The organism is Limnobacter sp. (assembly GCF_036405155.1).
GTDB lineage: Bacteria > Pseudomonadota > Gammaproteobacteria > Burkholderiales > Burkholderiaceae_B > Limnobacter.
The window spans coordinates 54,938-111,866 of record NZ_DASWYD010000007.1; the positions used below are offsets into that span (position 1 = coordinate 54,938).

A 56,929-nucleotide genomic window follows, 5' to 3' on the forward strand; every position below is an offset into this window, starting at 1 on the left:
AGCGTGGATGAACAACGTGGGCGCCTTCACCGCGTGGAGTGTTCGCCACGCCGAGCGAATCAATTCAAAGCCATTCAAAATCAGGCGAAACTCCAACGCCTCCACACCCGACTCCGACACATGGTGGGATTGCATGGACTTTTTGATCATGGCTCGCAAGTCGGTGTTTTTCACGCCATAAGGCTCCTTTTCCAGCAGTTTGAACCGCCGTGCAAATGGGATGTAACGCGCCCAACGCATCAGGCCGCTGTACCAAGGCATGCTCCAGCCGTCGTAGGCCAGGCAGATCGACAACAGCACCAAGGCATCCACGTCCACTTGGGAAGCCACTTGCAGACACAATGTGGCGCCCATGGACAAGCCCACCAGCGAGACGCTCTCAAACCGGGTTTTCAACTGCCGCACGCGTTGTTCCAGCGCATTTCCCCAAGCTGTGTGGTCCGCCTCACCGCTGTCCATGGTGTAGCCGGGTATTCGGGGCACCACCACCGAAAACCCTTCCCGGTGCAAGGCTTGGGCCAGTTTGCCCAATTCAAGCTGATTGGCCCCCAGGCCGTGCACCAGTACGGCACAGTGCGGTCCAGCGGGCAGATTCAAGCAATCACTCATGGGATGTGTTTGGGTTGGTCAACAACACGGGCCACAGTAAGCCTGAAAAATTAAGTCGATCTTTATTCCTGATACCATAGGGGTTCCCGGCCCGTGCCGTTTGCAACAGCTTGCCGGGGGCAGTCCATCCATCGACCCACTGTGTTTCCATGAGCCGCAGCACCACCCCCGACGTTTTCAAGATGTTGCCCACCGAGCGCAAAGCCGCCGTGTGGTTGTCCAGCATCTACGCCTTGCGCATGTTTGGCATGTTCATGATCCTCCCGGTGTTTGCCCTGCACGCCAAAGGCTTGCCCGGCGGCGACAACACCAGCCTGGTGGGTTTGGCCATGGGCATTTATGGCTTGGCACAGGCCTGCATGCAAATCCCGCTGGGTTGGGCGTCTGACCGTGTGGGGCGCCGGCCCGTCATTATTGCGGGCTTGCTGGTGTTTGCGGCGGGCTGTTTTTTGGGTTTTAAAGCCCACACGGTCGAGCAGTTGGTGTGGGCCCGGGCTTTGCAGGGTGCTGGCGCCATTTCGGCAGCATTGTCAGCCTTGTTGGCCGATGTAACCCGCGATGAAGTCCGCTCCAAGGGCATGGCCATGATTGGCGCGTCCATTGGGGTTACCTTTGCCTTGTCGCTGGTGCTGTCACCCGTGTTGTACAAGTTTTTCGGTCTGGATGGCTTGTTTGGCCTCACCGGTGTGCTCAGCCTGCTGGCCATCGCCGTGGTTGTGTGGCAATTGCCCCATGTCACGCTGGAAGAACAAACCCGCAAGCTGGCGGGCAGTTGGGGCGAGTCGTTCCGCGTACTCACCCAACCCGACCTGCTGCGCTTAAATCTCGGCATTTTCATGCTGCACCTCACGCAAATGGCCATGTTCGTGGTGGTGCCCGGTTTGCTGGTGAGTGGCCTTGACCTTCCCTTGGCCCAGCATTGGAAGGTGTACCTGCCCGTGGTGGTGGGCTCGTTTGTGTTGATGGTGCCGCTCATGGTGTGGTCTGAAAAAAAGGCCAAAAACAAGGTGGTGAAACTGGGCGCGATTGGCCTGATGGCCTTGGTGCAGTTGGGTTTTGTGGTGCTGGCCGAGCACGGCTGGGTGCTGGTGGCGCTGTTGTTGGCCTACTTCATCAGCTTCAATTTGCTGGAGGCCACGCTACCCTCTTGGGTGTCACGGGTGGCACCACTCAGCCACAGGGGTTTGGCCCTGGGTGTATATAATACGTCTCAGGCCTTGGGCTTGTTTGCCGGCGGCGCGCTGGGTGGTCTGGCCTACAGGCATGTGGGTGCCCATGGCGTGTTTGAAGGCATCCTTGCGTGTGTGCTGGTGTGGCTGTTGCTGGCCGCTGGCATCCGCGCGTTGCCTGCCCGTTCTGCACCGCAGGCCGCCGCCGCATAGCTGTTTCTGTCGCACCCGTTTTCCCGCATTTGAACACAACAATTCTTGGAGCAATTCACACATGGCCTCAGTCAACAAAGTCATTCTGGTCGGCAACCTCGGCAAAGACCCGGATGTGCGCTACCTGCCCGACGGCGGTGCCGTGGTCAACATGTCGCTGGCCACCACCTCCAGCTGGAAAGACAAAAACTCGGGTGAGAAGAAAGAAGAAACCGAATGGCACCGGGTGGTGATTTATGGCCGTTTGGCTGAAATTGCTGGTGAATACTGCAAAAAAGGCCGTTCGGTGTACATCGAAGGCCGTTTGAAAACCCGCAAGTGGCAAGACCAGTCGGGTCAGGACAAATACACCACGGAAATTGTGGCTGACCAGATGCAACTGCTGGGTGGTCGTGACGGCGGCGGTGGCGGTTCATCCATGGGTGGCGGTGGCGATTTTGATTCAGCCCCTGCACCCAGCCGTTCCAGTGGTGGTGGCATGCGGTCTGCGCCGCAGCGCAGTGCGCCTCAAAGCGTGGCTGATCTGGACGACGACATTCCGTTCTGAGCTTGCTTGGGTGTGGTGAAAAAGCCGGTGTTGGTGAAGACCAATGCCGGTTTTTTTATGCCCTCCGGCAACACCGGTAACCCGGTCGTTTTTACAGCCCTCAGCAGCACCGGTGGCCCGTGCCGAACGCCCCCCGAAGGTAAAGGTTGCCCCGCGCCTTCGAACCGGACCGAGAACTCGCCACTGCGTGGCTCAGACAACTCGGTCCGTGTGTTCGAATGCTGTGCGGGTCAAACCGATCGGGTGGCTGACTGTTCGGCACCGGGCACACCGGTGTTGCTGGGGGCAAAAAGACTCGGTGCATTTGGTGGTGCCGGCTCAGCGGCCTGCGCGGCTCACCTCCCCTGCAGCGACAGTCAGGGCCATTGGCCCGAGCGTGACAAGCAGGCGCGGTGGGCTCAGCCTTCTGGCTGACCCAGAGGCCGATCCCGACTCGCTGTTTGGAGGGGCGGACTCAGCGATCGTGAGGCTCAGCGAGGGAAATACCAATGGACCGTCGCAAAGGGGAGTGAATGCGCTGGACGCTTTTCTAGGCTGGGTGCATTGGCGCGACGCTTCACGCCACCACCGCACTCCGAACCCGCGCCTCCCGAATCGGCAAATTCGCCACCGCAGCCATCGCAGCCAAGGCAATGTCCGCCATCCACATCCATTGGTAATTGCCAAATTCCACCATGGCCAGGCCGCCCAGCCAGGCGCCCAAAAAGCCGCCAATTTGGTGCGACAGCAAGGTCAGCCCAAACAGTGTGCCCAGGTAGCGTGTGCCAAACAGTTTGCCCACGAGCGACGCTGTGGGGGGCACCGTGGCCAGCCAGGTAAACCCAAGCCCTGCGGCAAAGGCGTAAAAGGTCCAGTCGGTTTTGGGCAGCAGCAGGTAAGCCACAATCAGCAGGCTGCGTGAGCCGTACATCACGGCCAGCACCATTTTGCTGCGGTGTTTGGATATGAGTTGCCCGACCAACAAGCTGCCCGCAATATTGGCCAACCCGATGATGGCCAGCGACCAACTGGCCACGTTGGCCGGCAGGCCGCACAAGGCCACTTCGCCCGGCAGGTGGGTGACCAAAAATGCAATGTGAAATCCGCAGGTAAAAAAGCCGGCATGCAACAGCAGGTAGCTGGGGTCTTTCAGGCTTTGCGCCACGGCCTGTTTCAGTCCGCCATCGCCGGGTTTGCCTTGGGTATCGGCAATCACGCCTTGCCCGGTGACCTTGTTCACCAAGGGCAGGGTGGCCAGTGCCACCAGCAGCATCGATCCTATCGCGCCCGCCCAACCCAGCCACTGAATCAACTTTTGCAGCAGTGGAGCAAACACAAATTGCCCCAGCGACCCCCCGGCATTGATGATGCCCGAGGCCGTGCCGCGCGCATCGGCCGGCAAGCGCTGGGCTGCAGCACCAATCAAGACCGAAAAACTGCCTGCACCCGAGCCGATGGCCGCCAGCAAACCAGCCGACAGCACCAGCATCCAGGCGCTGTCTACAAACGCGGTGAGCAAACAACCCAGCCCCAGCACCACCAAGCCACCCTGCAACACGGGCTTGGGCCCATAGCGGTCGGCCACAGCACCCGCAATGGGCTGGATGGCACCCCATGCAAATTGGCCAATCGCCAATGCAAAACTGATGGTGGCAATGCCCAAGCCCGTGCTGTTGTTGATGGGGCCAATAAACAGGCCCATGGACTGGCGTATGCCCATGGTGACCATGAGAATGCCGGCAGCAGCCAGCACGATGGGCAGCACTTCAGGGCGACGGACGTTTGCAAACATGATCAATCTCCGGGGGAGATTGGATTCTCGCGTTCAGCCTCCGAGATTGCAAACGCTTTTGTGGCGTTTGCAGTCTCAGGGTTTTCGAGTGTTCAGCGTGCGCTGGTCTTGAAGAACGACATCACCTCAGCCAGTTGGCTGGCCTGGGCCGACATCTGTTCGGCCGTGGCCGCCAATTCTTCGGAGGCCGATGCATTCTGTTGGGTGATCTGGCTCATCTGCTGCATGGCGCTGTTGATCTGCTCCACACCCACGGTTTGTTCCTGCGAGGCGCAGGTGATTTCCTGCACCAGGTCTGATGTGCGTGTAATCGCCGGCACCATCTGCCCCAGTAGCTGACCAGCCCGTTCAGACAGCTCAACGCTGCCTGCGGCCACCTGGCCAATTTCTGCAGCCGCCACCTGGCTGCGCTCGGCCAGTTTGCGCACCTCGGTGGCCACCACCGCAAAGCCTTTGCCATGTTCACCAGCGCGCGCCGCTTCAATGGCCGCATTCAGTGCCAGCATGTTGGTTTGGTAGGCAATGTCGTCGATGATGCTGATTTTCTCGGCGATGTCGCGCATGGCCGCCACGGTGGATGCCACCGCTTCACCCCCTTCGCGGGCCTGTTGGGCTGCCGTGGACGCCATGCCTTCCGTCACTTTGGCGTTGTCGGTGTTTTGGGCCACCGAGGTGGACATTTCTTCCATGGCGGCGCTGGTTTCTTCCACTGAGGCTGCTTGCTCACTGGTGGCGTGGCTCAGGTTTTGTGCGGTGGACGACACTTGCACCGATGCGCTGGAAATGTTGTCTGTGGCGCTGCGCACCTCTGTAATGATGCCCGACAGTTTGTCCACCATGGCTTTGATCGATGCCAACATGCTGGTGTTGTCGCCTGCTTGCAGGGGGATGCTCACCGACAGGTCGCCATTGGCCACCCGGCCTACAATGTTGTTGACCAAATTCGGCTCGCCACCCAATTGTTTCAGGGTGCTGCGCACAATCAGGATACCCACGGCCAGCAGGCCGCCCAGGGCAATCAGGGCCACCGTCAGCATGACCCCGTTGGCTTTCTCAGCGGCAGCGGCGCCTTCCACCACAGAGGCGTTGCCAATATTCACGTTCAGGTCGACGATCTGTTTGAGCAAATCTTCCGAGGCGTTGTACACCGGCAGCAAATCTTTCATTTGCTGGTAGTACCGCACAAACAATTGCTGTTGTTCCACTTCAGACCGTGTGCGGCTTAGCGCCTCAATGGTTTGCCGAATCTGGTCAGCACCCGCCTTCCATTCGCTTTGCTTGGCTTCAAACTGCTTCCACAACGCTGCTTCCTCGGCGGTTTGGGGCAGGGGTTCATACAGCTTCCAGCCTTCCTGCAGGCGTGCCCAACGCTTGTCCAGCGATTTCAAAATATTGTCGAACTCGGCCTGGGCTTGGCGGTCGTTTTCGTAAAACGCGACACGTCGGTTGGTCGCTTGGATGGCGGTGCGCGCATTCATCACGATTTCAAGGCCCAAAACCGAGGGCAGCCGAACCTGGCCGATTTCGTTCATGGAGCTGGTCACGGCGCGAATGCCCAAAAACCCGGTCAGGCTGCTGGCCAGCAGGGCGGCAATGGCGATACCCATCATCAGGGTGAGTTTGGTGCGAATGGTGAGGTTGGCAAAAGTGTTCACGGATTGTCCAGTTGCAGTGGGATGGAATGAGTGCCTGCGTTGAACAACCCGCAGCCGAAAGTGCCTTAGACCGCGAGGCGACGATGAACAGTACGGCTTTTGAACAGGGTGTAACCATACCCAATTCGTGCACCCCCCTGATCCGGCAGAACTCGGCCTAGGGGGTCAGGCGGGTTTGTCTTGCAACAGGTGGCTCAGCGCTGCACGCAGCTTGGCCGCACTCAGGGGCTTGTGCAGCAGGGGCAGTCCGGATGCCCTCGCTTCCCGTATGCGGTCAGGATCGGTGTCACCCGTCAAAATGGCCGCTGGTATGGGACCCCAGCGCGCACGAATGTCGGCAATCGCCTGGGTGCCTGTGGCGTCCAGGCGAAGTCGGTAATCCGCCAAAATGGCGTCCGGCATGAAGCCGCTGATCTGGATCAACTCCAGGGCTTCTTCAGCAGACTCGGCCGTGGTGGTGGCGCACTCCCAGCGCTCCAGCATTTCTGCCAAACCAGTCCGAATATCCGGGTCGTCATCGATGATCAGAATGGCTTTGCCTTGCAGTGCCAAACCATGGTCAGCCAATGCAGATTCATTGGCCCGCAGGTCGGCCAGTCGTCCCTGTTCCACGTGAATGGAAAACCGTGCGCCGTGGCCCACCCTGGAATCAATCGCAATGCGATGGCCCAGCAGGTCGGCCAGCCCATTGGCAATGAACAGCCCCAGGCCAAGCCCCTTCTCGCGGTCCCGTTCCGGGTTGTCGAGCTGAAAAAATTCATTGAACACTTGCTGGTGGGCCGATTCCGGAATGCCGATGCCGGTGTCAATCACATCAATGCGCAATTCAGAACCGCGCCGGCGGCAGCCCACCACCACGCGGCCAGCCGGTGTGTATTTCAGGGCATTGGCCACAAAATTTCGCAGAATGCGTTCCAGCAGATTGGGGTCGCTGCGCACCAGCAACCGGGTTGGTTGGATGTGCAGTTCAAGGCCTTTCACCTCGGCCTGGGCGGCAAACGTGTTTTTCAGACTGTCCAGCAAGGGCTGCAGCGGGAAACTGTGAACGTCGGGCGTGATGCTGGCGGCATCAATCCTTGAAAAATCCAGCAATGCGTTCAGCAGGCTTTCCAGCCCCCGGCCAGCGGCGCGTATGCGGCCCAGCATGCTGGCTTGTGGCCGGTTTTGAAGTTCCTGGCTTAGCACATCCACAAACAATTCAATGGCTTGAACCGGTTGGCGCAAATCATGGCTGGCGGCCGCCAAAAAACGTGTTTTGGCCAGGCTGGCGCGCTCGGCCACGTCTTTCTGGTGGCGCAGCGCCTTCACCAAATCGGCATTGCGAAAGCGCAGCTCCAGGGTTTCCAGCAACATGCGTTGCAGGTTTTTACCATAGTTGATGTTCACCAGCAGGAAGGTGAGCGACAACGTGGCCACCACGGCATGAAATTGCGAGCCCTCCACCAAGCAGCGCAGGGCAAAAGGGACCACGGTCGGTATGGCATACGCAGCATAGGCGGGCACATGGCAGCTGTGGGAAGACACGGCCCCGGCTGTCATGCCACCGAGCACAATCACCAGGGTCATCATGGCAATGGGCTCGTTTCCAAAAAACAGAATACCCATCGAACCCCACAAGCAGCCCGCAGTGAAGGTTTGTACAGTGGCGATCCGAATCCACCGGTCGGGCTCAAACGTTGAGCCTATTGAACGAAACCGACGCCTTATCCACCAACGAATGCCGCACAACAGGTAAATGGCGGCCACCCAGCCAAGCACCATGCCGTGCGGGCGCAGGTTCCAGAAAATTGCCCCCACCCCCGTGGCCGAGACGAGACTGCCAATCAGCACAAAGGGCAGGTGGTCAAACAGCAGTCGGCATTGTTCGCGGCGAATGTCGGCGGCGTAAGCTGTGTCGTCCGACGGCACTGTGTTCACACAAACCCCCGGCGCCTGGCCAGCACCACGGCCTCGGTGCGTGACTTGGCACCCAAGGCCCGGAACACACTGGCCACATGGCAGCGCACGGTGTTCTCGCTCATGTTGAGCGTTCGCCCAATTTCCTTGTTGGAGTGGCCTTCACACAGTTGTGACAACACCTCAACTTGACGGGGGGTGAGGTGAAAGGCGCTGCGGCTGGGCAGCGTGTTCACGGTGATGGGCATCTGCGATGACGGCGACTCCACGTGGCCGGCCAAAATGCGTTCAATCGCATTCAGAAGGTCATCTGCACTGCCCGATTTGGAAATGAAACCTTGCGCACCCTGGCGCAAGCCCAGTTGAATTTGGGCTGGGTCTGCCACACCTGAAATCAGGGCGATCGGGCTTCCGGGGAATGTGCGCCGAAGTGCCTGCAAACCTTCCAGCCCGGCAGCGTCGGGCAATTGCATGTCCATCAGGATGAGGTCGAAGTCAGACATCTCGTCGGCAAACCGCAGGGCTGGTTGCATGGCACCAAATTCATGAATGGTGACGGTGTCGTCCAGCCGCTGCAAAATATGCCGCAGGCCTTCCCTGAACAACAAATGGTCATCAATCACCAGCAAATTCATTGCATTCTCGCCCCTTTGGTTTTGCATCATGTCAAAACCCTGCGGGCGTGGCAATACAACAGGGCTCGTCTATTTGGATGAGGTCAGTTTGCGGCGCCACAGCCACAAGCCCAGCAAGCTGGCCGCCAATACACCCACCAAGGGCCAGCGCAGGCGCTCGCGCGCCCGTGCGCGGGTCTCCTTCATCACAAACTGCTCACCCTTGATCATTTCGTTGTAGGACTGCTGGAAGGAAGCAATCCGCCGCACGGTGTCGTCATCGTCCGTTCCCATCCAGCGGCTGGTCTGCTCCCGCTCGGTGAGTTGGTCCAGCGCTTTGGCATAACGGTTGACATACGCTTGCGACTCATCCAGGGCCTGCCGTTCAACCGGCCGCATGTAGAGTGCTTGCAGGCTGGGCAGGGCTTTTTCTGCGGCATCCAGCAGAGGTTGGTCGGCACGCGGTTGCACAGTCAACCACACCAAACTCACCACCACGGCCGCGCTCAAGGTGCGTCTGCCCAGTGTGGCGGCGTGGTGGCGCGTTGTGGTGGACATCACCAGCCGTGGCAGCACCATCACCAGCAGCAACACCACCGCAAACACGGTGACCAGCGTTGCACCGGGCGAGGTGTCGGCCCACAGCGACAGCAGCAAACCACCGAGTGATGCGGTGCCACCCAAGCCAATGCCCCAGGCCCATTGCCCGCCGTGGTGCCTGGACAGCAGCGTGCCGCACAGCGCCGGAATGATGAGAAATGAAAACACCAGCAACACCCCGGCCATGGCCACCGAGGACGTGACCACCACACCGAAGGCCGCGTAAAACAACAGGTCAGCCAGCCAGGCCCGCCCACCGTGGCCGTGCATCCAGCCCCGGCGTGTGGCCAGGTGCAGCAGGCCAATGATGGGGGTGTAAATCAGCGCGGCCTTCAACACCTCGTCGGGGGTTACCGTCAAAATGCTGCCAGTCAGCATTTGCTTTAAATGCTCTGCCCCTTGCGGTGCCGAATCAATCAACAGCACACCACCGGCGGAGCTCGCCACATACATCACACCCACCAATGCCTCATGTGGAATGGTCTTGGGTGCAAAACGAATCAGTGACAAAGCCAAGGCACCCGCCCAAGCCAAACCCAGCGACCATGCATAGGCACCCAGCGTGCCTGGCATGTGCCCTTGCATGAATGCGACCGTGGCCCCCAAAGCAGCGCACTGTGCCAAGGCAAGGTCGACAAAGATCACATTGCGGGCAATCACATGCAAACCAAACTGGCAATGCACCACAATCAGCAGCAGGCAGGCCAGCAGTGGCAGGGTCAGGAAGTCCAGTGTGTTCATGGTTGGGCTCCGGGGGTATTGTACAAAGCCTTTTGCAGCGCTTGCACATTGAAATCAAACAAATCGATGTAGCTGTTGATGCCCGGCGCATCACCCACAGAAGCAGCCAGGCTCACGATGTGAGCCCCGGTTTTTCGGGCAATGAATTCCAGGTCCCGGGTGGGTTCAGACGGATGACGGATGAGCCAACGAATGTTCTGGCGCTGCACGGTTTGAACCAGTGTGGCCAGCGCACCGGGGCTGGGTGCAACGCCAGGGCGGGTTTCCACGGTGGCGGCCATGTTGAGCTTGAAACGCCGGGCCAGGTAGGGCCAGTTGTTGTGGTACACCAGCAGGGGCACACCAGCCCACGGTTTAAGCTGGTTTTGCCATTCCACGGTTTTTTGTTTCAGCAGCGCCAAAAAGGCATTGCGCTGTTGCTCGTATTGCTTGGCATGTGCAGGGTCCAGTCGGGCCAGCGCTTCCGCAATGTTGCCGGTGATGACTGCGGCGTTGTCCGGGTCCAGCCAGTAGTGCGGGTTGCCAGCGCCATGGGCATGGCCGTCCGACTGAAACCCGCCCTGTTTCACTTCCAGCAGCAACACGTTGCGTGAGGCATCCACCACCGCATCGCCACCCCGGGCAAGGTCAGCCCTGCCACTTTGCTGAATCAAGGGGTTCAACCACAGGTCGTAGTCCAGGCCGACCCGCACCAGCAGGCGCGTGTTTTTCACGCGGCTCAGGTCTTGCGGTTTCGGGGTGTATTCCTCGGCATCACGTCCAGCGGGCACTAGGCTGCTGACATTCACCAGTGGGCCCCCCACAGCCTGCACCAGGCTGCGGAGGTCTTCGGTGCTGGTCAGCACCGGCAAGGCGGCCTGACCCAGGCTGGGCAGGAGCAGCCCCAGCAAAGCACCCATCAGGTAACACCTTGCGCGGTTCATTGCCGTTACGCCTTTTTATTCACCCACAGGCTTTTGGGCACCACACAGTGAATGGACTTTTTCGCGTCGGTCATCTCGCCCACGCGGCAGTCCATGCCCACCGACACCAAGCCATAGGCATCCAGGCGGCTCAGCCCTTTTTTGGCCTGCAACTGTTCAATCATGCCCATGGACGCCATGTCCATCGCCTTGTTGGCATCAGCATCGGTGCCCACCGACACAAACAGGTCTTTGGTTTCTGTCATGGGGCGCGGCTCGATGCCTTTGGCTTTCAGGTTTTTCGGGTTGGTGCAGTGAATGCCTTTCTTGATGTTCACCACTTGCGACACCCGGCAGTCCGACACGGTGGGCATCAGTTTGGCGGCGGCGTCGGGCGTGATTTTGCGCTGCTCGGCCAGGTATTTCACGGTTTGTGCTTTGGCGTTGTCCCAGGCCAGGTTCAGGTCTTTGTCAAAGCCCATGGTCACCCAGTGGGTGGGGGTTTCAATGCGGGGCATGTCCAGCTTCATGGTTTTCACCACTTCCACCGTCACATTCAATTCCTTGTAAGCGGTTTCAATCGCCGTCAGGTTGACTTCACCGTTGCCTTGCGCAGCGTGCGAGTCGCCCGACCACAGCAAGCCACCCTTCACCCACACGGGCACATACAGGGTTGCACCGGCCTGCAGTTCACGAATGTCCATATTGCCGCCGTATTCGCCGGGGGGCACGCTGGAATAGCGACCGGGTTCAGCACGGGCTACACCAATGGTGCCCGGGAAGGGCTTCAAAGGAATTTCAATGCCGGGCAAAAACTCGGCCACTTTGCGTTCCATGTCCAGGTACAGGTATTTCACCTGGCCGTCCTGGAAGTCTTTGGGGAACTGGCCAAACATGCCGGGAATGTTGAAGTTTGTGCCATAGGCGCGGGGCACAATGCGGTTGATCTTCACCTTCAGCACATCGCCGGGCTCGGCACCGTTCACGTAAATCGGGCCGGTCAATGTGTGTGGGCCACGGCCCGGGTTGTCGGTGCGCAGCTTCTTGAGTTCTTCAATGGTTTTGCCGGGAATGACCTGATTGTGCGAGTGCATCATGGTTTCCATCACCACGGTGTCGCCTGAATCCACCGTCAGTACTGGTGGCTGCGCATTGTCAAACCAACCCCACTGGGTGGTCTCCAGCGTGGCGGGTAGCAGGTGGGTTTTGCCTGGAAAACTGCTGGCGGTGGTGAGTGACTGGCCGATGGCCGAAGAGGCCAACACAGCCCCGGAAAATGCTGTGGCAATGGCCCAGCGTGTGCGTGTCATCTTGATCATGGGTACTCCTGTGGGTTGCTACAAATGCGCGCTAGGGCAGCAGGGCCGCCCGGCCAGCGCATTACGCAACGTTTGTGCCAAGTCGCATTGGTGGTCAGGGTGTACGCTTGCAGTGCATGGGCACACCGCGCTGGTGCAATCGACCTTGGGGTTTGTACCCAGCGCTGCGGGTTTTCCTGTAGGAGCAGTTGGGGCCTGTGCACCACCACAAGGCACGTGGATACAATGGGTTTTTCGCTTGTTGCCCTCACCGGGAGTATTCATGCCGCACATCACCCTGAACACCACACCATCACAGACCATCGCTGTGCAAAACATTTTCTGTATTGGTCGAAATTATGCGGCGCACATTGCCGAGCTCGGCAACAAGCCTGCGGAAGATCCGGTGGTGTTTCTCAAGCCCACTTCGGCTTTGAATACCAGCGATGTCATTCGATTGCCCAGCCACTCCAGCGATGTGCACTACGAAACCGAGCTGGTGGTGTTGATTGGGCAGGGTGGAAAAAACATTTCGGAGGACAGTGCCGTGCGCCATGTTGCGGGTGTGGGCATTGGCCTGGACCTCACCGCGAGGGACATTCAAAGCAAAGCCAAAGCGGCCGGTTTGCCTTGGGCGGTGGCCAAAGGGTTTGATGACTCAGCCACGGTGTCTGCTTTTTACCCCGTTTCCCCGGGCGTGCATTTCGACAAGATGACTTTTTCAATGCGGCTCAACGGAGCGGTAAAACAACAGGGGCATGTTGCAAACATGCTGTACAACGTACCCACCCTGATCGCCCACCTCAGCCGCATGTTTACCTTGCAGGCCGGTGACTTGATTTTCACCGGAACGCCCGAGGGTGTAGGCCCTTTAACGCCCGGTGACGAACTGTCGATGGAATTGACGGGCGTGTGTGTTCATGCGGTGTCGGCGCTTGTCCCATAAGGTCGGTGGTACCGCACCGGTAAACCTGGGCTTCGATCAACTGGCCGGCGAATGGATCATTCGCTGCAGACCCTCTTTGTACAACCCTTCGGCGGTTGCCCGTGTATTGGTGGCCAAGCGAGGATCTGCCAGCAAACCGCGAAGCAGTTGCAGGGCCTCACGGTGTGCGTTGGTCCGGATCAGCAATTTCGCCAGTTCCAGCTTGAAACCAAATTGGTAAATCCACATCAGCAAGAACAAACCATCCCGAGGTGCGTTGAGCACGACACCCAATCGCCCAATCTCCACGGCTGACTGCAACTGCCCGGTGTTGGCCAGTGTTCTCATCAAAAAAAAGTAACCCTCGGCGCGGTGCGGTGCAGTCACGCAGGCATCAATCAACCACTGTTGCGTCAGCGCTGGAAACGCCGGTGCGTTCAACAACTCAGCCAGCCGTGCGGCCTCCAGTAAAGCGCAAAATTTTTCCTCCGGCCAACCGCCCAAATCACTGCGTTTGATGTACCAGTCCAACGCGGCACTTCGTTCACCCGCATCTCGGTAGCTCTGTGCCAAATAAAAAGCGTATCGTGCCCGAAGCGGCGGATCGCTTTCCTGATGAAAAGCCTCCAACAGCATGGCCGCATCTTTTTGGTAGCGTGCGGGATCCCGACTGCGAGCACCTTCCCGATTGGATCGTATCCACACCTGGTCCAATTGACCCACGCGTGCCCCGTCGGGCAGATCCACAAACTCGTGAACAACACCCCGATAGCGAAAGCGCATGGCATTGCGCATCAGGTGAATTCGGTTGTATGCCGAGTGGCCATCCAGCACTCGAATGTTGAAGGCATCAAACGAATCGGCCTTTTGCGCCAGTTCAGCGGCGGCATCGGGGCTGAAGAAAATTTCATCGTCTGCATCCATCACCAAAGCAAAGTCCACCGACGGGATTGCACGCAGGCACGCCAGTGCACTACTCCGGTTGTGCGCAAAATGAACCCAGGGTTGATCAACCACTTGACCGGGCAGACTGTTTTCAGCCAGCCATTGTCGGATAAGGGTCTGTGTGCCGTCGGTCGAGCCGGTGTCTTCAACGTACACATGGTGAATGAACGGCCTGCTCAGGTTCAGGCAGCGCTCAACAATGTGGGCCTCATTTTTGACAATCATGCACAGGCCAACGGTGGTCATGACCGCAATTCGCTCGGGCTTTTGCCAAACCAGCGCTTGCATGCGCGGCTAAAAGCAGACGAATCCGAAAACCCCAGGTCCAGGGCAATGGCGGTCAACGGGTCTTGGGTGTGCTTGAGGCGCCGCAAGCATTCGGATTGCCGAATGTCATCAATCAGTGCAGCCAGGCTGGTGCCTTCTTCGGCCAGTTTGCGCTGCAGGTGGCGCGCACTCATGTTCACCTGTTGGGCGGCATCTTCAATGCTGGGGGTGCCTTTGGGCAATTGCTCGCGGGCCCAGTTTTTCAACATGCGGCTCAGGCTGGTGGTCGGTTTCAAGCGCTCCATGGCGGCCTGGCTGGCTTGGTCCAAATGCTCGGCCACCAGGGGGTTGGCGCCTTTCAGCCGGGTTTGAACGGTTTGCAGTGCGTACACCAGGGCAATGCGGGGTTGGCCAAAGTGCACCGGGGCCACAAACAGCTTTCTGAACAGGCTCAGTGCCTCACCTTCGGGTTCCGGGCGGGCCAGTTCAACCCGCTGGGGCACGAGTTCTGGCGAGCCCAGCCCTTTGCCGGCATTGGCCAGCAGGGCCATAAAGCCGTCCACCGACTGGTGGGCCGGGCTGGACGCATCGCGAATGCGCAGCTCCACTTCAAACGTGGATTCGTGGGTTGAAATCACAATCTGGCTGGCATCGGTCACCAGGTCAGCAAAGCGGCTCATGCGGCCAAAGGCCTGCTCCAGGGTCTCGCTGGCCATCACGCTCAGGCCAACGGCATGGAATGTGGCCGGCGTGATGTGGCGAATGGCTTTCAATCCCAGTGCCTCATCGCCCGTCAATTCAACGGCTTTTTGCCACAGCCGGGTTGTGTCGGCCACGCGGTAACGGGCCTCCGGGTTGTCCAGCCAAGTGGGGTCCAGGCCCACCGCGTTGAACAACTCGGTCGGCGCAAGCCCCTGCAACTCCAGCTCACGGGCAAGGCCGCGCATCCAACTGGCCAGGGCAGTGGGGGTGTTCGAATGCAAGGGCGTCATGGTGTGGCGCGCAAAGTCATGGGCTTGTCGTTTTGGAACATGAAATCAAACTGTAGCCCAAGCATACTGCATGCACTTCAATAACAAATCCAAGTGAGGCAAGACCATGGCAAGTTTGAGCGACAAGCTGATGAATGGCTCCCCAAGCCAGACCGCAGCAGCCCCTGCATCGCGCATCAAGCAGAACCACATCAATGCGGTGGACCAAAAACGCATTGCCACCATCAAGACCGCCATTCTGGCCGAAGGTGACCGCATTCGCGCCAAATACCCGGTGCTGGCACATCAAGACGCCATCGGCATGGGCATCCTGCTGTTCAGCATGATTGGGGCGCTGCTCACGGGTTGGGCCTATCTGGAAGGTGCGCTGGCCTGGTACATCACCATTCCCGTGATTGCAATCTTCCTGTCCTTCACGCACGAGCTGGAGCACGACCTTATTCATTACATGTACTTCCGCAAGAACAAGTTCATGCACAACCTGATGATGGCACTGGTGTGGATTTGCCGCCCCAGCACCATCAACCCCTGGCTGCGCCGCCACCTGCACCTGCACCACCACAAGCATTCCGGCACCGCCACCGACCTGGAAGAGCGCGCCATCACCAACGGCGAACGTTTTACGCCACTGCGCGTGCTGATGATGCTCGACCTGGAGCTGTCGGTTGTTCTGCGCATTTTGAAAGTGCCCAAGCACCTGCGTTTCAAAGCCTTGATGCGCGGCGCCATTGGCAACTTCCCGCTGGCCACCATTTTCTACACCGCCTACCACGCTTATGTGGCCTACTGGGCCATTGAAGCCGCTGCCTGGCTGGTGGGTTACAGCGTGCCTTGGCCCGCCATGGTGACCAACAACGTGGACCTGGCCAATACCGTTGCTGTGCTGGTGTTTGCCCCCAACCTGTTGCGCTCGTTCTCCATCAACTTCATCAGCTCGAACATGCATTACTTCGGCGACATTGAAGACGGCAACTTCGTGCAGCAGTGCCAAGTGCTGAACAGCAAGTGGTTTGTCATTCCCCACCTGTTCTGTTTCAACTTCGGTTCCACCCACGGCATTCACCACTTTGTGGTTCGCGATCCGTTCTACATTCGCCAAATGACCGCCAAGAAGGCCCACGAAGTGATGCGCGCCAACGGGGTCCGTTTCAACGACCTGGGCACCTTTACCCGGGCCAACCGTTGGGGCAACGACGCCAAGGCCATGGTGCCAGTCAGCGCGCAATAAGACAGAACTCTTTGCAAGGGGCGTCAGGTTTCACGAGAACCTGGCGCTCTTTTTTTATTTCCTTTCAAAAACAGGTGCTTGGAGAACCACCCCGGCGCAACGTATAATCAGGGGTTTGTCGTAGCTTTTCCAGGTGTTTGAAAAATGCCAATTTATGCGTATCGCTGCCAGTCCTGTGGCTTTGAAAAAGATGTCTTGCAGAAAATCAGTGATGCTCCCTTGACCCGCTGCCCCACCTGCGGGCAAGAGAGTTTTGCCAAGCAGGTCACTGCGCCCGGCTTCCAGCTCAAGGGGTCGGGTTGGTATGTCACCGATTTTCGTGGTGGTTCCAGCACATCAGCGCCCGCTGCTTCGGCGTCCACGCCGTCGTCTGACGCAGCATGAAAAAACTTCTTCTGGCCGGCCTGCTGGTGTGGGTACCCCTGCTGATCACGGCGTGGGTGCTGCTCACCGTGGTGGGCCTGGTCGACAAAACCCTGTTGTTGCTGCCGGCGGCCCTGCAGCCGGAAAGCCTCTTCGGGTTTTACGTGCCGGGTTTGGGCTTTGTGCTCACTTTCGGGGTCCTGCTGGTCACTGGCCTGTTGTACACCAACTTCATCGGTGCCTGGCTGTTTAAACTGGGTGACCGCATTCTGTCCGGCATCCCGTTGCTCAAGGTGGTGTACACCAGCGTCAAGCAGATTTCGGACACCTTGCTCACCTCGTCGGGAAAAGCCTTTCGCGAGTCTGTGCTGGTGCCGTACCCACACCCTGGGGTGTGGGCGCTGGGTTTTGTCACCGGCAACCCGCCTGACAACCTGGCCAGCTCATTTGAAGAGCGCATGGTGGCCGTGTATGTGCCCACAGCCCCCAGCCCGGCCTCCGGGTATGTCATCATCGTGCCGGAAAATTCGCTTCGCCCCTCGGGCATGACCGTGGACGAGGCCCTGAAATACATTGTGTCGCTGGGGGTGGTCACACCGCCTGGCGAAGCTGCCCTTTAACTTGAACTTCGACTACACACCAACAACATGAAAATGCGCACCGATTATTGTGGCAACGTGTCACAAGCCCACCTGGGCCAAACCGTCTCCCTGTGTGGCTGGGTTCAACGCCGCCGCGACCACGGTGGGGTAATCTTCATCGACCTGCGCGACCGCGAAGGCCTGGTGCAAGTGGTGTGCGACCCCGACCTGCCCGAGATGTTTGCCCTGGCCGAAACCCTGCGCAACGAGTTCTGCGTGCGTGTGGAAGGCCTGGTGCGCGCCCGTCCGGCTGGCACTGAAAACAGCAACTTGAAAAGCGGTGCCGTGGAAGTGCTGTGCAAAGGCCTGGAAGTGCTCAACGCCTCGGTCACGCCCCCGTTCCAGCTCGACGACGAAAACCTCTCCGAGACCACACGCCTGACCCACCGCGTGCTGGACCTGCGCCGCCCGCAAATGCAGAAAAACCTCATGCTGCGCTACAAGGTGGCCATGGCCATCCGCAAATACCTCGATGACCAGGGTTTCATCGACATCGAAACACCCATGCTGACCAAAAGCACGCCCGAAGGCGCGCGCGACTACCTGGTCCCATCCCGTGTGCATGCCGGTGAATTTTTCGCGCTGCCCCAGTCGCCCCAATTGTTCAAGCAAATGCTGATGGTGGCGGGCTTTGACCGGTATTACCAAATCACCAAGTGTTTCCGCGACGAAGACCTGCGCGCCGACCGTCAGCCTGAATTCACCCAGGTGGACATCGAAACCTCCTTCCTGACTGAGCAGGAAATTCGTGACCTGTTCGAGCACATGATCCGCAAGGTGTTCGCCGAAACCATGGACGTTCAACTGGCCAACCCCTTCCCGGTCATGCCCTACAGCGAAGCCATGGCCCGCTTTGGCTCCGACAAGCCCGACCTGCGCGTGAAAATGGAATTCACCGAGTTGACCGACCTCATGAAGGACGTCGACTTCAAGGTGTTCTCCGGCCCAGCCAACATGGAAGGCGGCCGCGTGGTGGCGCTGCGCGTGCCCGGCGGTGGCGACATGCCCCGTTCCGAAATCGATGCCTACACCAAGTTTGTGGCCATTTATGGTGCCAAGGGCCTGGCCTGGATCAAGGTCAACGACCTGTCCAAGGGCCGCGAAGGCTTGCAGTCGCCCATCGTGAAAAACATCCACGACACGGCGCTGAACGAGTTGCTCAAGCGCACCGGCGCGCAAAACGGCGACCTCATTTTCTTCGGTGCCGACAAAGCCAAGGTGGTCAACGACGCCATTGGCGCGCTGCGCCTCAAAGTGGGCCACAGCGAATTTGGCCAGAAAACCGGCTTGGTGCAAGGCCAGTGGGAGCCCCTCTGGGTGGTGGACTTCCCCATGTTCGAATTCGACGACGAAGGCGGCCGCTGGGTGGCCTGTCACCACCCCTTCACCAGCCCCAAGGATGGTCACGAAGACTACCTGGCCACCGACCCCGGCAAGTGCCTGGCCAAAGCCTACGACATGGTGCTCAACGGCTGGGAACTGGGCGGCGGCTCGGTGCGTATCCACAAGGAAAACGTGCAGAGCAAGGTGTTCCGTGCGCTCAACATTGGCGAAGAAGAAGCCCAGCAAAAGTTTGGCTTCCTGCTGGATGCCCTGCAATACGGTGCACCACCCCACGGTGGCCTGGCCTTCGGCCTTGACCGCATTGTGACCATGATGAGCGGCGCCGAAAGCATTCGCGACGTGATTGCCTTCCCCAAAACACAGCGTGCCCAGTGTTTGCTCACGCAAGCCCCCAGCCCTGTGGACGAAAAGCAGTTGCGCGAATTGCACATTCGCCTGCGCCAGGCCGAACCCAAAAACGTGGCCTAAGGCCCGTTGGTTCAGCCATTCATGGCCTTCAAAATCCCCGTGTCGGTGCTGGTCGTCATGACCCGCCCTTCCGGGGATTTTTTATTGATTGAGCGGGCCGACAAGGCAGGCTACTGGCAGTCTGTCACCGGCAGCCTGGATGCACTCGATGAAGACCCCGCCCAGGCCGCCCTGCGCGAGTTGCAAGAAGAAACCGGTTTCATCGCCCGCCTTGACAGCAAGCCCGTGCTGGAATGCAGTGCAGCCGAACTCAAGCAGCCCGGTGTGTTGCGCCCGTGGCCCAAACAACTTCAGTACGAGATTTTTGAACACTGGCGGCACCGCTATGGGCCGGGCGTTACCACCAACACCGAGCATTGGTTCATGGTCTGCCTGCCCAACGATGCAACGCCCCGGTTGGCGGCCAAAGAGCATGTGGCTTTTGAATGGCTGGAGGCGAGTGATGCAGCGGCGCGGTGTTTTTCACCCAACAACGCCCAAGCCATCCTCGACTTGACAGTGCGTTTGAATACCCCAAAATAAAAAGGAGCCCGAGGGCCCCTTTGCAATACGCAGTTAGCTGAAAAAAAGAGAAGGTCGAAAGGACTTCGTTAGCCAGAACTAAATATTTATGGGTCAATAGTAGGGGGATACCCTAGGTCATACAATACCCGGAGTCTGTGACAAGACCTTTAAACAGTATTCCATTTGTCCGTAATTTACTGATTTGTTCACCAAGGGGCAAACGCCTGGCATGCGCTTGAGAATGGCCACCTACAACATCCACAAAGGCGTCATGGGGCTGCGCAAACCCGCGCTCACCATCCACGCCTTGCGGGACAGCATTCACGCCCTGGATGCCGACCTGGTGTTTCTGCAGGAGGTGCAGGGCCGTCACGACCACCATGCCGAACGTTTCGAGCACTGGCCCGATGCAGCTCAACATGAATTCCTGGCCTCGGGTGTGGACGCCATGCTGGGCCACGCCAGCAGCCCCCGCTACTTCACCGCCTACGGCATGAATGCGGTCTACCCCCATGGTCACCACGGCAATGCGCTGTTGTCCAAATTCCCCATTGAGTGGGTGCTCAATGAAGACGTGTCCGACCACCGGCTTGAACAACGCGGCCTGTTGCACTGCAGGGTGATGACACCCGCAGGCGCCGTGCATGCGCTGGTGGCCCACTTCGGCTTGTTTGCCCGCAGCCGCAGCCGCCAGGCCGACAAACTGGTGGCGCATGTGCGCCGCCATGTCGAACCCCAGGCGCCTGTCTTGGTGGCTGGCGACTTCAACGACTGGCAACGCCGCTTGGGCCCCGTGCTCAAAGCTGGCCTGGGTGCCGAAGAGGTCATTCCCCTTGAACGCAGTCGCCGCTTGGCCCGGGTGGCCAGCTTTCCCAGCCGTTTGCCCCTGCTGGGGCTGGACCGTGTGTTTGCACGCGGCTTCGAGGTGCTGGGGGCTGAAATCCACCATGGCCCAGCGTGGGGCAAATTGTCGGACCATGCGCCCTTGGTGGTGGACCTGCATCTCAAGACCTCTGCGCCATGAAGCAGGCCATAGGGCAAGCGCTGGAGGCCCGGTTTGAAACCCTGCTCCAGCCCGTTCCCCCCGAGCGAACCGGCAACCAGGTGGCCTTGCTCAAGGGTGGGCAGGACTTGTTTCCCCGCGCCTTGAAAGCGATTGCCCAAGCGCAACATGCAGTGCGCATTGAAACCTATATTTTTGCCAGCGACGCCATGGGCGAAGCGTTTTGCGAAGCCCTGTGCCATGCAGCCTTGCGGGGTGTGCAGGTTCGCCTGGTGTTGGACGGCTTTGGCGGAAAGGAAGGCGTTGAACACCATGTGCCACGCTTAAAGCAGGCTGGTGTGGATGTGCGTATTTTCAGGCCCGAGGGCTCGCCGCTCAAGCTGACCCCGACCCGCTTGCGCCGCATGCACCGCAAAATCATTGCGGTTGATCGCCAGGTGGCCTTTGTCGGCGGCATCAACCTGATCGACGACTTGAACCATGCCGATGAGCAGCATGAACTGCGCATGGCCGAGCTGCGGGAGCAGCAGTCCTACGTTCACCTGTTGTCCGGCCACCGACAACCACTCAACGCCAACCGCCAATTGCGCAGTGAAACACTCGGCCCGCGCTACGACTTTGCCGTCGAGTTGCAGGGCCCTGTGGTGGGCGATGTGTGGCACAGCATGGAATGGCTGTGGTGGCAGGTGGGGCCGCGTGGCAACGTCACCGACACCTTCACCGCCCAGTGGTGGGCCCAACGCAAACAGCGCCTGGCGCAGGTGCTGGCCGAAGAGGCGCAGCAGGGCCCCATTGCGCATCAGGGGGCCGTCAAAGCCCAACTGGTGATCCGTGACAACTTCCGTTTTCGCGGGCGCATCGAGCACAGTTACATCCAGGCCCTGCGCCGGGCACACACATCCGTCGTGTTCGCCAATGCCTACTTCTTGCCCAGCCGCCGCATGCGCCGTGCCATTTTGGCTGCCCGCAGCCGCGGTGTGGTGGTCAAGCTGCTGCTGCAAGGGCGTGTGGAGTATGCCTTTCAGCACCATGCCACCCAGCACCTGTACGACGAACTGTTGCAGCACGGCGTGGAGGTGTACGAGTACACCCCAAGTTTTTTGCATGCCAAGGTGGGCGTGGTGGACTCCTTTTGGGCCACTGTGGGGTCGTCCAACCTCGACCCGCTCAGCACCCTGTTTGCCCGCGAGGCCAATGTGGTGGTGCACAACCGCGCCTTTGCCCAGCAACTCAAAGCCGAGTTGCTCCATGCCATTGCGCACCACAGCCATCGCATCGACCCCGAACTGCACCGCCGCCGCCCCTGGCGCAGCCGGGCATTCAGCTGGGTGTGTTATAAACTCACGCAGTTGGCGGTGTTTGTGACCGCATTCGGTAGTCGGTATTAAGGCAGTCGGTATTCAGCATGGATTTGGTCGTTAGCCGCCCGGAAGGTTTGTATTGCCCGCCCGGTGATTTTTACATCGACCCCTGGCGCAAGGTGGACCGCGCCGTCATCACCCATGCCCATGCGGACCATGCGCGCTATGGCCACAACCACTACCTGTGTGCCGAGGCAGGCGCGCAAGTGTTGCGCACACGCTTGGGCAACATCACGCTGGAAACCTTACCCTACGGGGTGGTGGTTGAACACAGGGGCGTTCGCATTTCCTTTCACCCGGCGGGCCATGTGCTGGGCTCAGCCCAGGTGCGTCTTGAATACCAGGGCGAAATTTGGGTGGCCAGTGGCGACTACAAAGTGCAACCCGACGCCACCTGCACCCCGTTCGAGCCGGTGAAGTGCCACACCTTCATCACCGAATCCACCTTTGGTTTGCCGGTGTACCGCTGGCGTCCGCAGGCCGATGTGTTTGCCGACATCAATACATGGTGGGCTGCCAACGCCGCACAAGGCAAAGCCAGCGTGTTGTATGGCTACTCGTTTGGCAAAGCCCAGCGCATTGTGGCGGGTGTGGATTCTTCTATTGGCCCCATTGTGTGCCACAGCGCTGCACAGGCCTTGAACACGGCCTATCGGGAATCGGGCATTGCCTTGCCGCCCACGTTGTTGGTGAGCGAAGTCACCGACAAAGCCATCTACAAAACCTGCCTGGCCATTGCACCACCCGCCGCACAAGGTGCCAGCTGGATGAAGCGATTTGGTTCGGACTATTCCGATGCCTTGGCCTCCGGCTGGATGCAGTTGCGCGGTGCACGCCGACGCGGCAATGTGGACCGCGGTTTTGTACTGTCTGACCATGCGGACTGGCCGGGCCTCATGAAAGCCATTGGCGCCACGGGTGCAGAAAATGTCATTGTGACCCACGGGTATGTGCCGGTGATGGTGCGCTGGCTGCAAGAACAAGGGCTCAACGCACGCGCCTTTCAAACCGAATATGGCGGCGATCAGGGTGCAGAAGAAGAGGTGGTTGAAACAGTCACAGGCTCACCGAATGAGCCTGATGAAAACACCGCACCAGGCGATGCACCATGAAAGAGTTTGCAACCCTGTTCAATGCGCTGGACGCCTCCACCTCCACCCTGCACAAGGTGCAGGCCATGGTCGATTATTTTCGCCAGGCCTGCCCCGCCGATGCCGCTTGGGCGGTGTACTTTTTGGTGGGCGGTAAACCCCGCCGCACCGTGCCCACCCGCCAGTTGCGCGGGGCCGCGTTGCAGGTCAGTGGTCTGCCCGATTGGCTGTTTGAAGAAAGCTACCAAGCCGTCGGCGACCTCGCCGAAACCATTGCCCAAGTGCTGCCGCTGGCTGAAGGTGAGCCCTTGCCCGAGCATGGCTTGGCCCATTGGGTGGAGCAACGCATTTTGCCCCTGCGCACATTGGACGATACCGAGCGCCTTGAGGCCGTGGTGCGCTGCTGGATGGACCTGGATGCAGCAGGCCGCTTCCTGTTTGTGAAACTGGTGGGCGGTGGTTTCCGTGTGGGCGTGTCCAAGCTGTTGGTGTTGCGCGCCTTGGCCCAAACCAGCGGGCTGGACGCAAAACTGCTGGCCACCCGGCTCATGGGGTATGCCGATGCAGACCACCAACCCACGGCAAGCAGCTACCGCGCCTTGTTGGCCGCTGAAGCACAGTCGGACAGTGACCACCGCCCCGGCCAGCCCCTGCCATTTTTCCTGGCCCACCCACTGCAAGAAGCACCCGAAACGTTGGGTGGTGTGTCGCAGTGGCTGGTGGAATGGAAGTTTGACGGCATACGCGCCCAGGTGGTGAAAGATGCTGGCCAGGTGTGGATTTGGTCGCGCGGTGAGGAGTTGGTCAGCGAGCAGTTTCCGGAATTGACGGCAGCCTTTTCCAACCTGCCCGATGGCCTCACGCTGGATGGTGAAATCCTCGTGTGGTTGAACAATGCACCCGCACCCTTCAACGCCTTGCAAGCGCGGCTCAACCGCAAAACCGTGAGCAAAAAACTGCAGCAAGATGCGCCGGTGGTGTTCATGGCTTACGACTTGTTGCGCCTAAACGGCCAGCGTTGGGTAGGCCGCCCACAGCATGAACGCCGTGCCCAACTCGAACAGCTTGCAATGCTCAACACGCCCCTGTTCATGTTGTCTGAATTGGTGCAGCAACCCAGTTGGGCCGCCTTGCAAACCATTCGAGCGGAAAGCCGCGCGCGCGGTGTGGAAGGTTTCATGCTCAAGCACCGGGAGTCCCGCTACGGGGTGGGGCGCAGCAAAACAGACGGGGTTTGGTGGAAATGGAAAATCGATCCCATGAGCGTGGACTGTGTGCTGGTGTATGCACAACGGGGCCATGGCCGCCGCGCCAGTTTGTACACCGACTACACCTTCGCCGTGTGGGACCGCACACCCACGTCTGCCGATGAAGCCCAGGCGGTGGTGCAGGCCATTGCCCAAGGCGAAAAAGTGGACGACACCGTGGCCCGGGGTTTGCCCCGCTTGGTGCCGTTTGCCAAGGCGTACTCTGGCCTCACCGACGAAGAGTTTAAACGCGTGGACCGCGAAATTCGCAAACACACCGTGGACAAATTTGGCCCGGTGCGCACCGTGGCCCCCACCTTGGTGTTTGAATTGGGGTTTGAGGCCATTGCCCCGTCCACCCGCCACAAAAGTGGCGTGGCTGTGCGGTTTCCCCGCATGCTGCGCATTCGCGATGACAAACCCCTGCACGAAGCCGACACCCTTCAAACCCTGACCGAGTTGCTGCATGCCTTTACCGCTTGAATCCGTGGACGACTACACCCTGCTGGGCATCGACTTTTCCAGCAGCCCCACCAAGGCCAAGCCTGTGGCCGTGGCGCAAGGTCGGTGGGAAGCCGGCGTGCTCAAGGTGGGCGAGCTGCATTCATTCACCAACCTGGATGGCTTTGAACAACTGTTGCTGCAAGGGCCCACGGTGGCGGGGGCTGGGGCGGAGGAGGGGACCCCATCGCCTTATTTGGCCGTCATCGACATGCCCTTTGGTTTGTCCCGCGAGTTGGTGGACAAACTCAACTGGCCCGGTGCGCAGCGCACCGACAAACGCGCCTGGGGCGACCTCATCGACTTTTATGCCAACCTGGGGCGCGACGACATTCGCAGCATTTTTAAAGCCTGGTGCGATGCCCGGCCCGCCGGCCAAAAGTTTGCCCACCGCGCTTGCGACAAGCCGGCTGGTTCATCGCCCTCCATGAAATGGGTCAACCCGCCGGTGGCGTACATGCTGCATGCGGGTGCGCCACTGTTGAAGAAGGCGGGCGTGTTCATTCCGGGCATGCAAGCTGGCGACCCGCAACGCATCGCGCTGGAAGGCTACCCCGGTTATTGGGCACGGCAGGTGCTGGGGCGGCAAAGCTACAAGTCCGACGACCCCAAAAAAGACACGCCCGACCGTCGCATGGCCCGTTCGGAATTGTTGTGTGCGCTGGAGGAAGGCATGTTGCTGGGCATCCGCGTGCAGGTGCGGCCTTACCTGCGCGCCCGTTTGCTGGAAGACGCCAAGGCCGATCACCTGGACGCCGTGTTGTGCTGCCTGGTGGCCGCCTGGTGTGCCAAGCGGGCCGACCAGCAGTTTGGTTTGCCGCAGCGCATCGACCCGGTGGAAGGCTGGATTGCCGGAATACCCGCCACAAGGCCGGTATAATCCGCGCATGGAACCCACCACACCCGCGCAGCGCTCCCCCAAACACCCAGACCTGGTTGACCTCGGTCAGCTGGACGATTACACCGTCATCATCGACGTGCGCTCGCCCGCCGAATATGCACTCGACCACATTCCCGGGGCCATCAGTTGCCCGGTGCTGGACGATGAGGAACGCATCCGCGTCGGCACGCTGTACAAGCAAGTGTCACCCTTTGAGGCCAAGAAGGTGGGTGCCGCCCTGGTGTCCAAAAACATTGCCCGCCATCTGGAAGAGCAATTCATTCACCACGACAAGCAGTGGAAGCCATTGATTTACTGCTGGCGTGGCGGCAGCCGCTCCGGCGCCATGACCACCGTATTGCGGCAAGTCGGTTGGCCTGCCGCGCAATTGAAGGGCGGTTACAAAGTATTTCGCACCCAGGTGTTGAGCGACCTGGCCCAGTGGCCTGCCAAGTTTCAATACCGCGTGGTGTGTGGCGAAACCGGCAGCGCCAAAACCCGCTTGCTGGAAGAAATTGCCCGGCAGGGCGGGCAAGTGCTCGACCTTGAAACCCTGGCTTGCCACAAAGGCTCGGTGTTGGGTGTGTTGCCCGGGCAAAGCCAGCCCTCGCAAAAACTGTTCGAAACCCGGGTGTGGAATGTGCTGCGCACACTCAACCCCGAAAAGCCGGTGTATATCGAAGCCGAAAGCAAAAAGATTGGCAGCCTGCGCGTGCCCGAGGCCCTGATTGAATGCATGCGCGAGCAAGGTACCGTGCTGCGCATGGAAGCACCCGTGTCAGCCCGGGTGGAATACCTGCTGCGCGATTACGATTATTTTCTCAGCCAGCCCGAGTTGCTGAAAACCCAGTTGGGGTTTTTGTACAGCCTGCATGGGCAGGCCGTGCTGGCGAAATGGAATGCCTGGGTGGACGCTGCCGCGTGGCCCGAACTGGTGACGGACTTGTTGGTGAACCACTACGACCCAGCCTACCGAAAATCCACCTCGCACAACCTGAAAGGCTATGACCAAGCCACCGTGTTTGCAGCCGATGCATTGGATGACACCGCACTGCGCACACTGGCCGCGCAGGTGTTGGCCAAGGGTTGATCAACCCCGAAAATTCGACAGGTGAATACTGGTCTCGGTGTTTTGAATGCCCTTGATGAGGCGAACCCGCTCCAGCACGTTCGACAACTCCGCCAGGCTGTCAGCCTGCAACTCAGCCAGCGCATCCCAACGCCCATTGGTGCCATGCAGGGCCGTCACCCCAGGCTCACCCAGCAAGCTCAACATCACGCGGCGGCTGTCGTTGCCTTCAATCTGAATGCTCATCCAGGCCACAATGCGGTTCGCGTTGCTCTCGGGTTTTAACAGCACGGTGTAGCCGGTCAACACCCCCTCACGCTCCAGTTTGGCCATGCGGTTGCTCACCGTGCTGCGGCTCACTTTCAGCGCATGGGCCAGGTCGGCCACCGGGGTTCGGGCATTGGCCCGCAAGCGGGCAATCAGTTCGCGGTCCAGCGCATCCATGGTCAACCTCTTGCATTTCGCCAGTGGGTCTGCTCATTTTGAGCGCTACGTGCCGTTTTGCAAGCAAAAAATGGCTTTTTGCTGGGTTCAATGGCTTTCACAATCAAGACATGTCCGCGCCATCAAAGCAGGGGGTTGCCATGCACACCCATTACCTCAGTGTTCAGCATGTGGCCCACCTCGTTCACCGCGTGGGTCTGCAAAACCTCATCACCCGCATCGCCAGTCAAATCCAGCACGACTTCACCCACTGGCCCCGCTTTGACAAAACCGCCCGCCTGGCCAGCCACTCTGCGCAGGGCGTGATTGAACTCATGCCGGTCAGCAACGGTCAGCGTTACGCCTTCAAGTATGTGAATGGCCACCCGGGCAACCCGGCGCTTGGCCTGTCCACGGTGATGGCGCTTGGCGTGTTGGCCGATGTGCGCACCGGCTTTCCGGTGTTGCTGTCCGAGCTCACCCTCACCACAGCACTGCGCACAGCCGCCACCTCTGCCTTGGCAGCCCGCCACCTGGCCCGCCGAAACGCCCGCCGCATGGCCATCATCGGCAATGGGGCACAAAGTGAATTTCAAGCCATGGGCTTCAACGCCTTGCTGGGGATTGACCAGTTTCACCTGTTCGACATCGACCCCGCAGCCAGCCTGCGGCTGGCCCAACATTTGAAGGAATGCGGATTCAAGGTTATGCTGGGTGCCAGCGTATCCCATGCCGTTTCAGGAGTGGATGTGATCACCACGCTGACTGCCGACAAAACCCGCGCCACCATTTTGACCGCTGAGCAGGTCGGCTGCGGTGTTCACGTCAACGCCGTCGGGGGCGATTGCCCCGGCAAAACCGAACTCCATCCCGATGTGCTGCGCAAGGCCCGCGTGTTTGTGGAATACGAACCGCAAACCCGGCTGGAAGGCGACATTCAGCAAATGCCCGCAGACTTTCCTGTCACCGAATTGTGGACCGTGCTCACCGGGGCAGCCCCCGGTCGGCAATCGGACGCCGACATCACCGTGTTCGACTCGGTTGGCTTTGCACTGGAAGATTTTTCAGCGCTCACGGTGCTGCACCAACTGGCGCGTGAGCACCGCATTGGCGACAGCCTCGACATTGTGCCCAACTTGACCGACCCCAAAAACCTCTACGGTGTGCTGCACAGTGCAACTGCCATGCACACGGTCCACACGGCCCACACGGCGGAAGCGACGTGATGAACCCCGCCAACACACCCGCCGCGCCCAACAACGCCGTGTGTGTGCTGGGTGCCCCCACCGATGTGGGCACCACCTACACCGGCTGTGCGGCTGGCCCGGCTGCCCTGCGCAAGGGCGGCCTGAATGCCCTGTTGACCGAGCTGGGCTGGGCCGTGCGGGATGCTGGCGACATACAAGGCCCGTTGGTTGAACACCGGCAACTGGTCGATGGCCATCGAAACTTACCCCAAGTGATTGAGTGGGTGGCGCACATTCGCGAGGCAGTGGCACATGCATTGCGTCGGGGGGAATTCCCCGTGCTGCTGGGGGGCGACCACAGCCTGGCCATGGGCTCCATTGCTGCGGTGGCGGCCCATTGCAAAGCCTACAACCGCCCACTGCGGGTGGTGTGGATCGATGCCCATGCCGACATCAACACCGCACAAACCTCGCCGTCTGGCAACCTGCACGGCATGCCGCTGGCAGCCTTGTGTGGCTGGGGGCCTGCTGATTTGCTGCAAACCTTGAACCCCGGCAACACCACACCCTGTCTTCAGCCCAGTCAAATCACTCAAGTTGGTGTTCGATCTGTTGACCCGGGCGAGCAAGGCATACTCGATGCAGCGCAGGTGCGGGTGTTCACCATGCAGCACATTCGGGCTTTGGGCATGGACGCGGTGATGCAACAGGCCCTGCAGGGCATTGAACCGGGCACCCATGTGCATGTCAGCTTCGATGTGGATTGCCTGGACCCTTCGGATGCGCCCGGTGTGGGCACACCGGTGCACGGCGGCCCAACCCTGCAGCACATGCAGCAGTGCATGTTGCGCCTGGCACAAACAGCGTGTGTGGGCTCGGTGGACGTGGTGGAGTTCAATCCATCGGCTGACCAGCACGGGCAAACCTTGCAACACACGCTGCATTTGCTCGCGCTGTTGATGGACCAACGCCACGCACTACGGTGCATGCACCGGGTGAACGAGGCTCACGCGGTGAGCCTGCTGCTGCAGGCCTTTGAAAGCGTTGCTGTGGATGAAGCCGCCATTGAACAGCGGGCCATACAGCATATTCAACGGGTGCGAGGCCTGCGCAGCCATTCCACGGGTGTGGACTTGTTGATGCAAGAATTTGGCTTGTCCACCGATGAAGGCGTAGCGCTGATGTGCCTGGCCGAGGCCCTGCTGCGCATACCCGACCCCGACACCCGCGAGGCCTTGATACGCGACAAACTGAGCCATGCCGACTGGAAAACCCACCTGGGCCACAGCGACTCCCTTTTCGTGAATGCAGCCACACTGGGCTTGCTGGTGGCCAGCAAACTGGGCCGCGTCAGCGAAGGCGTGGTGCGCCGCGCAGTCGAGCTGGCGGTGGACCACATGGGGCGGCAATTCGTGATGGCCGAAACCATCGAGGCTGGAATAAAGGCCGCGCAGTCTGGCGCCTGGTGTTCATTCGACATGCTGGGCGAGGCGGCTCAAAGCGACACCGAAGCACAAGCTTATGTCCACAGCTATCACCACGCCATCATCACCCTACAGGCGTTGCTGCATGACAAGTCCTTGCCACCCGAGGGCTTTCACTGGCAGGCCCACAGCCTGTCCATCAAATTGTCGGCCCTGCACCCGCGCTATGAAACTTCACAGCGCGCCGAGGTGCACGCCAGCTTGTACCCGCGCTTGTTGGGCTTGTGTCAGGCCTGCAAGGCGGCGGGTTTGCTGGTCAATCTGGATGCCGAAGAAAGCGAGCGTCTTGAACTCTCCATGGACCTGTTTGAACGCTTGGCGCTGGAACCCATCCTGAGTGGTTGGAACGGCTTGGGTTGGGTGGTGCAGGCCTACCAAACCCGCGCACTGGCCGTGGTGGACTGGGTGGTGAACCTGGCTCGCGTCAGTGGGCGCAGTATTCCGGTGCGTTTGGTCAAAGGCGCCTATTGGGACAGCGAAATCAAGCGGGCCCAGCAGCAGGGCATGCCAGCCTTCCCGGTGTTCACCCGCAAGGTGCACACCGACCTCTCGTATGCGGTGTGTGCTGCCCGCCTGTTGCAACACAGTGCACTGGTGCTGCCGCAGTTTGCCACCCACAACGCCCACACGTATGCACTGGTTGAACACCTCGCCCAACAACAGGGTGTTGAACGGTTTGAGTTGCAGTGTCTGTATGGCATGGGCGAAAGCCTGTATGCCGACATTCTGCACAGCGGTGCCCACACCTGCCGGGTGTATGCACCCATTGGTGCCCATGCCCAACTGTTGCCCTACCTGGTGCGCCGCCTCCTGGAAAATGGCGCCAACACCTCGTTCGTCAACCAGTTGCTCGACCCCAACATGCCCGAAGCCGAACTGGCTCAGCACCCTTGGGTTCCATTGCGCCAGCAGCCGCTCAGCCCCAATCCGGCTTGTCGCATGCCTGCCCAATTGTACGAGCGGCCCAACGCCCCGGGCATGGACCTGCAATGCCCGGCTGTGTTGCACCGGGTGGGTCAGGCCTTGGCCCATCGCCATGTCCACACCTGGCAGGCATACCCGGTACTGCCTGCGTCGCCCCATGCCAGCACAGGCCCTTGGCAAGATGTGTTCAATCCCGCCGTGCCCATCCAGCGGGTGGGGCAGGTGCAATGGTCCACCAGCGCCGATGTACAACAAGCCCTGCGGGACGCAACAGCCTTGGTTGAAGCGTGGTCGTGCAGTGCGCATTCCACCCGTGTGGCATGCCTCAATGCCTTGGCTGTGGAGTTGAGTCGACATGCCGACGACCTCACGGCTTTGCTGGTGCTGGAAGCCGGTAAAACCTGGGCCAATGCCGTGGCCGAATGGCGTGAGGCCATCGACTTTTGCTTTTACTATGCGGCGCAATTGGAGTCCCTTGCCGAGGCCCCTTGCCAGCCAGCCGGTGGCGTTGCGGTGTGCATCAGCCCCTGGAATTTTCCGCTGGCGATTTTCATGGGGCAGGTGGTGGCTGCCTTGGCGGCCGGGTACCCTGTCATTGCCAAGCCTGCGGAGCAAACACCCTTGGTGGCACACCAGGCCATGCAGTGCATTCACCGGGCTTTGGCGCGTGTTCGTCAACCGGCGGCGCTGGTGCAGTGTCTACCCGGTGATGGCGCCGTGGGTCAGGCCCTGTGTGCTGCGCACGGCCTTCGCTGGGTGTTGTTCACAGGTTCGCTGCCAGTGGCCCGTCACATCGAGTCCACCCTGTTGCAGGCGGCTGGTCCGCGCAGCCCTGCGCAGCTGGTGGCCGAAACGGGAGGTCAAAATGCCCTGTGGGTTGACTCCTCCGCCCACCTGGAACAGGTGGTGAATGATGTTATTCACTCGGCGTTTGACAGTGCTGGCCAACGTTGCTCGGCGTTGCGCTTGCTGTGTGTTCAAAGCAATGTGGCCGATGCGTTGCTCGCCAAGTTGAAAGCGGCCTTGCAAGCCCGTGTGCTGGGTAACCCTGCACAGGCCAATACCGACATTGGTCCGCTGATTGATGCAGACGCACTGCAGCGTGTTCAGGCTCACCTGGTGAGCCTGAGGTCGCAGGGTTTGCCGGTTTGGCAAAGCCCGCAGCACCTTGAGCAAGCTGCTGAGCAAACAGGCCACTTTGTGGCGCCAGCGGTGGTGGAAGTAAATGATCTTGAACCCTTGGTCACTGAAGTATTTGGGCCAGTGCTGCATGTGTGGCCTTGCCCAGCCGATGCATGGCCCCGGCACATGGCCGCGGTGAATGCACTGGGTTACGGCCTCACCGGCGGTGTCCACAGTCGTTTGGTGGCATTTCAGAATTGGGTTCAACAGCACGCGCAGGTGGGCAATGTCTACATCAACCGCAACCTGGTGGGCGCAGTGGTGGGCAGCCAACCCTTTGGTGGGCGGGGGCTGTCGGGCACCGGGCCCAAAGCAGGTGGCCCATTGATGTTGCCCAGTCTGCTGCGCATGGCCGACTGGTCCGGCTTGTCCAAAGCCATCATACCAACCGGCATGGCCTTGCCTGGCCCCACCGGTGAGCGCAACACCTACCGCCTGTTGCCCCGTGGCGTGCTGTGGTGCACCGCTCAAGAGGCCGATGCCCTGTTGTTGCAGGTCATGGCCGTGTGCCATGCAGGCGCACAGGCCTGTGTGTTGCATTCCGCCACGCTGGATTTTCCACGTTGGTTGCGCAGTCTTCCGGAGTCCATCCAACAGCGTGTGCACGGTGTTCATCGCATTGATTGGGCCCAACTGGATGGCGTGCTCTGCGAGCAGGACGCCGCCTTGCAAGTCACCCTGCGCAGGCAGTTGCTTGACCACACTGCTGCGCTGGTGCCCGTCATTGTTCAAACAGCCGATGGGACCTACCCGCTATACCGCCTGTTTCACGAGCAGGCCGTGTGCAACAACACCGCAGCCACCGGCGGCAATGTGGACCTGTTGTCCAGCCCCAGCACGCAAGCCATGGCAAAATAAGCCATCGCAATGTGATGTCAGCGTGTGCAGTTCATGACCGAGTACCGGGGTATTCCACCGGGGCCCAATGTGGGCACCCAGCTCAAGGCTTTGCGTCGCAAGGCCAAAGCCCGCACACGCACTGACCAGCCCGCGGATGAACCCGAAGCCGAGCAGCCTGCTGCGGCCGTTAATACCTCACCCTTGGCTGTCCTCAACCTGCGTGGAGTACACGCTTGGTTTGCCGCGCAGGGTTGGGCGCCGTTTGATTACCAAAGCGCGGTGTGGGAAGCCGTGCAAGCGGGCCACAGTGGCTTGCTGCACGCCACCACCGGTGCGGGCAAAACACTGGCGGTGTGGGTGGGCCTGTTGTTGCGCCTGGCGCAATTGCCCAAGCCCCGCGCAGCTGCCACCCGGGTGTTGTGGATTACCCCCATGCGCGCCTTGGCGGCCGACAGTTGCAAGTCCCTTCAAAAAGCCTGTGCCGGTTTGGCCAGCGATTGCGAAGTGGCCCTGCAAACCGGCGACACCGATTCGGCCACCCGTGCCCGCATCCTCAAAAAGCCGCCTTTTGCCCTGGTGACCACACCGGAAAGCCTCACCCTCATGCTGACCCGCGCGACTGGGCAAGCCCAGCTTCGCAAGCTGGACGCCATCGTGGTGGACGAATGGCACGAGCTGCTGGGCAACAAGCGCGGTGTGCAATTGCAATTGGCCATTGCGCGTTTGGTCAAGCTCAACCCGGCCTTGCAGGTGTGGGGCATGAGTGCCACTTTGGGCAACCTTGAAGATGCGCTGCGAACCCTCACTTACCCGGTGCGCAACCACGGCACGGCCACCTTGGTGCAGGGCAAACTGCCCAAGCAATTGGTGATCGACAGCCTGGTGCCTCCCAGCTTTGAGCGCTTTCCGTGGGGCGGCCATTTGGGCCTGAAGCAACTGGATGCCGTGGTGCGCGAAATTGAACAAAGCGCATCCGCCCTGGTGTTCACCAACACCCGGTCGCAAGCCGAAATTTGGTACCAGGCCCTGCTGGATGCACGGCCCGAATTTGCAGGCTCCATTGCACTTCACCATGGCTCGCTGGACAAATCCGTGCGCGATTGGGTGGAAAACGGTTTGAAGATGGGCCAGCTCAAAGCCGTGGTGTGCACCTCGTCGCTTGATCTCGGTGTTGATTTCTTGCCAGTTGATCGTGTCATTCAAATCGGTTCGCCCAAAGGCGTTGCACGCCTGTTGCAGCGGGCAGGGCGTTCTGGTCATGCACCGGGGAGGCCGTCCCGCATCACGGTGGTGCCCACCCACGCGCTTGAACTGGTCGAGGCTGCGGCAGCCCGCCATGCAGCGGGTCTTCGGCAGATTGAATCCCGCTACAGCCCGCAGGCCCCACTGGATGTGTTGGTGCAACACCTGGTGACGATTGCCATGGGCTCAGGCTTTGAGCCCGATGATTTGTATGCCGAGGTGCGCAACACCCAAGCCTATGCAGGCTTGTCGCGCGAAGCCTTCAACTGGGCTTTGACCTTTGTAGAGCAGGGTGGCGAAAGCCTGAAAGCCTATCCGGATTACCAGCGTATTCAGCGCGATGAGCAGGGTGTGTACCGCGTGCTTCGCCGCGACATTGCCCGTCGGCATGCCATGTCGGTGGGCACCATCGTGTCCGACTCGGCCATGCATGTGGCCTGGATGACTGGTGGCCGACTGGGCACCATTGAAGAAAGCTTCATTGCCCGCCTCAAAACCGGCGACTGCTTCAGCTTTGCAGGCCGCGTGTTGGAACTGGTCAAGGTGCGCGACATGACTGCCTTTGTCCGCAAAGCCGACCGCAAAAAAGCCACGGTGCCACAATGGCAGGGCGGCAAAATGCCACTGAGCAGCGAGTTGGCCCATGCCTCGCTGCACATGCTGGACTTGGCCCGCAACGCCATGGAGCAGGGCAAGCAGCCCGAATGGCCCGAGCTGCGCGCCTTAACCGACCTGCTGACCTTGCAGCGCCGCTGGAGCGAATTGCCCGGCACCCAAACCTTGCTGGTGGAGCAACTGCACAGCAAGGAAGGCCACCACTTGTTTGTGTATCCGTTTGAAGGCCGCACTGTGCACATCGGCTTGGCCAGTCTGTTTGCCTGGCGGGCGTCGCAGCACAGGCCGGGTACGTTTTCCATTTCCATGAACGACTATGGGTTTGAACTGCTCAGCGCCGAGCCTGTGAATTGGCAGCAGTGGTGGGGTGGCAACAAAGCCGTGCTCAGCACCGACTGCTTGTTGGCCGACGTGCTGGAATGCCTGAACGCCTCGGAGCTGGCGCAGCGACGCTTTCGGGAAATTGCCCGCATTGCCGGGCTGATTTTTCAGGGCTACCCGGGGGCAGGCAAAAGCACCAAGCAATTGCAAGCCTCCAGCGGTTTGTTTTTTGAAGTGTTTCAAAAATACGACCGTGGCAATTTGCTGTTGAGCCAAGCCCAGCGCGAGGCGCTGGAACAAGAACTCGACATTGCCCGCATGGAAGCCGCACTCAAAGCCATGCAAGCCAAGCGGCTGGTGTTCAACACGATTGAACGCCCAACCCCTTTTGCTTTTCCGCTCATGATTGAACGCCTGCGCGAAATGGTGAGCACCGAGAAATTGAGCGACCGCGTGGCCCGCATGGTGGCTGATTTGGAAAAAGCAGCCTTGCAAAGCACATAATCGAAACGCTTGTTACACTGCCGCCTGGTTTGTCGCTCCCGATATTGTCCATGCAGGTTTTGTCTGCCGCTCAAAGCTCCCTGAACATCACCACCCCGGCAGGGGCGCTGGTGTTGTCACGCCATCGCAGCGTGTATGTGCCTGCGCACCACGCACTGTTGGTGGCCGATGTGCACTTGGGCAAGGCCGCCACATTTCGAAGTCTCGGCGTGCCCGTGCCTGCAGGCACCACGCTGGGCAACCTGCAAAAGCTGAGCGATGCCATTGCGCAATTCAACCCGCAGCATTTGTACATTCTGGGTGATTTGTTCCATGCCAAAGCCGCGTTAAACCCCGCATTGTTGGCCGAGTTTCATCACTGGCGTGTGCAGCATGCCAACCTTGAGTTGCATTTGATTGTGGGCAACCACGACAGCAAGGCAGGCATGCCACCAACCCGCCTCAACATACAGTTGCATGCAGAGCCGCATGCGCTGGGTGGGTTTGCGCTGTGCCACCACCCGCAGACTGTGGGTGGGGCCTTCAGCATTGCCGGGCATGTGCACCCGGTGTGTCGCATTCAAGGCAAAGGGCGGGACACTGCCCGCCTGCCCTGTTTTTTGCAAACCGCCAACAGCTTGCAAATGCCCGCCTTTGGCGAATTCACCGGTGGGCATGTGGTGCAAGCCGCGCCCGGTGAGCAATTGGTGGCGGTGGTTTAAGTCGCCACCCACTGGTTACTTGCCAAGTTTCCACTGACCTGAACCCAAGGCTGCCACCAGCAGCAAGCCACCGGCCACGCTGATATTCTTCATGAACAGCAGTTGCTGCACATAGGCTTGGTCAGCAGGCACTGCCCAAAAATTGTGGAAGGTAATCGACGCCAGCAGTGTGAAGCCTGCCAACACAAAGCCTGCCAGGCGAGCTTGAATACCCGTGATGAGTGCCAAACCACCGACAATTTCAACCGTCAGCGTGATGGCTGCCAACACCTCGGGAACAGGCAAGCCAGCCGAGCCAATAAAGCCCACGGTGCCTTCAAAGTGTGTCAGCTTGTCAAAGCCCGCCAGCACAAACATCAGCGCCAGCAAAATGCGGGCAAGCACAGCCAGCGGGTTTTTAACTGATTCAAAAATATTGTCGATCAGGTTGCTTGGGTTTGTTGAGTTAGCCATGTTGTTCTCCTTGTTGGGTTGTGAACATGGCTAAATTTTCTGTGCTTAAGGCGTTCTTATCCAGCGTTTAATCTTGAATTTATTGTTCAAAATATTTGCATAAGAAATGATCTGGGCACATCAAGGATTGTCCTTCACGCAGTTGCCATCTGTGACCTGCGCTACTCCATGAGCGATACCGGTAACGACCAGTGCTGAAACGCCAAGTGCTGCAAATATTATTGCGAAATCATAAAAATCTTTTGGGTCCCTCGTTTTCCTCAGGGCTAAGCCTGCTCCAGCCAAAAGCACGCCCACTCCTGCCGTACAGGCTTCTCCCACAAATGCCCATTTGAAGCGTGCCTTTGCCTTGTCTGTAAAGTGTTCGCGATGCCATTCGGAGCCGCAACCATCATCGTAATCCTGAAGTATTTTCCTGGTGCGGCTGTTAACTTCTGTAGCAGAGTGAAGCAAGCTGGAAGCCAGCGTACCTGCCGCAGCCACTGTGCACAGCCCCATACCCGCCAGCTTCAGTCCTGTTTTCCATGCGGGTGTTGTTGCGCGCTGTGTAGGTGCGTTGTTTTGTCGTCCAGCCTCCAAGTCGTTCGGGTGGGTTGTTGAATGGTTTAGGGGCAAGACCAGGCTTGTTTGCGTCATATCCGTGTTCTCCCAAGTCGGTTATCAATTGCGGGTTGTGGGGGTGTTGTGGTCAGCAAGGTGTTCCTGTCCCCCTTCCAGGTACACCGCAATTTCGTCCAGTCGCTCGCCGGCTTTTTTGGCGCTTGCGTAGCTGCCGTTGTAGGCGCGGTCAATGTTCTCCATTAGCCTGTGCGTGTCACGAACCAAATGCAGGCTTTGCCAGTCGCCCAACCGTGCTGAGTCCAAATAGTCCACGATGGTCTGCCGGTGCTGTGTCAGTCTGTTGATCCATTGCTGGTTCTCGACAATTGCGGTTTGGGCGCAGCGCTCGTGCCTCACCCGGCAAGCGTCTATCTGGGCATCTAGGTCGGCGAGAACGGGCTGAAGCGCATTGTGGCCCCAAGGTCTGCCGGTTTGACGGTTGTGCATGGCCGCTCTCCGCGACAAAGCACTAAGTAATCAAGCCTTGGTGAAGGTTCCGCCTCTTTTTCATGCAGAACCGACCCAAATCCACCGTTCGCATGTACACTAATAAAAAAAACGAACGTTCGGTCTATTTTTTATGCGCAAAGGCGAGCAAACCCGCGCTGCCATCGTTGAGGCAGCACTCGAGATCGCTTCCACCCAAGGGTTGGAAGGGCTCACCATTGGCTCCATCGCCGAAAAAATGGCCATGAGCAAAAGCGGTGTATTTGCCCACTTTGGCTCGCGTGAAGAGCTTCAAATCGCCGTGCTCAAAGAGTACGAAACACAATTTATCAATGCAGTGCTGTTTCCCTGCCTCAAGGAACCACGCGGCTTTCCACGCCTTCGCGCCATTTTCATGCGCTGGCTGGACCGCATTGGCAAAGAGATCGACAGCGGCTGTATCTACATTTCCGGCGCAACCGAGTACGATGACAGACCGGGTGCCGTGCGCGATGTGTTGGTGAACATGCACCGCGACTGGCAAAAAGAAATGCGCCGTGCGGCATCACAGGCCATTGAAGAAAACCACCTGCCCGCCGGTTCCGCGGATGCGGATCAACTGGTGTTCGACATGGTCGGAATCATTTTGGCCGCACACCAACAGGGCCGCCTCATGGGCGACACGCAGTGCCTGCAACGTGCCCGTCATGCCTTCGACCGCATGATGGCGCAATACCAGAACAAACCCAGTAACACCTCTTCAGTAATCTTGACCTAAGCTGTATCCAGGAGACGACGACATGAGCCAATACACACCACCCCTTCGCGACATGCAATTCGTCATGCACGAACTGTTCAACGCCGAGGCCACTTTCAAGGAAATTCCCGCCTTCGCGGACATGGACGCCGACACCATCAACCAGATTCTGGAAGAGGGCGGCAAGTTTTGTTCTGAAGTGCTGCAACCGCTGAACGCCGTGGGCGATTCCGAAGGGTGTACCCACAACAAAACCGACTTCTCGGTGAAAACACCCACCGGCTTCAAAGAAGCCTACAAGCAGTATGTGGAAGCCGGCTGGCCCGCACTCAGCTGCGACCCCGAATTTGGCGGCCAGGGCCTGCCTGTGACCGTGAACCAGGCTTTTTATGAAATGATGAACGCCGCCAACCAGGCCTGGACCATGTACCCCGGCCTGACCCACGGCGCGTACGACTGCCTGCACGCACACGGCACCCCCGAGCAAAAGGCCACCTACCTGCCCAAGCTGACCAGCGGCGAATGGACTGGCACCATGTGCCTGACCGAACCCCACTGCGGTACCGACCTGGGCATGCTGCGCACCAAGGCTGAACCACAGGCCGATGGTTCTTTCAAAATCACCGGCGCGAAAATTTTCATCAGCAGTGGTGAACACGACATGGCCGAGAACATCATTCACCTGGTGTTGGCCCGCCTGCCCGACGCACCCGCTGGCACCAAGGGCATTTCGCTGTTCCTGGTTCCCAAGTTCATTCCCAATGCCGACGGCTCGTTGGGCGCACGCAACCCCATCAACTGCGGTGCCATCGAACACAAAATGGGTATTCACGGTAACTCCACTTGCCAAATGAACCTGGACGGCGCCACCGGCTGGATGATTGGTCAGCCGCACAAAGGCTTGAACGCCATGTTCGTGATGATGAACGCCGCCCGCTTGGGCGTGGGCATGCAGTCCCTGGGCCTCACCGAAGTGGCCTACCAAAACGCCGTGGTGTATGCCAAAGACCGCATCCAGAGCCGCTCTCTGACTGGCCCGAAGCAAGCCGACAAGCCTGCCGACAAAATCATCGTGCACCCCGATGTGCGCAAAATGCTGCTGACCGCCCGTGCCTACGCCGAAGGTGGCCGCGCACTGTGCATGTGGACCTCGCTGGAGCTGGACAAAGAACTGAGCCACCCCGACGAAGCCGTGCGCAAAGAAGCCGCTGAAATGGTGGCCCTCACAACCCCCATCGTGAAGTCGTTCATCACCGACAACGCCTGGGAAGCCACATCACACTGCCTGCAAGTGTACGGTGGCCACGGCTACATCGCCGAGTGGGGCATGGAACAGTACGTGCGCGACAGCCGCATCAACATGATTTACGAAGGCACCAACACCATTCAGTCGCTCGACCTGCTGGGTCGCAAAGTGCTGGCCGACGGTGGCGCCAAGTTGATGAAGTTTGGCAAGCGTGTGAAAGCCCTGTGCGAAGCCGAGGCCAACAACCCTGCCATGAAAGAGTTCATCGAGCCCCTGGCCGACCTGGGCGACAAAGTGACCAAGCTCACCATGGAAATTGGTGGCAAGGCCATGGCCAACCCCGACGAAGTGGGCGCCGCTGCGGTGGACTACCTGCGCGTGGTGGGCCACATGTTCTACGCCTACTTCTTTGCGCTGTCCGCCAAGATTGCGCTGGAAAAGCAGAACAGCGGCGACACCTTCTACAAGGCCAAGCTGATCACTGCCCGTTTCTACTTCCAGAAAATGCTGCCCGAAACCGCGATGCTGATCCGCAAGGCCCGCGCCGGTTCCGCAGTGCTCATGGAAATGGAAGAAGACCTGTTCTAAGCCAACACAGAATAAACCCCCGATAAGGAGACCCTCGTGTCCAATTTCATCGTTCGCAAAGTCGCCGTGCTCGGCGCAGGCGTGATGGGTGCGCAAATTGCCGCACACTGCGCCAACGCCAAAGTGCCCGTGGTGCTGTTCGACCTGCCGGCCAAAGAAGGCCCCAAGAATGGCATCGTGGACAAGGCCATTGCCAACCTGACCAAACTGAAACCCGCCCCGTTTGGCGCGAAGGACGTGGCCCAGTATGTGCAGGCCGCCAACTACGAAGAACACCTTGAACTGCTGAAAGGTTGCGACCTGGTGATCGAAGCGATTGCCGAGCGCATGGACTGGAAACACGACCTGTACAAAAAGGTTGCCCCGTTCATCAACCCCACAGCGATTTTTGCGACCAACACATCGGGCCTCAGCATTTCCAAGCTGAGCGAAGGCTTTGATGCCGACCTGAAGAGCCGCTTCTGTGGCGTGCACTTCTTCAACCCACCCCGCTACATGCACCTGTGCGAGCTCATTCCCCTGAGCACCACCCGTCAGGACATTCTGGACAATCTGGAAACCTTCCTGACCACCACACTGGGCAAAGGCATTATTACCGCCAAGGACACGCCCAACTTTGTGGCCAACCGCGTGGGTGTGGCTGGCATGCTGGCCACCATGGCCGAAGCCAAGAAATACGGCATTGCGTTTGACATCGTTGACCAGTTGACCGGTTCCAAGCTGGGCCGCGCCAAGTCCGCCACCTTCCGCACGGCGGACGTGGTGGGCTTGGACACCATGGGCCACGTGATTGCCACCATGCAAAACACACTGCCCAACGACCCGTTTGCCCCCAGCTACGAAACACCCGCCGTGCTGAAAAAGCTGGTAGAACTGGGCGCACTGGGCCAGAAAGCCAAGGCTGGTTTCTTCAAGAAAGTCGGCAAGCAGATCATGCAGTTCGACGAAGCCAAAGGCGACTACGTGCCGTCTGAAGGCAAAGCCGACGAAGCCGTTCTCAAAATTTTGAAGAACAAAAACGTGGCTGAGCGCATGGCACAACTGCGTGGCAGCGACCACCCCCAGGCCAAATTCCTGTGGGCGATTTTCCGCGACGCATTCCACTACATCGCCGTGCACCTCAATGACATTGCCGACACTGCCCGCGACGTGGACTTCAGCTTGCGCTGGGGTTACGGCTGGACAGAAGGCCCCTTCGAAACATGGCAAGCCGCTGGCTGGAAGCAAATTGCTGAATGGGTGAAAGCCGACATTGACGCTGGCGAAGCCCTGTGCAAAGCGCCGCTGCCCGCTTGGGTATTCGAAGGCCCTGTGGCTGCCAACGGTGGCGTGTACTCGCCCGCCGGTGCATTCAGCCCAGCTTCTAACAGCTTTGTGGCCCGTAAAAACCTGCCAGTTTACGACCGTCAAATTTTCCGCGCCAAAGTACTGGGCGAAACCACGGTGACTGGCCACAACGGTGGCACCACCCTGAAAGAAACCGATGCAGCGCGCATTTGGACAGCCCCCGGTCACGACGACGTGGTGGTTCTGTCCATCAAAACCAAAATGCACGCCATTGGCCCCGGTGTGATTGAAGCCACCCACGAAGCCATTGCCCTGGCCGAGAAAAGCTACAAAGGTTTGGTGATTTGGTCACCCGACGAGCCATTCTCTGCCGGTGCCGACCTGCAAGCCATGCTGCCCGCCTTCATGCAGGGTGGTGGCAAAGCCATCGAACCGATGGTGGCTGAATTCCAGAAGGCCACCATGGCCCTCAAATACGCACAAATTCCAACCGTTGCGGCCGTAACAGGCCTGGCACTGGGCGGTGGTTGCGAATTCGCCATCCACTGTTCCGCACGCGTGGCCAACCTCGAAAGCTACATGGGCCTGGTGGAAGTGGGCGTGGGCCTCATTCCCGGTGGCGGTGGTTTGAAAGAAATTGCCGTGAACGCCGGTTTGGCTGCACAAAAAGCAGGCTCCAGCGACGTGCTGGCCTTCGTGAAAGATGGCTTCCTGACTGCGGCCACGGCCAAGGTGGGCACATCGGCCATGGAATGCCGCGACCTGGGCTTCATCAAGGACAGCGACACGATTGTGTTCAACAGCCATGAACTGCTGTACGTGGCCATCAACCGCGCCCGCGCCATGTTTGAGCAGGGCTACCGCCCACCGCACAAGCTGAAAGGCGTGCCCGTGGCTGGCAAAAGCGGCATTGCGACCATCAAGGCACAACTGGTCAACATGCGCGACGGTGGCTTCATTTCCGCTTACGACTTCCACCTGGGCTGCGTGATTGCCGATGTGGTGTGCGGTGGCGAAATTGAAACCGGTTCACTGGTGGACGAAGAGTGGCTGCTCAACCTGGAGCGCAAGCACTTCGTGAAGCTGCTGGACAACCCCAAAACTCAAGAACGAATCATGGGCATGCTGCAAACCGGCAAGCCTGTGCGTAACTAATGGCCACTGAGGAGACACACACATGTCCCGCCAAATGAAAGATGTTTACATCGTAGCCGCCACCCGCACGCCGATCGGCAAAGCGCCCCGTGGCGTGTTCAAGGAAGTGCGCCCCGACGACCTGCTGGTGCATGCCATTTCCAAGGCCATGGCCCAAGTGCCCACGCTCGACCCCGCTGCCATCAACGATGCCATCGTGGGTTGCGCCTTCCCCGAAGGCGAGCAGGGCATGAACATGGCCCGCATTGCCGTGCTGCTGGCCGGCCTGCCCAACACCGTGGGCGGCGTTACCATCAACCGCTTCTGCGCCTCGGGCATTACCGCAGTGAGCATGGCCGCCAACGCCATTGCCACCGGCGAAGCGGAAGTCATGATTGCCGCCGGTGCCGAAAGCATGAGCATGGTGCCCATGAGCGGCAACAAGCCCAGCTTCAACATGGCCATTTTCGAGAAAGACGAAAACCTGGGCATTGCCTACGGCATGGGCATGACCGCCGAGAAAGTGGCCCAGCAGTGGGGCATTAGCCGCGACGAGCAAGACGAGTTCGCGCTGAACAGCCACAAGAAAGCCATTGCCGCCCAGCAGAAGGGCGAGTTCAACGACGAAATCAGCCCCTTCACCGTGGTGAAGGCAGCGCCCGATTTGGCCACTGGCGAAATTACCACCAGCAGCAAAGTGGTCAGCCTGGACGAAGGCGCCCGCGCCGATTCCAGCATTGAAGGCCTCACCAAGCTGAAGCCCGTGTTTGCCGCCAAAGGCTCAGTGACTGCGGGCAACAGCTCGCAAATGAGCGACGGCGCAGGCGCGCTGATTTTGGCGTCTGAAGATGCAGTGAAGCGTTTCAACCTGGTGCCCCTGGCCAAGTGGCGCGGCTTTGCCGTGCGCGGTGTGCCCCCCGAAATTATGGGCATTGGCCCCAAGGAAGCCATTCCCGCCGTGCTGAAAACCGCCGGCCTGAAGCAGGACGACATCGACTGGTTTGAACTGAACGAAGCGTTTGCCGCACAGTCGCTGGCCGTGATGAAAGACCTGCAACTGGACCCCGCCAAGGTAAACCCCATGGGCGGCGCCATTGCCCTGGGCCACCCACTGGGTGCCACCGGTGCCATTCGCGCAGCCACCGTGGTGCACGCCCTTCGCCGCCACAACCTGAAGTACGGCATGGTGACCATGTGCATCGGCACCGGCATGGGCGCAGCCGGTATTTTCGAGCGCGTATAAGCAGTTGATTGGTTGGGTTTAACAACCCGGTTGGAAGTTGGAAAACCCCAGGCTCACGCAGTGAGCCTGGGGTTTTTTGTTTTTGGGGATTTCGGATTTTGCGGCAGAAATGGGGGAGGGGGAAGGGTTTTCTTGATTTGGCTAGAAAAGTAATTTACATTTTGAAAAGATTGTTGAGACATTGGTGGTAAATTGCTGGCCGCAGTAAGGGTGGGCGGTAGCTATGGTGGGGAGTCAGAGATTCGGGTGGCGTGACTACCAAGTTAGGTATGCCTTTTCGGTGGCATGGGAGTAGCGCTTATACCGAATCGCAGTGCGCAGTTGATCGAGCAGACGTGGCGAGTTTCGGGAGTTATTTATACTGTCCATAAAACAGTATGTTTGCTGATTTTGGCTCAAATAAACCCATTACCTATGTGTGACGTATCTTCGGGGTGATGTTCGGATAAATGGATATCGCCGTTATTGTTCGATAAATCAAGTTAGGCGCCCATGACAACAGCACCGCCAAGTGAAGTCCCGAGCGAGCGATTCGTAGAACAGATGGGCAACCATCTGCTCATGAATCTCATCGGACCGGAGCACACGTTCTTCCACATACCGACCCAGCCGGCCGAAAAGACGCTGGGCTATGACGCAAGCCTGCAAGGTTTCAAAACTCTGGTGCTGCAATACAAGCGTCTAGTGCCCAATGTGCCGCCCTACACCGGCCGGATTCCGATTGATCCAACGCAGCTGGCTACGTTGCAAACAAAGTTTCCTGCCGCAGCGCAGCCGTATGCGTTTCTGGGGTTTTGCCTCCACCAGGAGTACAGCACGATCACCCCTTTGTTTGCGGCGGGCACAGGAAGCACCTTGGCGGAGAAGATCCTCTTCCTCGACATCCACTCTCCGACCCTTGCCGCCAGGCCCTATCCCAAGAGCATCAATACCTCGCTCATACTTCCCGTATTGGGCTCGGAGGCGTTTAAGCTCGCGACCCTCGCCGCTAGGTTCTCGAAGTGCACGGTGGGCGTCTTCGAACTGGGTACACATGCACTTCCGCTCGAACGAGAAGAAGGGAAACAGCTCGGGAATCTTTCCCTTCTCCATGCGAAGCTCCCAAGCTGGGCGCCTAACAATTCGTCCAAGCCGACGCCGCTTCGCGGCGCGGCTTAACTCAGGTGTTAGCGCTCATGAAGCAACGCTCCTTATCTACCGTAGAAGAAGCAATCGCGCTTGAGCGTTCGGTTGCTAGGTCGGCGGGAAAGGCGCTTGCTCAAATTACTGAGCTTTATGAGCAGTCTGACGCACTTCGTACGCTTTGGGAGATGAAGTTCCGCCCGATCGGTTGCGATCCTCTTGACTCAGCAACCCCGCTAAATGTGATCGAGCAATTGAATCAAACTTTTACTTACATTGCGTCGGCTCGCGCGGTAGTTACTCTGTTCGGTCTTCACCCTGAGCTAGCTCCATTCCACGTCAATCTAGGAAACGTCGCTGGCTCCGACGTTGAATCTTGTTCACCCGGGAAACTTGCGTGCGAAGTCTTTGCCGCGGTGAACACGTCGAACAATCAAAAACTCAACAAGGATCTTGCTAAAGTTGCTGCCTCTGGAGCTGAGCACAAGTACGTGTTCTTCATGTGCCCCGGCGTATCAGTCGGCCGCCAGTTCAAGCTTGAGCGGATTCCGGGCGTGCAAGTATGGGCAGTAGGAGATCAGCATGAGCGCTAACAATTCGTCCAAGCCGACGCCGCTTCGCGGCGCGGCTTAACTCAGGCGTTAGGGCGCATCAATAGGTACACCATGGATATCGTTAAGACAGTCACGGATTGGCCGGTAATTGTGCAAGGAGCATTGGGCTCCGCATTATTTTGGGCAATCCTCGAAATCGGCCAACGAAGCGTTCGTAAATTTGCTGAGCGCGTCGGCCGCGATAAGAAAACTGCGAACTGGTTTGCCTTGGCGGCACATGAAGCTTCCGGTGAGGCTGGCGCGCAGGCACGCTTCATTTGCCTATATGGTGCTATGCACTATGCTCTCAAAGGCTTGGTCATCACCGTTCTATCGTGGGCGGTTTCGCCTTTGCTAGATATTTTTGCGGCTGCAGGTTACTTAATTGCAGCCTACTTTTTCTTTCGGGCACTCGCTTTCGTTCCGCACACTGCAAGCCTCGGTCCAATTGCGGAGCGTCGTCAACGCTTCAAAGAGAGCATTGCCGAGATGAAGTCACGCCAAGACAAAGAACAGGATGCCACTAAGAATGCGCCCTAACCCGTCATTGCAGCGGACTGCCCACGGCAGCCGCTGAACTCCAACGTTAGGCGTCTCAAACACCATGCCCACGAACCTCGATCGCTACAAGACCGACCTCGATAGCTTGGCCAAGCTCGGCGAAAAGATGCAGCTTGACCTCAATGGCCGTCATCTCGTCGAGACCGGCAAAGCCAAGCCTGAGACCAAGAAGCTACTTGAAGAACTGAAGGGCACTTTTGAGCGCGAGTACCAGAACTGGTACACGCAAGCGGGCGCACTAATCCGCCAGCTGATTCCCGACCGTATTGTCGAGTTTCAGGAACTCTATAAGGGTGACGGGAAGCGAAAGGCAACCACATCTCAAACCTATCATATTCAAGACTGGCTCAACGGCGTCCGGTCCGGCACTCAGTACACAGGAGAGAAGTACTACGACGACTTCGCCATCGTCACGATGCGCTTCTCAACGCAGATGGCGATCCTCCAGGCCGTCCGGACTCGCTTCGAGAGTAGCCTTCACGACATTCAGCAGCTTGTACAAGCAGATCTTTTTGATTCAGAACTCGACGCATCGCGTGAGCTACTCAAGTCGGGTTTCCTCCGAGCCGCAGGTGCGGTTGCAGGCGTGGTGCTTGAAAAGCATCTTGCCCAGGTTGCCACGAACCACGCGGTCTCTACGCGAAAGGCTCACCCGACGATCAGTGACTTCAATGATCTTCTGAAGGCCGGTGCAGTGCTTGACGTGCCGGCTTGGCGAAACATTCAGCGGCTTGGTGATCTCCGGAACCTTTGCGATCACAACAAGCACAGAGACCCAACAAAGGACGAGATCGAGGAGCTGATCAGTGGTGTCGAGAAGCTCACGAAGACCCTCTTCTAGCCGCGAGGAGACGCCGGCCACCCAATGAGCACGAAGCGAATCGTCACCGTCGGCCTTGAGCTTGCCTCAGGCGACACTCAGTACGCGAGCTTCCGATCGAAGCTCTCGCTTCTGGACTGGGACATTGTTCTGTTCAAGCCAGAGATTAGTGACTTCCTGTCTTACGTCACCGACTACTACCAAGGTAAGCCGAGTCTCGACGAGAGCACCTCGTTCAGCCTGAAGGAGTGTTGTGAACATTGGCGCCGCGAACTCAAACAGGCAGTCGAGACCGGCAAGACCGTAATCGTCTACCTTTCATCACTCCGTGAAGTCTTCGTGGACACTGGGCAGCGCTCGTATTCTGGAACTGGCCGCAATCGACAGGCGACTCGTCACGTTTCCCTCTACACGAATTACCAATCCATTCCCGCGTCCTTGACCCCAGTCGTCGCAACCGGCTCTTCTATGAAGCTTGTTGACAAAGGAGCTGAGGTCCTGGCGTCCTATTGGTCTGAATTCGAGTCACGATCGCACTATCAGGTTCTTCTCACCGCCGAGAAGGTGCCAGCTTCCCTGGTCACACGTACGGGGGCGAAGGCCGTCGGAGCGTTGTATCGCAGCAAAGCGTCGGCCGGTACCCTTGTCCTGCTGCCGGACATTGACTTCTATGACGCCACCTTTGTGAAGGAGAAGGGTGCAAAGCAAACCTGGACGCCGGCCGCGGGCCAGTTTGCAGGCCAGTTTGTTTCAGCAATCGTTTCCCTTGACAAGGCTCTGCGCTCAAGTTCTGAGGTGACCCCTGAGCCGTCCTGGGCGGCGGCCCCCGGGTACACACTTGGACCGGAGGCCGAACTTCGCGTTCAGTTGCTAGCGGCAGAGCAACGTGTCGAGGAGGCTCAGCGTCAGAAGGAAGACACGGCGGATCGACTTTCGGCCGCCGGTAGACATCGTGCCCTTCTGTACGAGAAGGGCAAGCCTCTTGAGAATGCGATTGTTGAAGCACTGCGCCTGCTCGGGTTCACTGCCGCGCCCTACAAGGAGTCGGATTCCGAATTCGATGTGGTGTTCGAGTCCGCCGAAGGTCGCCTCATTGGTGAAGCCGAAGGCAAGGATAGCAAGGCAATCAACGTCGACAAGCTGCGGCAGCTTTCTATGAACATTCACGAGGATCTGCAGCGAGAGGCAGTATCTACGCCGGCAAAGCCTGTTCTCTTCGGCAATGGATTTCGACTCCAGCCGATAGCCGAGCGACCCGATCCGTTCTCAGAGAAGTGCCACAGTGCGGCGGCGACATCATCAACGGCGCTTGTGCACACGCCAGACCTGTTTACCGTCGTTCAATCGCTATTGGCACAACCCAACCCCGTCTATGCCCGCGAGTGTCGGATCGCGATCACACAGACTACAGGTCGAGTGCGATTCCCTCCAATGCTTGAGCGTACGCTTCCTACATCGGAAACCACGTCTGGCGAGTCGCAGAGTGACGCATAACCATTCCATCGAGCGGACGTCCAACAGCAAGCTTCGCTTGCTGTCGGCCGCCGCTCATGTCAAACGTTGTGCCTTTGAACGGTCCATTGACAAAGCGTACTGAATTACGTACGATAGCGTCTTATGGAGGTCTCTATGCAAACTCTTTCAGCAAGTGAAGCACGCGCCAATCTCTATCGATTGATGGATGAGACGGCGGAATCACATCAACCCATAACTATTTCTGGCAAGCGGCACGATGCTGTATTGATCTCCGCTGAAGATTGGCAAGCCATTCAAGAAACGCTTCATTTGCTGTCTGTTCCTGGTATGCGTGAATCAATTAAGGAAGGAATGGCCGAACCGGCAAGCTCATGCTCCAAGGAGCTTGATTGGTGAATTGGCAAATTGTCTACACCAAACATGCTCAGAAGGACGCGCAAAAACTCGCTGCCAGCGGATTGAAACCCAAAGCGCTCGAACTGCTTGCCGTCGTGCAACAGAACCCTTTTCAAAATCCACCACCATACGAAAAACTCGTCGGAGATCTCGCGGGTGCCTACTCGCGACGAATCAATATTCAGCATCGCCTCGTTTATCAAGTGCTCACGGATGAACGAGTCGTTAAGGTGTTACGCATGTGGACACATTATGAATAAGTGCCTACAGAGCCTTCAATAGGCCATAGGCAAACTGTACGTTGCAAGCGGACGCCAGCACAGGCCATGCCTTGGGCATTTTCATGGCCAGTGCTGGTATTGTCCGCCTTTTGCTTCGGCGCCGCCGAACTTTGGCGTTATGCCTCTGAACCAAGTGCCCGATTGGGTATCAACTTGAAGTGAAACAATGGCTTGTCTCATACCGCTTTCCACCGAGCGAGGGTTGCTTGCCTTGATATTTTTTGCAAGCCTTCTGACCACTTGGTACTGGACCAACTACCCCGGTTTTCTGCCAGACGTGCCAGAGTGGCTTGGCCTTAAATTGGTCCAGCTTTATGGTGCGGAAAACGCCGAGCAAATCGCTGACCTGGAAGTCATTGTTGGTTTGGTTGTCTGTTTAATCTTTTATTCGGCCATCGCTGTCATTTTTCTTGGAATACGACGAGCCGTGGCTGAACGAGAAGTGAACTTGTAAGATCAATTCATTGGGCACACCGCAAACACTGACCAACCACCCCATCAGGACCGCACCATGAAGATCACCGTCAAAACCACGGTCAACGCGCCCATCAACACAGTGTGGAGCGCATACACCACCCCAGCAGACATCATGCAATGGAACGCCGCTTCCGACGACTGGCACACCACCCAGTCCACGGTCGACTTGCGGGTGGGCGGCTCTTTTTCTTCCCGCATGGAAGCCAAAGACGGCAGCTTTGGTTTCGACTTTGCCGGCACCTACACACAATTGGTGCCGAACAAGTTGATCGAATATGCCTTCGGCGAGCGCACGGCCACGGTCGAGTTCAAGCAGCTGGAGTCTGGTGTGGAGGTGTGCGTCACCTTCGATGCTGAGCAGCAGCATTCTGTTGAGCAACAGCAGCAGGGTTGGCAGTCCATTCTCAACAATTTTGCCAAGCACGTGCATAGGCAATCATAAGTAAACGTTCTTTAGCGACAGTACTACCCGCTATTGGAGAGGTTGTATGGGCCAAAAATACACCGAACTGTCGGACAAGCTTTGCGAGTTCATCGCAGAGCAAAAAATCTATTTTGTGGGCACTGCTGCCGACACAGGGCGTATCAACATTTCACCCAAGGGCATGGACTCGCTTCGCGTTCTGGGTAAAAACCGGGTGGCCTGGCTCAATGTAACCGGTAGTGGAAACGAGACAGCAGCCCATGTGCAGATAAACCCCAGAATGACCTTGATGTTCTGCGCGTTCAACGGCAGCCCGCTCATTCTCCGTTTGTATGGCGAGGCCAAAGCGGTTCACCGCAACGAGTCCGAGTGGGCCTCCTTGTTTGCCTTGTTTGACCCCATTCCCGGGGCGCGACAAATTTTCGACATGTCGGTTGAGTTGGTTCAAACCTCCTGCGGCATGGCTGTACCCAATTTCGACTACGTGGGCGACAGGGACCTGCTCACCAACTGGGCACAAAAGCGGGGCGACCAGGGCTTGAAAGAATATTGGGAACAAAAAAACCAGCTCAGCATTGATGGCTTTCCGACCCATATCCTTAATAAAAATTTTTAATGTAATCTTGGCAAACCATGTTGTATCGATCTTGGTTTGCTCAAGGAGAGTCAATGGCGCAATCCAATAATGAAAAGCTTGCAGTGCTTATTGATGCAGACAATGCTCAAGCTGCAATTGTTCATGAGCTTCTTTCTGAGGTGGCTCGATATGGAATCGCCAGTATTAAGCGAGCATATGGAGATTGGACAACGCCAAATTTAAGGAGCTGGAAAGAAGTCCTTCATAAAATGGCCATTCAACCCGTGCAGCAGTTCGGCTATACCACTGGCAAAAACTCGACCGACTCTTCGTTAATCATCGATGCCATGGATTTACTCCACTCTGGCAATTTGGACGGCTTCTGCCTTGTTTCCTCCGATAGCGACTTTACGCGACTGGCCACCCGAATCCGGGAGTCTGGGCTGGTCGTCTACGGCTTTGGCGAACGAAAAACTGCACCGGCATTTGTTGCGGCGTGTGACAAGTTTATCTACACCGAAATCTTGAGGCCTGAGCAAACAGAAGAGGCTCAAAAAGAGCAGCCACCAGAGCCAATTGAGCCTATGCTGAGAACTGCCATAACAGCCACAGCACGCGACAACGGTTGGTCACCCTTATCCACAGTTGGATCCATGTTGTTGAAAAATAGCCCTTCATTTGATCCGCGAAACTATGGCTTTCAGAAGCTCGGTGAATTGGTTCGTAAGCAGACTTTTCTGGAAGTCAAAGACGTGTCCTCAGGAGATGGTTCTACGAATGTCCATGTACACGTTCGTCTAAAACCTATCTAACCTTTCTCTTAAAAACCAGCCTTACCTCACCGGTGCTGAATGTATCTACGAGGTAACTGACTGGCTTCATCAGAACGGACGGTCGATTTGAGCCGCTGTTTTTATCTCGCTAATATTTCGACTGCGGTGTTGGTGAGTTTTCATCGTTGGTGTCCGTTTTATTAACCAATCAGCCGATCACACTCCGCTGTGTCTCGAAATCGATCAGATAGGAAGATGCCATGTCTTGCAGTACATGCACGTGCCCGCTGTGTCAGCAAGTAGCATCTGCCAGCGATATCGACCACGGCAACTTGGCGCGGGTCTACTGTACTTATTGCTTCACCTTTGACATCACACGCAGAGGGAAACTGTGGGTGGACGGCTTGACTAATAATCATCGGAAAGCATTGATGACCAGCGTCAAACAAGCACCTGATGGTCAAATCCTCGTCATTTGTGGTGATAACAAGGAGAACATCAAATACGAGGTTAGAAATTCAATGCCAGATAAAGCTGCTCCGAGCTGGCTTTGATACAAGGGTTCCTTCAATCAGGAGAAAAAATTGTTGAGCTTCCGACTCTTCTCCTGATCCACATGTTCGAGATGTTCGTCATTGGCATACCTGCTTCGCGAACGTTATCCCTACAGAAAATTTCTCGAGAACGAGCCATTAAATTGACCCAACAGTTAACCATCTCCAACAAAATTTTTTCACTGAGAGGACGAATTCCGATCACCAACCAACAGGGTGAACTCGTTTATGAGGCCAGAGGAGAATTCGCATTCTTCAACCCCGCATGGTATTTGACCAATGCACAAGGGGAAGTGGCCACCATCCGGCGGAAAGTGTTCGCGTGGCGCCCAACATGGTTGATCACCAGCCAGCTTGGGGCCTTCAAAATTCAAAGGCCAATATGGTCTGTGGTTCGGAAGTACCAAGTGGTTGGCGGACCATTGGATGGCGCCGAAATGACGGGCAATTTTTGGGATCTGGATTTCAAGATTACTCATCGATCAGAAAACCTCGCCCGCGTTCAAGGAAAACTTCTGACCTTGCGAGACACGCACACCATCGACCTATTAAAAAGCGACCCTCAATCCAGCTTGTTAACCGTCATTACCATGGTTGTCATGCACATGGACAGAAGCGGCTGGCAATTCGCGCAGAACGACCACGTGGCGTAAACGCATGCAATCTCACCCGTTATCGGGTGTATGAATCCCCCGAATGGTAGAGACTTTTTTCGGTCAAAGATCAGACCACTAACATGGTCGTGTGTTGATCAGAAAAACTGCCATGCGAAACATACAATCAGCAAACAAGCGATTATTCAAACGAGGCTATGGTGTATTGCTGCTGTTGACATTCGCATTGTCTGGCTGTGCCGGGCGAGTTAGTGGAGATCTGAAGGATGTTGCGGGTAATGTGTTCCTCAAGGCCTGCGACCAATCCAGCGCCAGTTACGCATTGAAATATTCCAGTGATGCGGTCGATGATTACGCAGATGAATCATTCGCTGGAAAAGTGTCATCGGCCAGTTTTGGTTTGATCCCCACATATTCCCGTACCTTGGTGCACAGTCAGGTCACTGTCTTCAAAAATAGCAAGTCTATCCAGACGCTTCAATATCAATCCACTGTCCATAAGTTCTATGGCTTCATGTGGATTTTTGTGTTGTCCACTGAGAATGTGAACAGGCTGCAAGCCGACGAAGGAGGTGGCATTCGGGTTCGTTGGGGTATTCACGACAAAACAATCAGTAAGGCGGTGAATCAGCTGGGCCTCAACCAGGAGGCTGACGAGGTCTGCGAAATTCCAGACGCTCAGTTTCTCGATTTATGATAAGTCTCTATCGATATTCTCGGGTGTTCACCCTGTGGTTCAATTTTCCAATTGCCCGCTGTGTTCCTCACCCGAAATTCAAGGGTCTCTCTCCCGCCACGCTCATGTCGAGCAATAGACGTGTCGTGTAAGTTTTTTGTCGGAAACAGGGTGTACTTCACTTTCACTCGGCAGAGGTTGTTTTCACAGGCTGGTTTGCCAATGCGATAGGCGGTCACAATGGTTGCCATATCCCAGCCTGGCTCATCGTATTCCTTTGGCGCATACACATATTGGTCGATGTAGGTTGACCATTGCTCTGAGCTCAGTCGACCGCCCAGCAAGTCGAGCTTTACAAATTCCTCCACAGCGGTTTTGGGTGAATCCCAGGCGAAGGCCTGCGTTGACATTAAACCAGTCAAAATACAAATAGCAGTCCACAGCCACAATGAGCGATTTCTTGGCATATTGTTCTCGCTCTTCATGCGGCCGCAATACTATTCAAATAGGCTTGAATTGCTTTGGGGGAGGAGTGTAAATACCGTCTGAAGGTTGGTCCTCGTTTCGACCAATAGGCGTTGTTGAAAAGTACGTAAGCAACACCGGTTGATGATTGTGAGCCAATCCATCCGTATTCATCGACGACTATCCCGACGTGGCCCGGTCCGTTTCCAGTTGCTTTGAAACAGATGATATCGCCGGGTTTGGGGGTTTCAACTGTCTCGAATAAGTCGCTGTTGGCAAACGATTGGGCATTCATAGATAGACTATTGGCTTTTTCGGGAAACAGCATCATGAAAATGTCGCTGACGAAGCCTGAGCAGTCGAAGCCTTGGCGATTTTTACCTCCAAATTTATAAGGCCTCCCTTCCATAATTTCTGCCAATTCCACAGCTTTGTAGGCAATCCCTCGGCCTGTTTGTTTCCGAATCTGATCCATATTCAGCACTTCTCAATTGATCAATTCTCAAGCCTAAGAGTGGCCGTAGTGTCAAGTCAAAAACGGTGCTGGTTTATCACTCTGGTGAGTGGTTCGCAAGCAAGAGGCTGAAGCTCAATCCGCACGATCGTGAGGATTTATTGTCAATCGTGCAGGTCCCAATCAAAATCCTCACAATCGTAAGGATTTCTTGCTACCTAGGTGCATTCTGTTCATAATCCTTACAAACGTGAGGATTTTATGCAAATCAAAGTCGATCATCCAAGTGCCCTGGGGCCCATTGTTCGGGCCTGCCGCAAAAGCCAGCGCGTTCGTCAAGATGAAGCGGCCGACAGCATCGGGGTCAGTGAGAACTTCCTCGGTAAGGTCGAGAAGGGGGGTGACTCTGTCAACTGGGGCAAGTTGTTCCAAGTGCTTCAAGGATTGGGGGTGCACGTCATTCTGGATGTACCAGCCGATGTGGCGCGCATGCTGGAGCAGTCATCCAACGCGGACAGCACCCGATGAAGCCAAGAACGCTCAGAGTCATGATCGACCAGCAGGAGGTGGGCACGTTGATGGAGTCCGGCGCGGTTTGGCGCTTCGATTACGCCGATTCCTGGCTTGACCATCCAATGTCATTCGATCTCAGCCCCCACTTGCCCCGCCAAGCGCGCAGCATCACGGACGGTGCAAGCCTCCGGCCGGTGCAGTGGTATTTCGACAACCTGCTGCCCGAAGAAAACGCACGCGTCCTGATGGCCAAGGACGCACGGCTTGACAGTGCCGATGCCTTCGGATTGCTGCGCCACTACGGGGCCGAGTCTGCGGGGTCCATCACCTTGTTGCCATTGGGAGTTGAGCCTGTGCTCGGTGGTGAACTGAAGCCTCTCAGTTTCCGCCGCTTGCAAACCCGAATTGATCGACTGCCGCAAGTGCCTCTTAGCCATGGCGCAAGCAAGCGGATGTCGCTGGCTGGTGCACAGCACAAGCTTGCTGTCGTATTGCAAGACGGCAACTTATTCGAGCCCACGGGTGCCCAGCCTTCCACGCACATCTTGAAGCCCAATCACCCCGATGGCGATTACCCTCACTCGGCCATCAATGAGTGGTTCACCATGCGACTGGCGAAGCGCATGGATTTGGATGTGCCGAATGTGCACCGCTTGTATGTTCCCACCCCGGTGTATGTAGTGGACCGGTTTGATCGGGCTGTGGTTGGCGGTACGGTCGTGCGACGACACGCCATAGACTGCTGCCAGCTGCTGGGCATTGATCGCAGTTTCAAATACGCTGAGGGCAGTATGGAGAACCTGGCCAAGGCAGCCAATGCTTGCAGATCACCGGCATTGGTTCGTCCAAAATTGTTCTCGTGGTTGTTGTTCAATATGCTGGTGGGCAATAGCGATTCGCACCTGAAGAACATCAGTTTTCTGGTTTCCGATGAAGGTGTTCAATTGGCACCGTTTTATGACTTGCTGTGCATTGGCGTGTATGACAGCCCCGCGTATGACAAAAATCGCTGGCCTGATTTGACCGAATTGGCTTGGCCGTTGGGGCGGATATCCAGGTTCTCAAAGGTGAATGCCAGCGTGTTGACCAAGGCTGGCGCTGCCTTGGGGTTGGGCGAGCAAATCACCCATCGTATTGTGCAAACCCTGTGCAAGCGGATTGTTGAACAGGCACAAGCGCTATATACAGAAGTTGAGCAGGTCAACGCTGCAATACTGACCACAAAGCCCGAACTGGCCAGCACCTTTGCGGGTGAGCTGCGCTGTCTAAGGGCGATCATTCATGGGGTGATTCAACCGATGGCTGCGGCGCAGAGCCAGTGAACTGATCTAGAAACCCCTCTGAAAGGTCATCGGAGTCAGAACGGAGCACGTTACCTTCAACGCCGGTCTGAGCGAATCATTCCTGGCTAATTTCACTACTATTGAGCGACGGATGATATATCGATGCGCTTTGTTGGGTGTTTGGATGAGTGAATATTCCGGTTAAAAGTCCGTATATCAAGTTAGGTGACGCATGCAGCCCACATCACTGACAGAACTGCGAAGAACATTCATTGCTTTCCGCGATGAGTGCATCTGGCTACAGATTTGCTTTAACACGTTCAACACGCTCTTCGAAGGTGGTGAGCAGATAGATTCGCTTCTTCGCGAGTCGGCTCCACAGTTTTTCGCCGATCTGAACATCATGATGGCGGAATACTGGGTGATCGTTGTTTGTCGACTCACCGATCCGGCCAATACCAATGGAAACTATAACCTCACGGTGCCCTACTTGCTGAAGGCGCTTGAGCGGCACTCGCTCCTGACGTCAGAAATCCAAGCCGCTGCAGATGAGGTTAGGGCCTATCGAGAATTGGTCAATGACACACGAAACAAGGTGATCTCCCATGCTGATTTGAAAGCCTTTTTAAGGGGAGAAGTTCTTGGTGAACACTCAGCGGAAGCACTCGTCAGATTTGTCCAGCACCTACAGATTTTCAACGATTTGGTTGGAGAAGCTGTCGGTAAGGGGCCTCTCGACTATCGGGTGACAGCCTGTTCAGGGGACGCTGATGACCTTTTGCCCAACCTAACCGGTCTTCAACTCCGATGACGTTAGTGAGTATCTATTCGGTTGGAAGTTGTGATACAGCCACTCGTGAAGGCGCGGC

54 protein-coding genes and 1 pseudogene (1 of these 55 only partly in view) are annotated in these 56,929 nt (G+C 57.9%); 39 read left to right on the forward strand and 16 right to left on the reverse strand.

The window, feature by feature from the left end:
• Nucleotides 1-609, reverse strand: partial view of an alpha/beta hydrolase gene (locus VGE55_RS10860; protein ID WP_331131708.1) — the 5' portion only. 267 nt of this gene lie to the left of the window's left edge; only the first 609 of its 876 coding nucleotides appear in the window; it begins with the start codon at nt 607-609; the stop codon falls past the left edge of the window.
• A gap of 149 nt (nt 610-758) precedes the next feature.
• On the opposite strand from VGE55_RS10860, the gene VGE55_RS10865 reads away from it, so the two are divergent.
• Together VGE55_RS10865 and ssb are read left to right on the forward strand one after the other, a co-directional pair.
• On the forward strand, nt 759-1,991 hold the full coding sequence (locus VGE55_RS10865; protein WP_331131709.1) for an MFS transporter: 1,233 nt from the start codon (nt 759-761) through the stop codon (nt 1,989-1,991).
• Between the two features lie 61 nt (nt 1,992-2,052).
• Entirely contained in the window at nt 2,053-2,538 is a 486-nt protein-coding gene (gene ssb / locus VGE55_RS10870; protein ID WP_331131710.1) for a single-stranded DNA-binding protein, read from the forward strand.
• Nucleotides 2,539-3,094: 556 nt separating this feature from the next.
• On the opposite strand, the gene VGE55_RS10875 is transcribed toward ssb, so the two are convergent.
• The 7 genes from VGE55_RS10875 to VGE55_RS10905 all read right to left on the reverse strand — a co-directional run bounded on the left by VGE55_RS10875 (nt 3,095) and on the right by VGE55_RS10905 (nt 12,036).
• Nucleotides 3,095-4,309 (reverse strand): MFS transporter, encoded by a 1,215-nt coding sequence (locus VGE55_RS10875; protein ID WP_331131711.1) that lies wholly within the window; start codon nt 4,307-4,309, stop codon nt 3,095-3,097.
• Nucleotides 4,310-4,401: 92 nt separating this feature from the next.
• Complete coding sequence (locus tag VGE55_RS10880) at nt 4,402-5,964, reverse strand: methyl-accepting chemotaxis protein (RefSeq protein WP_331131712.1); 1,563 nt, start codon at nt 5,962-5,964, stop codon at nt 4,402-4,404.
• A 165-nt stretch (nt 5,965-6,129) separates the two neighbouring features.
• Nucleotides 6,130-7,881: a hybrid sensor histidine kinase/response regulator gene (locus tag VGE55_RS10885; protein WP_331131713.1), complete on the reverse strand. Its 1,752-nt coding sequence runs from the start codon at nt 7,879-7,881 to the stop codon at nt 6,130-6,132.
• Entirely contained in the window at nt 7,878-8,525 is a 648-nt protein-coding gene (locus VGE55_RS10890) for a response regulator transcription factor (RefSeq protein WP_331131714.1), read from the reverse strand. The genes VGE55_RS10885 and VGE55_RS10890 overlap by 4 nt, the downstream gene beginning before the upstream one ends.
• 39 nt (nt 8,526-8,564) lie before the next feature.
• The gene (locus tag VGE55_RS10895) at nt 8,565-9,815 is read right to left on the reverse strand and encodes a metal ABC transporter permease (protein WP_331131715.1); all 1,251 of its coding nucleotides are present in this window, start codon (nt 9,813-9,815) and stop codon (nt 8,565-8,567) included.
• Nucleotides 9,812-10,738 (reverse strand): metal ABC transporter substrate-binding protein, encoded by a 927-nt coding sequence (locus tag VGE55_RS10900; RefSeq protein WP_331131716.1) that lies wholly within the window; start codon nt 10,736-10,738, stop codon nt 9,812-9,814. Before VGE55_RS10900 ends, VGE55_RS10895 begins: the two co-directional genes overlap by 4 nt.
• A 5-nt stretch (nt 10,739-10,743) precedes the next feature.
• Entirely contained in the window at nt 10,744-12,036 is a 1,293-nt protein-coding gene (locus VGE55_RS10905; RefSeq protein WP_331131717.1) for an acetamidase/formamidase family protein, read from the reverse strand.
• Nucleotides 12,037-12,298: 262 nt separating this feature from the next.
• On the opposite strand from VGE55_RS10905, the gene VGE55_RS10910 reads away from it, so the two are divergent.
• Nucleotides 12,299-12,961 (forward strand): fumarylacetoacetate hydrolase family protein, encoded by a 663-nt coding sequence (locus VGE55_RS10910; protein WP_331131718.1) that lies wholly within the window; start codon nt 12,299-12,301, stop codon nt 12,959-12,961.
• Between the two features lie 36 nt (nt 12,962-12,997).
• On the opposite strand, the gene VGE55_RS10915 is transcribed toward VGE55_RS10910, so the two are convergent.
• Both VGE55_RS10915 and VGE55_RS10920 read right to left on the reverse strand, forming a co-directional pair.
• A complete protein-coding gene (locus VGE55_RS10915) occupies nt 12,998-14,173 on the reverse strand; it encodes a glycosyltransferase (protein ID WP_331131719.1) in 1,176 nt (391 codons plus the stop codon).
• Nucleotides 14,128-15,144, reverse strand: a complete 1,017-nt coding sequence (locus VGE55_RS10920; protein ID WP_331131720.1) for an AraC family transcriptional regulator — start codon at nt 15,142-15,144, stop codon at nt 14,128-14,130. The genes VGE55_RS10915 and VGE55_RS10920 overlap by 46 nt, the downstream gene beginning before the upstream one ends.
• A gap of 106 nt (nt 15,145-15,250) precedes the next feature.
• Between VGE55_RS10920 and VGE55_RS10925 the strand changes: the two genes are divergently transcribed.
• The 11 genes and pseudogenes from VGE55_RS10925 (at nt 15,251) to mnmH (ending at nt 26,865) form a co-directional block, all read left to right on the forward strand.
• Nucleotides 15,251-16,372, forward strand: coding sequence for a fatty acid desaturase (locus VGE55_RS10925; RefSeq protein WP_331131721.1), 1,122 nt, complete (start codon nt 15,251-15,253; stop codon nt 16,370-16,372).
• 144 nt (nt 16,373-16,516) lie between these two features.
• A pseudogene (locus VGE55_RS10930) lies at nt 16,517-16,753 on the forward strand (FmdB family zinc ribbon protein); the annotation flags it as partial.
• Nucleotides 16,753-17,355 carry a DUF502 domain-containing protein gene (locus VGE55_RS10935; protein ID WP_331131722.1) on the forward strand — a complete coding sequence of 201 codons (603 nt, stop codon included), beginning with the start codon at nt 16,753-16,755 and terminating at the stop codon, nt 17,353-17,355. The pseudogene VGE55_RS10930 and the gene VGE55_RS10935, both read left to right, overlap by 1 nt.
• A gap of 27 nt (nt 17,356-17,382) precedes the next feature.
• On the forward strand, nt 17,383-19,188 hold the full coding sequence (gene aspS / locus VGE55_RS10940; RefSeq protein WP_331131723.1) for an aspartate--tRNA ligase: 1,806 nt from the start codon (nt 17,383-17,385) through the stop codon (nt 19,186-19,188).
• Nucleotides 19,189-19,209: 21 nt separating this feature from the next.
• The gene (gene nudB, locus VGE55_RS10945; protein WP_331131724.1) at nt 19,210-19,710 is read left to right on the forward strand and encodes a dihydroneopterin triphosphate diphosphatase; all 501 of its coding nucleotides are present in this window, start codon (nt 19,210-19,212) and stop codon (nt 19,708-19,710) included.
• 211 nt (nt 19,711-19,921) lie between these two features.
• Nucleotides 19,922-20,716 (forward strand): endonuclease/exonuclease/phosphatase family protein, encoded by a 795-nt coding sequence (locus VGE55_RS10950; protein WP_331131725.1) that lies wholly within the window; start codon nt 19,922-19,924, stop codon nt 20,714-20,716.
• The gene (locus tag VGE55_RS10955) at nt 20,713-22,083 is read left to right on the forward strand and encodes a phospholipase D-like domain-containing protein (RefSeq protein ID WP_331131726.1); all 1,371 of its coding nucleotides are present in this window, start codon (nt 20,713-20,715) and stop codon (nt 22,081-22,083) included. Before VGE55_RS10950 ends, VGE55_RS10955 begins: the two co-directional genes overlap by 4 nt.
• Nucleotides 22,084-22,100: 17 nt before the next feature.
• Nucleotides 22,101-23,168 carry a ligase-associated DNA damage response exonuclease gene (locus tag VGE55_RS10960; RefSeq protein WP_331131727.1) on the forward strand — a complete coding sequence of 356 codons (1,068 nt, stop codon included), beginning with the start codon at nt 22,101-22,103 and terminating at the stop codon, nt 23,166-23,168.
• Nucleotides 23,165-24,877, forward strand: a complete 1,713-nt coding sequence (locus VGE55_RS10965; protein WP_331131728.1) for an ATP-dependent DNA ligase — start codon at nt 23,165-23,167, stop codon at nt 24,875-24,877. The genes VGE55_RS10960 and VGE55_RS10965 overlap by 4 nt, the downstream gene beginning before the upstream one ends.
• Nucleotides 24,861-25,775, forward strand: coding sequence for a DUF429 domain-containing protein (locus VGE55_RS10970; RefSeq protein ID WP_331131729.1), 915 nt, complete (start codon nt 24,861-24,863; stop codon nt 25,773-25,775). The genes VGE55_RS10965 and VGE55_RS10970 overlap by 17 nt, the downstream gene beginning before the upstream one ends.
• Before the next feature lie 7 nt (nt 25,776-25,782).
• Complete coding sequence (mnmH, locus tag VGE55_RS10975; protein WP_331131730.1) at nt 25,783-26,865, forward strand: tRNA 2-selenouridine(34) synthase MnmH; 1,083 nt, start codon at nt 25,783-25,785, stop codon at nt 26,863-26,865.
• Here the strand turns inward: mnmH and VGE55_RS10980 are convergent, their stop codons facing one another.
• Nucleotides 26,866-27,288 (reverse strand): Lrp/AsnC family transcriptional regulator, encoded by a 423-nt coding sequence (locus tag VGE55_RS10980; protein WP_331131731.1) that lies wholly within the window; start codon nt 27,286-27,288, stop codon nt 26,866-26,868. It abuts the gene before it with no gap.
• A 110-nt stretch (nt 27,289-27,398) separates the two neighbouring features.
• Between VGE55_RS10980 and VGE55_RS10985 the strand changes: the two genes are divergently transcribed.
• Genes VGE55_RS10985 through pdeM form a run of 4 tightly spaced genes read left to right on the forward strand, consistent with a single transcriptional unit; the run spans nt 27,399 to nt 36,267 of the window.
• On the forward strand, nt 27,399-28,493 hold the full coding sequence (locus VGE55_RS10985) for an ornithine cyclodeaminase (protein WP_331131732.1): 1,095 nt from the start codon (nt 27,399-27,401) through the stop codon (nt 28,491-28,493).
• On the forward strand, nt 28,493-32,902 hold the full coding sequence (gene putA, locus VGE55_RS10990; RefSeq protein ID WP_331131733.1) for a bifunctional proline dehydrogenase/L-glutamate gamma-semialdehyde dehydrogenase PutA: 4,410 nt from the start codon (nt 28,493-28,495) through the stop codon (nt 32,900-32,902). The genes VGE55_RS10985 and putA overlap by 1 nt, the downstream gene beginning before the upstream one ends.
• Nucleotides 32,903-32,935: 33 nt before the next feature.
• Nucleotides 32,936-35,566 (forward strand): ligase-associated DNA damage response DEXH box helicase, encoded by a 2,631-nt coding sequence (locus VGE55_RS10995; protein ID WP_331131734.1) that lies wholly within the window; start codon nt 32,936-32,938, stop codon nt 35,564-35,566.
• Between the two features lie 50 nt (nt 35,567-35,616).
• Nucleotides 35,617-36,267, forward strand: a complete 651-nt coding sequence (pdeM, locus tag VGE55_RS11000) for a ligase-associated DNA damage response endonuclease PdeM (RefSeq protein WP_331131735.1) — start codon at nt 35,617-35,619, stop codon at nt 36,265-36,267.
• Between the two features lie 15 nt (nt 36,268-36,282).
• Here pdeM and VGE55_RS11005 read toward each other — a convergent pair whose 3' ends face one another.
• The 3 genes from VGE55_RS11005 to VGE55_RS11015 form a co-directional block, all read right to left on the reverse strand.
• Complete coding sequence (locus VGE55_RS11005; RefSeq protein WP_414675013.1) at nt 36,283-36,720, reverse strand: DoxX family protein; 438 nt, start codon at nt 36,718-36,720, stop codon at nt 36,283-36,285.
• Between the two features lie 120 nt (nt 36,721-36,840).
• Entirely contained in the window at nt 36,841-37,356 is a 516-nt protein-coding gene (locus VGE55_RS11010; protein WP_331131736.1) for a hypothetical protein, read from the reverse strand.
• Nucleotides 37,357-37,380: 24 nt separating this feature from the next.
• The gene (locus VGE55_RS11015; RefSeq protein ID WP_331131737.1) at nt 37,381-37,767 is read right to left on the reverse strand and encodes a hypothetical protein; all 387 of its coding nucleotides are present in this window, start codon (nt 37,765-37,767) and stop codon (nt 37,381-37,383) included.
• Between the two features lie 133 nt (nt 37,768-37,900).
• Here VGE55_RS11015 and VGE55_RS11020 point away from each other — a divergent pair, with 133 nt between their 5' ends.
• The 18 genes from VGE55_RS11020 (at nt 37,901) to VGE55_RS11105 (ending at nt 53,366) form a co-directional block, all read left to right on the forward strand.
• Nucleotides 37,901-38,524 (forward strand): TetR/AcrR family transcriptional regulator, encoded by a 624-nt coding sequence (locus VGE55_RS11020; protein ID WP_331131738.1) that lies wholly within the window; start codon nt 37,901-37,903, stop codon nt 38,522-38,524.
• A gap of 22 nt (nt 38,525-38,546) precedes the next feature.
• A complete protein-coding gene (locus tag VGE55_RS11025) occupies nt 38,547-40,337 on the forward strand; it encodes an acyl-CoA dehydrogenase C-terminal domain-containing protein (protein WP_331131739.1) in 1,791 nt (596 codons plus the stop codon).
• A gap of 36 nt (nt 40,338-40,373) precedes the next feature.
• A complete protein-coding gene (locus tag VGE55_RS11030; protein WP_331131740.1) occupies nt 40,374-42,779 on the forward strand; it encodes a 3-hydroxyacyl-CoA dehydrogenase/enoyl-CoA hydratase family protein in 2,406 nt (801 codons plus the stop codon).
• Nucleotides 42,780-42,801: 22 nt separating this feature from the next.
• Complete coding sequence (locus tag VGE55_RS11035) at nt 42,802-44,001, forward strand: acetyl-CoA C-acyltransferase (protein ID WP_256762931.1); 1,200 nt, start codon at nt 42,802-42,804, stop codon at nt 43,999-44,001.
• A 492-nt stretch (nt 44,002-44,493) separates the two neighbouring features.
• The gene (locus tag VGE55_RS11040; RefSeq protein ID WP_331131741.1) at nt 44,494-45,159 is read left to right on the forward strand and encodes a hypothetical protein; all 666 of its coding nucleotides are present in this window, start codon (nt 44,494-44,496) and stop codon (nt 45,157-45,159) included.
• A 17-nt stretch (nt 45,160-45,176) separates the two neighbouring features.
• The gene (locus VGE55_RS11045) at nt 45,177-45,716 is read left to right on the forward strand and encodes a hypothetical protein (RefSeq protein WP_331131742.1); all 540 of its coding nucleotides are present in this window, start codon (nt 45,177-45,179) and stop codon (nt 45,714-45,716) included.
• A 72-nt stretch (nt 45,717-45,788) separates the two neighbouring features.
• A complete protein-coding gene (locus tag VGE55_RS11050; RefSeq protein ID WP_331131743.1) occupies nt 45,789-46,256 on the forward strand; it encodes a hypothetical protein in 468 nt (155 codons plus the stop codon).
• A gap of 64 nt (nt 46,257-46,320) precedes the next feature.
• Nucleotides 46,321-47,118, forward strand: coding sequence for a hypothetical protein (locus VGE55_RS11055; protein WP_331131744.1), 798 nt, complete (start codon nt 46,321-46,323; stop codon nt 47,116-47,118).
• A 24-nt stretch (nt 47,119-47,142) separates the two neighbouring features.
• Entirely contained in the window at nt 47,143-48,591 is a 1,449-nt protein-coding gene (locus tag VGE55_RS11060) for a hypothetical protein (RefSeq protein WP_331131745.1), read from the forward strand.
• Between the two features lie 135 nt (nt 48,592-48,726).
• Nucleotides 48,727-48,969, forward strand: coding sequence for a type II toxin-antitoxin system Phd/YefM family antitoxin (locus tag VGE55_RS11065; protein ID WP_256762913.1), 243 nt, complete (start codon nt 48,727-48,729; stop codon nt 48,967-48,969).
• Nucleotides 48,966-49,229, forward strand: a complete 264-nt coding sequence (locus VGE55_RS11070) for a Txe/YoeB family addiction module toxin (protein WP_256762912.1) — start codon at nt 48,966-48,968, stop codon at nt 49,227-49,229. Before VGE55_RS11065 ends, VGE55_RS11070 begins: the two co-directional genes overlap by 4 nt.
• Nucleotides 49,230-49,416: 187 nt before the next feature.
• Nucleotides 49,417-49,704 (forward strand): hypothetical protein, encoded by a 288-nt coding sequence (locus VGE55_RS11075; RefSeq protein WP_331131746.1) that lies wholly within the window; start codon nt 49,417-49,419, stop codon nt 49,702-49,704.
• Nucleotides 49,705-49,761: 57 nt separating this feature from the next.
• Entirely contained in the window at nt 49,762-50,169 is a 408-nt protein-coding gene (locus VGE55_RS11080; protein WP_331131747.1) for an SRPBCC domain-containing protein, read from the forward strand.
• Nucleotides 50,170-50,215: 46 nt separating this feature from the next.
• On the forward strand, nt 50,216-50,767 hold the full coding sequence (locus tag VGE55_RS11085; RefSeq protein ID WP_331131748.1) for a pyridoxamine 5'-phosphate oxidase family protein: 552 nt from the start codon (nt 50,216-50,218) through the stop codon (nt 50,765-50,767).
• A gap of 53 nt (nt 50,768-50,820) precedes the next feature.
• The gene (locus VGE55_RS11090; protein WP_331131749.1) at nt 50,821-51,540 is read left to right on the forward strand and encodes an NYN domain-containing protein; all 720 of its coding nucleotides are present in this window, start codon (nt 50,821-50,823) and stop codon (nt 51,538-51,540) included.
• Between the two features lie 392 nt (nt 51,541-51,932).
• Nucleotides 51,933-52,055, forward strand: coding sequence for a hypothetical protein (locus VGE55_RS11095; RefSeq protein WP_331131750.1), 123 nt, complete (start codon nt 51,933-51,935; stop codon nt 52,053-52,055).
• 62 nt (nt 52,056-52,117) lie between these two features.
• Nucleotides 52,118-52,708 carry an LURP-one-related/scramblase family protein gene (locus VGE55_RS11100; protein WP_331131751.1) on the forward strand — a complete coding sequence of 197 codons (591 nt, stop codon included), beginning with the start codon at nt 52,118-52,120 and terminating at the stop codon, nt 52,706-52,708.
• 112 nt (nt 52,709-52,820) lie between these two features.
• Nucleotides 52,821-53,366, forward strand: coding sequence for a hypothetical protein (locus VGE55_RS11105; protein WP_331131752.1), 546 nt, complete (start codon nt 52,821-52,823; stop codon nt 53,364-53,366).
• Here VGE55_RS11105 and VGE55_RS11110 read toward each other — a convergent pair.
• Together VGE55_RS11110 and VGE55_RS11115 are read right to left on the reverse strand one after the other, a co-directional pair.
• The gene (locus tag VGE55_RS11110) at nt 53,348-53,830 is read right to left on the reverse strand and encodes a hypothetical protein (RefSeq protein WP_331131753.1); all 483 of its coding nucleotides are present in this window, start codon (nt 53,828-53,830) and stop codon (nt 53,348-53,350) included. The genes VGE55_RS11105 and VGE55_RS11110 overlap by 19 nt on opposite strands.
• Entirely contained in the window at nt 53,827-54,285 is a 459-nt protein-coding gene (locus VGE55_RS11115; RefSeq protein WP_331131754.1) for a C40 family peptidase, read from the reverse strand. The genes VGE55_RS11110 and VGE55_RS11115 overlap by 4 nt, the downstream gene beginning before the upstream one ends.
• Nucleotides 54,286-54,525: 240 nt before the next feature.
• Between VGE55_RS11115 and VGE55_RS11120 the strand changes: the two genes are divergently transcribed.
• From VGE55_RS11120 to VGE55_RS11130, 3 genes are all read left to right on the forward strand, one after another.
• Nucleotides 54,526-54,792, forward strand: coding sequence for a helix-turn-helix domain-containing protein (locus tag VGE55_RS11120; protein WP_331131755.1), 267 nt, complete (start codon nt 54,526-54,528; stop codon nt 54,790-54,792).
• Entirely contained in the window at nt 54,789-56,099 is a 1,311-nt protein-coding gene (locus VGE55_RS11125; protein ID WP_331131756.1) for a HipA domain-containing protein, read from the forward strand. Before VGE55_RS11120 ends, VGE55_RS11125 begins: the two co-directional genes overlap by 4 nt.
• Before the next feature lie 193 nt (nt 56,100-56,292).
• Nucleotides 56,293-56,871 (forward strand): hypothetical protein, encoded by a 579-nt coding sequence (locus VGE55_RS11130; protein WP_331131757.1) that lies wholly within the window; start codon nt 56,293-56,295, stop codon nt 56,869-56,871.
• Nucleotides 56,872-56,929: the final 58 nt, after the last annotated feature.

Bases quoted from the DNA above. Each gene is read 5' to 3' on its own strand.
- VGE55_RS10865 (WP_331131709.1), top strand. From the start codon at position 759: ATGAGCCGCAGCACCACCCCCGACGTTTTCAAGATGTTGCCCACCGAG.
- ssb (WP_331131710.1), top strand. From the start codon at position 2,053: ATGGCCTCAGTCAACAAAGTCATTCTGGTCGGCAACCTCGGCAAAGAC.
- VGE55_RS10875 (WP_331131711.1), bottom strand. From the start codon at position 4,309: ATGTTTGCAAACGTCCGTCGCCCTGAAGTGCTGCCCATCGTGCTGGCT.
- VGE55_RS10890 (WP_331131714.1), bottom strand. From the start codon at position 8,525: ATGATGCAAAACCAAAGGGGCGAGAATGCAATGAATTTGCTGGTGATT.
- VGE55_RS10895 (WP_331131715.1), bottom strand. From the start codon at position 9,815: ATGAACACACTGGACTTCCTGACCCTGCCACTGCTGGCCTGCCTGCTG.
- VGE55_RS10900 (WP_331131716.1), bottom strand. From the start codon at position 10,738: ATGAACCGCGCAAGGTGTTACCTGATGGGTGCTTTGCTGGGGCTGCTC.
- VGE55_RS10905 (WP_331131717.1), bottom strand. From the start codon at position 12,036: ATGATCAAGATGACACGCACACGCTGGGCCATTGCCACAGCATTTTCC.
- VGE55_RS10910 (WP_331131718.1), top strand. From the start codon at position 12,299: ATGCCGCACATCACCCTGAACACCACACCATCACAGACCATCGCTGTG.
- VGE55_RS10915 (WP_331131719.1), bottom strand. From the start codon at position 14,173: ATGCAAGCGCTGGTTTGGCAAAAGCCCGAGCGAATTGCGGTCATGACC.
- VGE55_RS10920 (WP_331131720.1), bottom strand. From the start codon at position 15,144: ATGACGCCCTTGCATTCGAACACCCCCACTGCCCTGGCCAGTTGGATG.
- VGE55_RS10925 (WP_331131721.1), top strand. From the start codon at position 15,251: ATGGCAAGTTTGAGCGACAAGCTGATGAATGGCTCCCCAAGCCAGACC.
- VGE55_RS10935 (WP_331131722.1), top strand. From the start codon at position 16,753: ATGAAAAAACTTCTTCTGGCCGGCCTGCTGGTGTGGGTACCCCTGCTG.
- aspS (WP_331131723.1), top strand. From the start codon at position 17,383: ATGAAAATGCGCACCGATTATTGTGGCAACGTGTCACAAGCCCACCTG.
- nudB (WP_331131724.1), top strand. From the start codon at position 19,210: ATGGCCTTCAAAATCCCCGTGTCGGTGCTGGTCGTCATGACCCGCCCT.
- VGE55_RS10950 (WP_331131725.1), top strand. From the start codon at position 19,922: ATGCGCTTGAGAATGGCCACCTACAACATCCACAAAGGCGTCATGGGG.
- VGE55_RS10955 (WP_331131726.1), top strand. From the start codon at position 20,713: ATGAAGCAGGCCATAGGGCAAGCGCTGGAGGCCCGGTTTGAAACCCTG.
- VGE55_RS10960 (WP_331131727.1), top strand. From the start codon at position 22,101: ATGGATTTGGTCGTTAGCCGCCCGGAAGGTTTGTATTGCCCGCCCGGT.
- VGE55_RS10965 (WP_331131728.1), top strand. From the start codon at position 23,165: ATGAAAGAGTTTGCAACCCTGTTCAATGCGCTGGACGCCTCCACCTCC.
- VGE55_RS10970 (WP_331131729.1), top strand. From the start codon at position 24,861: ATGCCTTTACCGCTTGAATCCGTGGACGACTACACCCTGCTGGGCATC.
- mnmH (WP_331131730.1), top strand. From the start codon at position 25,783: ATGGAACCCACCACACCCGCGCAGCGCTCCCCCAAACACCCAGACCTG.
- VGE55_RS10980 (WP_331131731.1), bottom strand. From the start codon at position 27,288: ATGGATGCGCTGGACCGCGAACTGATTGCCCGCTTGCGGGCCAATGCC.
- VGE55_RS10985 (WP_331131732.1), top strand. From the start codon at position 27,399: ATGTCCGCGCCATCAAAGCAGGGGGTTGCCATGCACACCCATTACCTC.
- putA (WP_331131733.1), top strand. From the start codon at position 28,493: ATGAACCCCGCCAACACACCCGCCGCGCCCAACAACGCCGTGTGTGTG.
- VGE55_RS10995 (WP_331131734.1), top strand. From the start codon at position 32,936: ATGACCGAGTACCGGGGTATTCCACCGGGGCCCAATGTGGGCACCCAG.
- pdeM (WP_331131735.1), top strand. From the start codon at position 35,617: ATGCAGGTTTTGTCTGCCGCTCAAAGCTCCCTGAACATCACCACCCCG.
- VGE55_RS11005 (WP_414675013.1), bottom strand. From the start codon at position 36,720: ATGGCTAACTCAACAAACCCAAGCAACCTGATCGACAATATTTTTGAA.
- VGE55_RS11010 (WP_331131736.1), bottom strand. From the start codon at position 37,356: ATGACGCAAACAAGCCTGGTCTTGCCCCTAAACCATTCAACAACCCAC.
- VGE55_RS11015 (WP_331131737.1), bottom strand. From the start codon at position 37,767: ATGCACAACCGTCAAACCGGCAGACCTTGGGGCCACAATGCGCTTCAG.
- VGE55_RS11020 (WP_331131738.1), top strand. From the start codon at position 37,901: ATGCGCAAAGGCGAGCAAACCCGCGCTGCCATCGTTGAGGCAGCACTC.
- VGE55_RS11025 (WP_331131739.1), top strand. From the start codon at position 38,547: ATGAGCCAATACACACCACCCCTTCGCGACATGCAATTCGTCATGCAC.
- VGE55_RS11035 (WP_256762931.1), top strand. From the start codon at position 42,802: ATGTCCCGCCAAATGAAAGATGTTTACATCGTAGCCGCCACCCGCACG.
- VGE55_RS11040 (WP_331131741.1), top strand. From the start codon at position 44,494: ATGACAACAGCACCGCCAAGTGAAGTCCCGAGCGAGCGATTCGTAGAA.
- VGE55_RS11045 (WP_331131742.1), top strand. From the start codon at position 45,177: ATGAAGCAACGCTCCTTATCTACCGTAGAAGAAGCAATCGCGCTTGAG.
- VGE55_RS11050 (WP_331131743.1), top strand. From the start codon at position 45,789: ATGGATATCGTTAAGACAGTCACGGATTGGCCGGTAATTGTGCAAGGA.
- VGE55_RS11055 (WP_331131744.1), top strand. From the start codon at position 46,321: ATGCCCACGAACCTCGATCGCTACAAGACCGACCTCGATAGCTTGGCC.
- VGE55_RS11060 (WP_331131745.1), top strand. From the start codon at position 47,143: ATGAGCACGAAGCGAATCGTCACCGTCGGCCTTGAGCTTGCCTCAGGC.
- VGE55_RS11065 (WP_256762913.1), top strand. From the start codon at position 48,727: ATGCAAACTCTTTCAGCAAGTGAAGCACGCGCCAATCTCTATCGATTG.
- VGE55_RS11075 (WP_331131746.1), top strand. From the start codon at position 49,417: ATGGCTTGTCTCATACCGCTTTCCACCGAGCGAGGGTTGCTTGCCTTG.
- VGE55_RS11080 (WP_331131747.1), top strand. From the start codon at position 49,762: ATGAAGATCACCGTCAAAACCACGGTCAACGCGCCCATCAACACAGTG.
- VGE55_RS11085 (WP_331131748.1), top strand. From the start codon at position 50,216: ATGGGCCAAAAATACACCGAACTGTCGGACAAGCTTTGCGAGTTCATC.
- VGE55_RS11090 (WP_331131749.1), top strand. From the start codon at position 50,821: ATGGCGCAATCCAATAATGAAAAGCTTGCAGTGCTTATTGATGCAGAC.
- VGE55_RS11095 (WP_331131750.1), top strand. From the start codon at position 51,933: ATGACCAGCGTCAAACAAGCACCTGATGGTCAAATCCTCGTCATTTGT.
- VGE55_RS11100 (WP_331131751.1), top strand. From the start codon at position 52,118: ATGTTCGAGATGTTCGTCATTGGCATACCTGCTTCGCGAACGTTATCC.
- VGE55_RS11105 (WP_331131752.1), top strand. From the start codon at position 52,821: ATGCGAAACATACAATCAGCAAACAAGCGATTATTCAAACGAGGCTAT.
- VGE55_RS11110 (WP_331131753.1), bottom strand. From the start codon at position 53,830: ATGAAGAGCGAGAACAATATGCCAAGAAATCGCTCATTGTGGCTGTGG.
- VGE55_RS11115 (WP_331131754.1), bottom strand. From the start codon at position 54,285: ATGGATCAGATTCGGAAACAAACAGGCCGAGGGATTGCCTACAAAGCT.
- VGE55_RS11120 (WP_331131755.1), top strand. From the start codon at position 54,526: ATGCAAATCAAAGTCGATCATCCAAGTGCCCTGGGGCCCATTGTTCGG.
- VGE55_RS11125 (WP_331131756.1), top strand. From the start codon at position 54,789: ATGAAGCCAAGAACGCTCAGAGTCATGATCGACCAGCAGGAGGTGGGC.
- VGE55_RS11130 (WP_331131757.1), top strand. From the start codon at position 56,293: ATGCAGCCCACATCACTGACAGAACTGCGAAGAACATTCATTGCTTTC.